We start from the raw sequence: 55665 nt of genomic DNA on the forward strand, positions 1-55665 counted from the left end.
GTCGGAGGCGGCGATCGAAGACATGACCCCATCAAAACAGAGGGGTCCGACAAGTCCTGGGCCGCAACAAATTAACGACAACGTCGCTTAGTGGACCTAGCGGCGTAGGCCAGCGAGCACACGCTCCCGCATCGACCGCGCGGGTGCGTCGGCCGCCGCGGCGAGCATGTCGGCAACCGTCGTGAACTTGTCGCGGGGCCGATGCTCGCCGCCGCGCGCGATCTCCGCGTCGTCGATGGCCTTCCATCCCGCAGCGCCGATCACGTCGGGCCGCCTGCTACGCACGAGCTTGTCCAGTGCGGCCGGCTTGCCCGCCGGATCCGCGAGTAAGCCCGCGTTGTAGTCGGCGACCAGGTTGTGCACCGTCTCGCCGGCACACGATTTGTTGGTGCCGATGAAGCCGGTGGGGCCACGCTTGATCCAGCCCGCCACGTAGCTGCCGCGCACGGTCTCACCCGACGCCGGATCGATGACCCGGCCGCCGTCATTGGGCACCACCGCAGCGTCGTCATCGAACGGAAGGCCGCGAATCGCCTTGCCGCGGTAGCCGATCGAGGTCAGCACAAGACCGGCGTCGATGTGGCGAACCTCGTCGGTACCAGTCACCGCGAACTCGACTCCCGTCGCGCGTTGCTCACCGAGGATGCGTACCGGCGTCAACTCAAAAGCCAACCGGATGCGGGGTCTGTGCGCGGGCGGCCGCCCGCACGATCCAGAATCCCCGAGCTTCGACAGGATCTCGAGCTTGTTGCGCGTCAACGGATCTGTGACCGTCGCGAGGTCGCTGATGACCCGATCATGATCTGCGCTGTCCAGCACCACATCACACACCGAGGTCAGCCCGATCAGTTCCGGAAGTGTGAAAGCCGAGTACACCGGACCTCGCCGGGCGGCGACGACGACCTCGTTGACCTTCGAGCCGCGCAACGCGGCCAGCGCGTGGTCGGAGATGTCCGTGCGCGCCAGCACATCGGGGTCGGTGGTCAGGATGCGAGCGACGTCTAACGCCACGTTGCCGTTGCCGATGACAACCACCCGCTCGTGGTTCAAATCGACTGGCAGTTCAGTGAATTCAGGGTGGCCGTTGATCCACGCAACCATCTCGGTGGCGGTTCCCGTGCCGGGCAGGCCCATGCCGTCGATCTCGAGGCGGCGATCGTTGGGCGCGCCGACGGCGTAGAGCACGGCGTGATGGTGAGCCAGCAGATCGGCATGCGTGACATCCGATCCCACGTCGACGTTCAGATAGAACGTGAAGCCCGGCAGCTTCGTCACCTTGTCGAAGAGCGCTGTCACCCGTTTGGTGCTCTGATGGTCGGGGGCCACCCCGGCACGCACGAGCCCGTACGGGGTCGGCAGCCGCTCGAAGACGTTGACCCGCACACCGCGCTGCGTCAGCAGTTCGTCAGCGGCGTACATGGCCGCCGGCCCCGAGCCGACGATCGCGACCGTCAACGGTCCACCGGAGCGTGGCCGGACCAACGGCGCCTCGAGCACCGGCGCCAGCTTGGACGTCGGCGGCAGCTTCCCCTCGGGTTTGGGATAGAACGACGCGTTCAGCTCGATGAACGGCAGCTGCTCGGGTTCGAGCTTGGTGTCGGGTGCGATCGCGCCGACCGGGCACGCCGACACACACGCGCCGCAATCGACGCACGCGATCGGGTCGATGTAGAGCATCTCGGCGGTGGCGAAGCCCGGCTCGTCCGGTGACGGGTGGATGCAGTTCACCGGACAGGCGTAGACACAGGACCCGTCGCTGCAACACGACTGGGTTATCACGTGAGGCATGGGTGCCCTACGCGGCCGACACCAGATGCTGGCGGGCAGGCTCACTGCGATACCGGCTGGGCCGGCCGCTGATCCGACACATCCGCCAGATCAGTTTCGCGAGCGGGTTCATCAGCCCGGTGTCGTGGGCAAGCATCCGGACGTCGCCGAACATGTCGCGCAGCATCTGCCGCGATTCGGGTGACTTGAAGAAGATCTCCTTGCGGACCGACCGCGGGATATCGAATTCCTTCCAGAACGCCCGCGGCGGCACGATGATCGCCGAGCACAGCACGCGCATCACGACCGGAACGTAGAGCGACAACCAGAACCGCTTCCGCCGCGGCAGTTCAGGAACTCGCTTGCGCAGGTATTCGTGCGCGAACGAGATGTGCCGCGCCTCTTCGGCCACGTGGATGGCCATCACGCGCTCCATGATCGGATGCAGCGTCTTGCCCTCGCGCAGCACGTTTTTCTGGGTGTGGTCGATGGGCTCCTCGCCGGCCAGAATGCCGAACCAGAACGGGATCGGCAGCGGCCCCGCGACGAGCGGGATGGTTGGCTGAATCCATTTCAGCAAGCGCGGCATACCGGGCACATCGGCACCGATGCGGTTGACCATCTCCTGGAACATCATCGTGTGGTTGCACTCTTCGACCGCCTCGTGCAGGCAGTACCGGTACTCCGGCGAGCCGTTGGGCGTCCAGAAGGCGTACTCCATGAGCCCGCGGATCAGAATGGACTCGAAGTGCAGACCGACCTTCGCGACGTTGGCCTGCCGCCACATGCCGATCTCGATCTGCCGCTCTTTCGGCTGCGACTGATACCAGGGGTGCTTCCCGATCGGGTCGGTCGCCGGCAGGATCCAGCGTTCGTCGTTCTCGACCACCTTGAACTCCGGCGAGTCCCAGTCGATGTCGGTGTACGGATTGAAGTTGCGTCGCACCGACCCCTCGGACAATGTGGTGAGCATGTCGACGTATGCGGTGTCATCGGTGACATCCATATTGCGCCGCCAGCGCCGGACCATGCGTGTCCGGGCTTCCTTGACTGCCATTCGACACCTCCTCGGTGAGGTCTACGAGCCTTGATTGTCAAACACGGTACCGCAGGTATCGCATACCGTGAATACCCCTTTCCGGCATGTGGCACACCGGGCCCGGAACCTACTTTTGTGACGGAGGCCACACATGGTTGAGCTGAAGACGCGAGACGAAATCGACTTGATGGCCGACGCAGGCGCCGTCGTGGCCGAGGCGCTAAGCGCGGTCATCGAGCAGGCGAAGCCGGGGATGACCGCCTTGGACCTGGACCGCATCGCCGCTGAGGTCTTGTCGCGGCACGGCGCGTCGTCACCGTTCCTGAACTACCACCCGCGGTGGGCGCCGACCCCGTTTCCCGGCGTGCTGTGCGTCAGCGTCAACGACGCCGTTGTGCACGGCATCCCCAATGAGTACGTACTCGCCGACGGCGATCTGGTGTCGGTCGACTTCGGCGCCACCCTGCGCGGCTGGACCGGTGATGCGGCGCGCAGCTTCATCGTCGGCACCCCGCGCGACGGGGACGCCGCGCTGATCGAGGCCGCCGACGCCGCGCTCGCGGCGGGCATCGCGGCGGTGCGGCCGGGCAACAGGCTCGGAGACGTCGGCTATGCGATCTCGACAACGGTGCACGAGAGGGGCTTCGGTCTGCTCGCCGACCATGGCGGGCACGGAATCGGCCGCACCATGCACGAGGACCCGGACGTACCCAACGAAGGCCGTCCCGGCAAGGGAATGAAGTTACGTCCCGGTTTGGTCATCGCGATCGAGCCCATGTTGATCGGCGACGGCACCGACGAATACCGCCACGACCCCGACGGGTGGACGCTCCGAAGCTTGTCCGGCGCGCGTGCCGCGCACAGCGAGCACACCGTTGCCGTCACCCCCGACGGGGCTCGCATCCTGACCAACTAGCGACAGCTACCTCTTCGCGAAGTCGCCAGCCACGGTCAACATGCTGCCGCTTCTGACGGCCGAGAATCCCGCATCGGTCATGCCACAGTCGGTGATGACCGCGCGGTGCCCCGGACTGTTCATCCACCAATTCACCGCGGCAGCAGGCGAACCGCCGGGGCCATTGGCCCAGAACACGATTTCGCCGAGATCCTCGAACGACGTATAGCCGGCGTCCGTGACGCGCTGGACGACAGAGGAGCCGTCCGAACCCGTGTGCGCCTGCACCCCGGTCCTGAGCATGTCGTTGGCGTGCCGTGCCGCCGACGCCGTCAACTGCGGATTGGGCGCCACCGGACCGCACCCGTTCGCCGCGCGCGTGGCGTTGATCTGGTTCAGCACCGCGCCGCCCTCGTCTCCGGAAGCCTGCGCCGGCGCCGCAGCGGCTATCGAACCGAAAGCCGCCATCGCCGCAGCACACATCGGCATGAGGGTCGAAAATTTCCCATGACTGATCACGTGCCCCCCAATGGGCTCAGTCCCCGACAGATCACATTATGGATACAAATTGGTTCCACTGTGTGTTCTTTACCCACTTTTTCAGCATTTTCTGCATCCCCTCCCCGCTGAAAGCGCACAGCGTGGGTCACTACTCTTGTCCCCATGGCCGACCTCACGATTCCCGCCGACCTCAAACCTCGCGACGGCCGCTTCGGCTGCGGACCGTCCAAGGTGCGCCCCGAACAGCTGCAGGCCCTCGCCGCAGCGGGCGACGTATTCGGGACGTCACACCGGCAGGCGCCGGTCAAGAACCTCGTCGGTCGAGTGCGTGACGGGCTGCGTCAACTCTTTTCGGTGCCCGACGGCTACGAGGTCATCCTCGGCAACGGCGGCACCACCGCGTTCTGGGACGCGGCCGCGTTCGGATTGATCGACAAGCGCTCGCTGCACCTGACCTACGGCGAATTCAGCAGCAAGTTCGCCTCGGCGGTGGCCAAGAATCCGTTCGTCGGGGACCCGGTCGTCGTCAAGGCCGAAGCAGGCAGCGCACCCAAACCACAGTCGGATCCGTCGGTGGACCTCATCGGGTGGGCGCACAACGAAACATCAACGGGCGTAGCGGTTCCCGTGCAGCGACCCAAAGGCTCAGACGGCGCGTTGATTGCCATCGACGCCACCTCGGCAGCCGGCGGCCTGCCCGTCGACATCGCCGACGCCGACGCCTACTACTTCGCACCGCAGAAGAACTTCGCCAGCGACGGCGGCCTGTGGATCGCGATCCTCTCCCCCGCTGCGCTCGCCCGCGTGGAGGCCGTCGCGGCGTCGGGCCGCTGGGTGCCCGAGTTCCTGTCGCTCCCGATCGCGATCGAGAACAGCCTCAAGAACCAGACCTACAACACCCCGGCGATCGGCACGCTGATCATGTTTGCCGATCAGCTCGAATGGATGCTGGGCAACGGCGGCCTGGACTGGGCGGTCAAGCGCACCGCCGACTCGTCGCAGCGGCTGTACAGCTGGGCCGAGGCGTCGAAGGTGGCCACGCCCTTCGTCGCCGACCCCGAGCTACGGTCGCAGGTCGTCGGCACCGTCGATTTCACAGACGAGATCGATGCCGCAGCGATCGCGAAGGCACTTCGAGCCAACGGCATCGTCGACACCGAGCCCTACCGCAAACTCGGTCGCAACCAGCTGCGCGTCGGCATGTTCCCGGCCGTCGAGCCGGACGACGTGAGCGCGTTGACCGCGTGCATCGATTGGGTCGTCGAACGCCTCTGACCTGCCCGCGTGTCTACCTGGTAACAGGCGGATAACGCAGTAGGGTCGCTTGATCGGGCATCGTATCCGCCCGGAGGAGGTCGACATGCGCAAACTCAAAGTCGTTGGACTCGACGTCGACGGCAGACAAATCATCTGCGAGGCCGACGACTCCGGCGAGAAGTTCCTCCTGGTCCCCGATGACCGGTTGCGGGCCGCCGCGCGCGGCGACAAGACCGGATCCACGCCATCCCGGGAAACTTCTCAAACCAACGATGAGGGTCCAAGCGTGCTGCGTCCCAAAGAGATTCAAGCCAAGATCCGCGCAGGTGCTTCCGTCGAGCAGGTCGCCGCGGCCTCCGGCGTCGACTTGAGCCGCGTCGAGCGCTTTGCTCATCCGGTCCTGCTGGAGCGGTCGAGAGCGGCCGAGCTGGCGACGGCCGCGCACCCGGTGCTGGCCGACGGCCCCTCGGTGCTGACGCTGTTGGAGACGGTGACGACGTCCCTGATCGCCCGCGGTCTGGGCGCCGAGGCCACCAACTGGGACGCCTGGCGCAACGAAGACGGACGCTGGACCGTCCAGATGGCGTGGAAAGCGGGCCTGTCCGACAACGTTGCGCATTTCCGGTTCACCCCGGGCGCACACGGCGGCACGGTGACTGCGGCCGACGACTCGGCATCCGAACTCATCGACCCGAACTTCGCGCGTCCGCTGCGACCGGTCGCCGCGGTGCCACACTTCGAGCAGGAGGACGAGCCGGAGCCGGTCGCCGAACCTGAGCTCGACCTCAGGCCGGAGTCCGAGCCAGAGCCCGAGCCGACACCGCCTGCCGCGCCGAAGCCACGCGCACGCAAGGGCAAGCCGGCAGTGCCCGCGTGGGAGGACGTGCTGCTCGGCGTGCGGTCCAGCGGCCAGCGCTGACGCTTGACCTGAACTTACGTGGTGAATCCCGTTATCCCGCAAGGCCGATAGCGATGGCGGCGATCCATGCGCAGGCCACCCCGACGGCGGCACCAAGAACGAACCAGCGCCAGACGGGTCGCTTGCGCCATTCCCACACGGTCGGCGTCAGCCCGCCGACGGCGACCAGATTGAGGCCGACGGCCAACATCGGGTGCACCCTCATCAGTCCCACGCTCAGCACGACGATGGCGGCACCGACAACCGCGGCGACGAACGCGGACACCGTCAGGCCCATCGCCCACGGAGTCGAATCGTCGGTCACCGGTTCAATCTAACCCGCTCATAGAAGGCCAGCGCCGCGGCGGTGGCCACGTTGAGCGAGTCGGTGCCGCGCGACATCGCGATGCGCACGCGCACGTCACTGGCCCGCATCGCACGTTCTGACAACCCCGGTCCCTCCGCGCCGACGAGCACCGCTACGCGATGATCGGCCATATCGGTCATCGCGTTGGACAGTGTGCGAGCCGACGGATCGGGTGTCATCGCCAGCAGCCGAAAGCCGCTGTCCCGCAGCATCTCCAGATCCCCGGGCCAATCAGCCGCCCACGCGTAGGGCACCAGCAGGGCGTGTCCCATCGACACGCGGACGGCACGTCGGTACAGAGGATCCGCGCACCCCATGCCGAACACGATCGCGTCGACGTCGAGGCCGGCGGCATTGCGGAAAATCGATCCGAGGTTCTCGTGATCGTTGACGCCCTCGAGCACTGCGATCGTCCTGGCGGTCTCGATCACCTGCGACACCGTCAGCTCGGGTGGGCGCGACGCCGATGCCAACACTCCGCGGTTGAGATGGAAACCCACCACGTCGGCCATCACGTCGGCGCTCACGCGGTAGTACGGTGCCGCGACGCCGTCCAGGTCGGCGGCCAGTTCTGCCAGGCGCCGGTCCGTGCCCAGCAGGGCCCGCGGCGTGAACCGCGAAACGAGCATGCGCTGCGCGACCAGCACACCCTCGGCGATCACCAAGCCCTTCCCGGTCGGCAGGTCGGGTCTGCGGTCCACGCTGTTGAGATCGCGAAAGTCGTCCAGCCGCGGATCGGCGGGGTCGGAGACGTCGATTACTTCTGACAATCCCCGCTCGCTACGCTCGTGCCCGCCGGATACCGCTCACGCGCTTTCGTCGACTATCGCCGACATCAGGTCGGCGGCGGTCAGCAGTGCCTCCCGTTGTTCCGGAGCGAGTTTAGCCAGCCGTTTCGACAGCCACTCCTGGCTCGCGCGGCGCTCGGCCTCGATCAACTCGACCCCCGCCGGCGACACCGACACCAGGACCTGGCGCCGGTCGTCGGGATGCGCCATCCGCGCGACGAGGCCTAGTTCGCAAAGCGTTCCGATCACCCGAGTCATCGAAGGTGGACGCACGCGTTCCTTCTCGGCTAACACGCCCGGCGTCATCGGACCCTCCTTGGCAAGGGTCGACAGCGCCGACAGCTGAGAGAGCGATACATGCGAATCCGGTCGTCGGAAGCGCAATTGGCGGGCCAGGCGGATGACCGCGAGCGACAGATCGCTCGCCAAGCGACCGTCGGGTTCTTTCACGAGGCAAAGAGTACATAGCAGTGCTGAAGAAAAGGAAGGTTATGGGTTAGGTTTCAATCGATGACCCCGCAACCACCCGCCCTGCCGCCTGCCCTGCTGAAGCCGTGGCCGGTGATCGCTGTGATCACGACGGGCTGGCTGATCGCGACATTGTTGGCCTTCACGGTGCCCGCACTGCACGGCTGTCGGCCATTCGCGATCGCCGGGCTCGGCGTCGGCGTGCTTGGCACATCGATCTTTCTGTGGCAGCGTCGGGCGGTGCGCCGCGGGTCGCGCGGCGCGCAGAGCGGACTCGACTGAATTCGTCTGACACCCAAGGAGGTAGCGATGGCAGAGCCGCTATTGCAAGCTCAAGTTGAAATCAACGCTCCGGTCACGAAGGTCTGGTCGCTGGTTTCCGATCTGAGCAAGATGCCGCAGTGGAGCCCGCAGTGCCGGCTGATGAAGACTCTGGGCGGTCCACTGCGCCAGGGCAGCCGGACGATCAACCTCAACCGGCGCAAGTACCTCATGTGGCCGACCACCAGCCGCATCACCGAATTCATTCCCGACAAGAAGCTGGCCTTCCGGGTGAACGAGAACGGGACCATCTGGAGCTACGAGCTCGAACCCACCGAAACCGGAACCCGGCTGATCGAAACGCGGCATGCGGAGAACGGCGTGAAGCCGTTGTCCAACGCAACGGTGAACGCGTTGATGGGTGGCGTGCCCAACTTCGAGCGCGAACTCGTCGAAGGAATGAACGAGTCGCTGTCGCGGATCAAGGCCGCGGCCGAACGCTAGTCGGCCGGTTCGGCGAGGTCCAGGACGCCGTCGTCGTAGGGATCGAAGAGCGGCGAACCGCTGCCCGGCGGCTGGGGCGTATCCGAATGAGCACCGCAGCCGTACTCGGCGTCGACCACGTGGCCGTCGGCGGACATCTCGTTGGCGCACACTCCGAACATCAACCCGAGCGATCCTGACACCGGGAGATAGAACCCGCAGTCGCGGCACACGCGGCGCGTCGACCGTGCCATCGCGGAACCGGGCCCGTACTCGCCGTCGTGCCAGCGCTGCGCGGCGTCGGCGCGACCCCACGGACCGAGCACCTGCCTGCGGCCGAAGCCCACTTCCGCGGCTACCTCGTCGACCTCGGGGTCCCCACTGGACATGAAGCCGGGTACGAGCCGGGGGTCGTCGGCGGGGGGAGCGAGCAGATCGCCGGGGCTGAGGTCGCCAGGCTTGACGCGCTCGTTCCAGGGCACCCACTTCGGTGCGAGCAGCGCCGTCGGACCGGGCACCAACACGACCTCACTGATGGTGGCGTGATCGGCGCCCGGGCACGCGGCCACGACGACGGCCCACTGCCAGCCGCGGTAACCGGGCATGTCGGCGAGGAACCTGTGGGTGGCCGCGGTCGGATCGTCGAAGCCGGCGCCGAGATACTCCCCGACGGTGTCCTCACCACTGAACTCGACGATCGCGGCACGCGCGTCGTCGACGGAGCCCAGGAGCACCGTCTCCAGGTCAGGCCGGGGCACGGCATCCCCGTCAGGGGAGGCCACGCCGTTCTCGGCGGATTCCGTCACGCTGTCCATTGGCATTGATTTTGCCGTAGCCGCCGACAAGTAGCCACACCGGTCGGCTGCACGTGCGCTGTGGCCTCGATGGGGGAGAATCTTTTCTGTGACCGGACCGCGTCGTGACGACAGGGATCGAGCGGGTTCGCGTGAGTTCGGCGGTCGCCCGCCCAGCTATTACCCGCCGCGCCCGCCCGCCGGCGGCCAGGAACACCCGGGGACGGCCAACTACCCCAGTGATCCCGGCGACGGCGGCCACCGCCGGGCGCGGCCGAATCCCACTCCGAGTGCCAACCGGTGGCTGCCACCGCTCGACGATTCGGCACGGTCACGCGCATCCGTACCCCCGCGCGGCTCCGTCGGCGCCGGGGCGGGCGAACGGATCACGGTGACCAGAGCGGCCGCACAACGCAGCCGCGAGATGGGCTCCAAGATGTACGGCCTGGTGCACCGCGCCGCTACGGCCGACGGCGCCGACAAGTCCGGGCTGACCGCGCTCACGTGGCCGGTGGTCGCCAACTTCGCGGTCGACGCGGCGATGGCCGTCGCACTGGCCGACACGCTGTTCTTCGCAGCGGCCTCCGGCGAGAGCAAGGGCAAGGTCGCGCTGTACCTGCTCATCACCATCGCGCCGTTCGCCGTCATCGCTCCCCTGATCGGACCCGCACTGGATCGGCTGCAGCACGGGCGCAGGGTCGCACTCGCCACGTCGTTCATCCTGCGCACCGCGCTTGTGGTGGTGTTGATCGCCAACTTCGACGGTGCCACCGGCAGCTTCCCGCCGTGGGTGCTCTACCCGTGTGCATTGGGAATGATGGTGCTGTCCAAGTCATTCAGCGTGTTGCGCAGCGCGGTGACCCCGCGGGTGCTGCCGCCGAGCATTGACCTGGTCCGGGTGAATTCTCGGCTGACGATGTTCGGTCTGCTTGGCGGAACGATGGTCGGCGGCGCGGTTGCCGCTGCGGCCCAGTATCTCTTCCGCGTACTGGAACTGCCCGGCGCGCTGTACGTCGTCGTCGCCGTCTCGGTGGCGGGCGCAGCGCTGGCGATGCGGATCCCCAAGTGGGTCGAGGTGACCGAGGGTGAGGTGCCCGCGACGCTGAGCTACCACGGTCGCACCGGTGAGCTGCGCCGCGAGCCAGCACCCCAGAAGTGGACCCCGGCACGACAACCGTTGGGCCGCAACACGATCACCGCGCTGTGGGGTAACTGCACCATCAAGGTGATGGTGGGCTTCCTCTTCCTCTACCCGGCCTTTTACGCGAAATCGCACGACGCCAGCGGTTGGGAACAGCTGCGTATTCTCGGCATGATCGGCGCGGCCGCCGCCATCGGAAACTTCATCGGCAACTTGGCCAGCGCGCGGATGCAGCTCGGCCACCCGGCCCAGATGGTCGTGCGCTGCACCATCGCGGTCACCGCGAGCGCGCTGGCGACCGCCATCGCAGGCAATCTCTTGGTGGCTGCGATCGGCACGCTGATCACGTCGGGCGCGAGCGCGATCGCGAAGGCGTCGCTCGACGCGTCGTTGCAGGACGACCTCCCCGAACGGTCCCGAGCGTCCGCCTTCGGTCGTTCAGAGTCGTTGTTGCAGTTGGCCTGGGTCGCTGGCGGCGCGATCGGCGTGCTGATCTACACCCAATTGTGGGTCGGCTTCACCGGTGTCAGTGCGGTACTGATCCTGGGCCTCGCGCAGACGGTGGTGAGCTATCGCGGCGACTCGCTGATCCCCGGCCTCGGCGGTAACCGTCCGGTCCTGGCCGAGCAGGAGGGCGGACGCCGCCCGGACAATGCGGCGGTGGCGCCGGAGTGAAACGCGTTCTCGCCGTCCTGGCGGTCGTGGTCGTCATCGCGTCCGCGGCCACGGGTGTGTTGATCTGGCGGCTGGCCCAGCACCCTCCGCCCAAGCACCCGGAGATCAGTGCTTACACCGACGGACAGCTCGTACGGATCGGGCCGTACAGCTATTGCGACGTGGTGAACCTCAACGACTGCGAAACCCCGCAAACGATAGGCGAACTCGCCGTCGACGGGCGGCACCCGGTGCAACTGTCGGTGCCGTCGGCGATCTCCGACGCACCCTGGTTACTCGGCCGCACGTACGAGGGCTCCGACGTGCTCGAGGAGTTCACCCCGGGCAGCACGCTCGCGGTCACCATTCCCACCGTCGACCCGCATCGCGGAAAGCTCACCGGCTTCGTCGTGCAACTGCCCACGATCGTCGTCGACCAGGACGGCAACGAGTTGCCGGCATGGCATGCGGAGTGGTCGGTGCGAACGGTCTGGCCTCAGCCCGCTGAATGACCGGCGGGCACCCGTTCGCCGTCGCGCGTCGAACCCGGCGGCGTGCCATCGCCAAACGGCCTGCCGCCCAACGCTTCCCGCCCATGCGGGGCTAACCAGTTGGACAGATCCGGGCCTTTCGGCACGATCTGCGTCGGGTTGATGTCTTTGTGCACGATGTAATAGTGCTGCTTGATCTGCACGAAATCGGTGGTGTCGCCGAAGCCGGGGGTCTGGAAAAGGTCGCGGGCGTAGGCCCACAACACCGGCAACTCGGAGAGCTTGTTGCGGTTGCACTTGAAGTGGCCGTGGTAGACGGGGTCGAAACGGGCCAGCGTCGTGAAGAGACGCACATCGGCCTCAGTGATGGTGTCGCCGACCAGATATCGCTGATTCTCGAGCCGTTCGGAGAGCCAGTCCAGCGCGGTGAACAACCGGTCGTAGGCCTTGTCGTAGGCGTCCTGGGAGCCGGCGAATCCGCACCGGTACACGCCGTTGTTCACCTCGGTGTAGATGCGCTTGGCGACCTCGTCGATCTCGTCGCGCAGATGGTCCGGGTACAACTGCGGCGCGCCCTCGCGGTGGAACTTCGTCCACTCGGTGGAGAAGTCCAGCGTCATCTGCGCGAAGTCATTGGTCACCACCTCGCCCGTCGGCACGTCGACGATCGAGGGCACGGTGATGCCCTTCTCGTAGTCGGGGAACCGCTTGAGGAAGGCGTCCTTGAGGCGCGGAATCTTCAACACCGGGTCGACGCCGCCGGGGTCCAGGTCGAACGTCCAGCTGTCCTGGTCGTGGGTGGGACCGCAAAAGCCAATGGAGAGAATGTCTTCGAGCCCCAACAGCCGTCGCACGATGATGGTGCGGTTGGCCCACGGGCAGGCCCGCGCGACGACCAATCGATACCGGCCGGCCTCGACGGGATACCCGTCGCGACCGTCGGCGGTGATTCGCGTGGTGATGTAGTTCGTGTCGCGGTTAAAATCGCCACCGCTGGCGACATAGCTCATGTCTCCAGCATGCCCGAAGGAAAATTCAGGCGTCGAGCTCGCTTGCGACGGCACGCACCACTTCGGACACTCGTCGTGCGACCTTGCGATCGGGGTACCGGCCCTTACGTAGCTCGGGCTGAACCGCGCCTTCCAGCAGCGTGATCATGTCCTCGACCATGCCGTGCAGCTCGTCCGGTGTGTGCTTGTGCTCGGCGGCAGCCGCCTCACGACGGGTGCGCGTCAGGCTCGGCGGCGAGTCGATGATCTTCACGCTCAGCGCCTGCGGGCCGCGACGACCGGCGGCCATGCCGAACTCGACTTTCTGTCCGGCCTTGAGCCCCTCGACGCCCGACGGCAGCGCGGACGAGCGGACGTAGACGTCCTCACCGTCCTCCTGCGACAGAAAGCCGAATCCCTTTTCGGCGTCGTACCACTTAACCCGGCCGGTCGGCACTGGTCTCACCTGCTTGTCTTCTGAAGCGCCCAACAAAAGGAAAGCGTCCCGTGCGCAGGGACGCGTCTCGGGTGATCCTACTCGGACCTCGAACCGCCCTCACCCCCTTTACTCGGTAGGCTGGAACGACCGCTGGAGGGAAAGATGCGCCTGATCCTGAACGTCATATGGTTGGTCTTCGGCGGTCTCTGGCTGGCGTTGGGCTATCTGCTGGCAGCGTTGATCTGCTTCATCCTCATCATCACGATCCCGTTCGGCTTCGCATCGTTGCGCATTGCGTCCTACGCGCTGTGGCCGTTCGGCCGAACCGTCGTCGACATGCCGGGTACGCGTCCGGGTGCGCTGATCGGGAACATCATCTGGGTCATCCTGTGCGGCATCTGGCTGGCCATCGGCCATCTCGTCAGTGCAGCCGCCATGGCGATCACCATCATCGGCATTCCGCTGGCGCTGGCCAACCTCAAGATGATTCCGATCTCGTTGCTGCCGCTGGGCAAGGAGATCGTTCCGGTTGACAGCCTCAACGGCGGGGCGAACCGGTCGATCGGAGCCGCCGCATGACGGTCGTCGACCTGGGTGTGCCGTCGCTGGGCCCGGCCGATCCCGCGCCCACAGACGGTCCACTCGTCGACACCTTCGGGCGGATCGCCACCGACCTGCGCGTGTCGTTGACCGACCGGTGCAACCTACGCTGCACCTACTGCATGCCCGCCGACGGGCTGGACTGGCTGCCGGGCGATCAGCTGTTGGCACCGGCGGAGCTGATCCGGCTGCTACACATCGCCGTGACGCGGCTGGGCATCACCAGCGTGCGCTTCACCGGCGGCGAGCCGTTGGTAGCCAAGAATCTCGATGAGATCGTCGCCGCCACCGCCGCACTGCGGCCGCGGCCCGAGATCACGTTGACCACCAACGGCATTGGGCTTGCCCGGCGCGCGGCGAAGCTGAAGGACGCCGGGCTGGACCGGATCAATGTGTCATTAGACACCGTGGATGCCGCACGGTTCAGCCGGATCACCCGCCGCGACCGGCTCAGCGACGTGCTCGACGGCCTCGCGGCCGCAAAGGCCGCAGGGCTCAACCCGGTCAAGGTGAACGCGGTGCTCGACCCGGACACCGGTCTGGACGATGCAGTGCAACTGCTGCGGTTCTGTATCGACCACGGATACCAGCTGCGCATCATCGAGCAGATGCCGCTCGACGCGGACCATCAGTGGCAGCGCGGCAGGGCCGTGAGTGCGGATGACATCCTCGCCGTGTTGCGCCGCCACTTCGATCTCACGCCGAACACGGAGCCGCGGGGTTCGGCGCCCGCAGAACTGTGGCGGGTCGACGGTGACTGCGGCTTGGTGGGCGTCATCGCCTCGGTCTCGCACGCGTTCTGCTCGGCGTGCGACCGTACCCGCCTGACCGCGGACGGCCAGGTTCGCAACTGCCTGTTCGCACGACAGGAGACGGATCTGCGTCACCTGATGCGGACGGGCGCCGACGACGACGGCCTGGCAGCCGCCTGGCGCGCCGCGATGTGGGCCAAAGCCGCCGGGCACGGCATCAATGACCCTGGCTTCGTCCAGCCGGATCGTCCGATGAGCGCAATCGGCGGGTAGGCGTGACCTCTACCTCCAGGACCACCAGGCCCACCGATATCGAGGTGACCGTTCGGTTCTTCGCCGCCGCGAGGGCCGCCGCAGGTAACGAAGTGGAGACGATCCGGCTTCGTCCGCACACGACGCTCGCCGCGTTGGTCGCGCAACTCAGCGCGCGCGACCAGAATCTCGCGAAAGTATTGATGCGCTGCTCGTTTCTGCGCGACGGCGTGGCCGTGCGCGACGCCGACGTGGCGTTGACAAACGCCGCGACCATCGACGTTCTTCCGCCCTTCGCCGGCGGGTGATGGTGATTTGCATCACATAACGAAATGATCACAGACTGGCTACGGACAGGTGGAGCGTCCAAAGCACCTGCAAGAACGTCAGAATCTCCTGCGGGTTTAGAGCTCCTTTAGGATTTGCCCAAGGGGAAAACGCCGTTATCTGCAAAAGATGACGCTCACGGGCATACCCATTACCGTCGACTCCCAAGTCCCTCGACCTCAATCGGGTGACCCGCTGTGCCCCGATCGCGCCGAGCTCCGTCCAGTCGGGACCCAGTCAACAACGAACAACTTTGGACGGAGGCGGGGGACCCACCGGTCCACCGAAACGGAAGGACCTGGAGCAGATTTCGGCTCCTTGGGGTGAAGCCGGCGTCGTCTCGACGCCGCCGGCCGGGCAACCTCTCCAGCCCGAACCCGACAGCTGACCTCGCGGGCGCTTGAAGAGAGGACACCAACGCACCTATGAGTGGACGGCATCGTAAGCCCACTGCATCGGCCGTAAACGTCGCGAAGATCGCCTTCACAGGCGCTGTCATCGGCACTGGGGGCATTGCCCTCGCCGGACAGGCCAACGCCGCCACCGACGGCGAATGGGATCAGGTCGCCAGGTGCGAATCTGGTGGCAACTGGGCGATCAATACCGGCAACGGATACCACGGTGGACTCCAGTTCTCCCCGAGCACCTGGTCGGGCCACGGCGGCGGCGAGTTCGCGCCTGCCGCGTACCTGGCCAGCAAGGAAGAGCAGATTGCCGTCGCCGAGCGTGTGCTCGCCGGTCAGGGCAAGGGCGCATGGCCGTCGTGCGGTGGCCCGCTGTCCGGCCCCACGCCGCGCAATGTGGTCGACGACGCGATCGCCGACCTGAACAACCTGCTGCCGCCTCCGCCGCCGAACCCGTTCGCTCCCCCGCCGCCTCCTCCGCCACCCGCGCCGTTCGACGCGCTGGCCGCACCGGCTCCGCCGCCGCCACCTCCGGGTGCACCACTGCCTCCGCCGCCACCCCCGGCCGACGCGCTCGCCGCCCCGATTCCGCCGCCGCCACCCCCGGCCGCACCACTGCCTCCGCCGCCACCCCCGGCCGACGCGCTCGCCGCCCCGATTCCGCCGCCGCCACCCCCGGCCGCACCACTGCCTCCGCCGCCACCCCCGGCCGACGCGCTAGCCGCCCCGGTTCCGCCGCCGCCGGCCGACCCGATGGCCCCGCCGCCGCCACCACCACCGATCGACGCGCTGGCCGCACCGGTGCCTCCGCCGCCGGTCGACTCGATGGCCCCGCCGCCCCCGGCACCGATCGACGCGCTGGCCGCACCGGTTCCTCCGCCGCCGCCGGTCGACCCGATGGCCCCGTCTGCAGACGTCGCGCAGCAGCTGGCGGACTGGGATGTCGCCGAGGGCACCGTGCCTGCCGATCAGCCTCAGATGTGGGCGTTGCACGCCGACGCACCGCTTCAGCCCGCACCGGCAGTTCCTCCGCCGCCGGCCCCCGCGCCTGATCCGCTGGCCCAGGTCAACCTTCCGCAGCCCGCCATGGACGCGGCCAACCAGGCCGTGTCCGGTGAGCTCCCCGTGCCCGCCGAGGTTCCGCATCTGCCGAGCCCGGAGAACCTGAATCCGGGGACGACGATCGACCGCGGCGCCGTCACGACCGACAGCCCCAACGTCTCGTACCTCAAGGAGATCTGGCACGCGATCCAGACCCAGGACGTCACCGGCAAGGATGCGCTGCTGGCGCTGACTCAGCGTCCGTTGACAACCCCGGACCGCACCACCGGTCAGGTGCCCAACCTGCCGGGCCAGCTCCCGCCGGATCCGGCGCTTGCGCCTCCGCCGCCCCCTGCTCCGGCACCGGGACTGCCCGCGCCGGCGGCACCTCCGGCGCCCGGTGCGCCGCCGCCGCTACCGCCTGCCTGAGTCCACGCTCAGGCCGATCCGACCCACTCTTCGGAGCCGTCCGAGAAGAACTGGTGTTTCCACACCGGGAGCCGTTCTTTGACGGCGTCGACCAAACGCTGGCAGGTTTCGAACGCCGCACCGCGATGGTCTGCGGCCACGGCCGCGACGAGTGCGGCGTCGCCGATGTCGAGTACGCCGATGCGGTGGCTGACCGCGATGGCCCGCACCCCGTGACTGGTTGCGGCGATCTCGGCGGCCACGTCGGCCAAGGTCTGCTGCGCCGTGGGGTGCGCCGAATACTCCAGCCGGATCACCCCGCGGCCGCCGTCGTGGTCGCGAACAACGCCGGCGAAACCCACCACCGCGCCCGCGGCTTCATGAGCGACAAGCGCTTCGTACTCGGCCAGCTCGATCGGGTGGTCGCTGACTTCGGCGCGCAGGACGACGGTCATCGTGAATGGTCCCCTCCCGCAAGCTGATCCAGTGCGTGCTCGAGCACTCTGTCCAGCACCGCCAGACCGTCTTTGACGCCACCGGTCGAACCCGGAAGGTTGACGATCAGGGTGCGTCCCTTTACGCCGCAGACGCCGCGGGAGAGCACAGACGTAGGCACTTTGTCTTCGCCTGCTCGACGTATCGCGTCGGCGAGACCGGGGATCTGGTAGTCGACAATGGCGGCGGTCGCCTCCGCGGTGCCGTCGGTCGGCGATATCCCGGTTCCGCCGGACGTGATGACGACGTCGACCTTTTCGCCGACCGCGGCGGACAGGGCCTGGTTCACTCCACCACCGTCGGCGACGACGGTCGGTGCGGGGGCGCCGATGCCCCGTTGTTTGAGCCAGCCGACGATGACCGGTCCGGTCTTGTCCTCGTACACCCCCGCCGCGGCGCGGGTGGAGGCGATGATGACCCGCCCCGACCGGGTATCCGCAGCCGTCACCGCACCCACGTGCCGGTCTTGCCGCCTTCTTTGCGCAGCACTCTGATGTCGTCGATGCGGGCTGCGGGGTCGACCGCCTTGATCATGTCGTAGAGCGTCAGCGCGGCGACGCTCACCGCCGTCAGCGCCTCCATCTCGACGCCGGTGCGGTCGGTGCTGCGCACGGTCGCGGCAATCGCCACCTGAGCGCCGTCGATCACGAAGTCGATGTCGACCCCCGTCAGGGCCAGCTGGTGGCACAGCGGAATCAAGTCGCTGGTGCGCTTGGCCGCGAGAATGCCGGCGACCCGCGCGGTAGCCAACGCGTCGCCTTTGGGCAGCCCGCCCGACGCGATCAGCGCGACGACCTCGGGGGTGGTGTGCAGAGCACCGGCCGCGACGGCGGTGCGCTTGGTGGCGTCCTTGGCGGTGACGTCGACCATGTGCGCCGCGCCTGCTTCGTCGATGTGCGAGAGCGCGGGGCGGGCGGAGGGCGCCGAAGCGGCCCCTGCCGGTTCGGTCACTACTTGTTGACGACCGTGACTGGGTGCACGTATGGAACGTCGTCGGTCGGCAGCGGGAACGTCAGGTCTCCGAACGGCGACAACGCCCCGGTGCGGTCGGCAGCCAGCTCGCTGACTGCGTGATCGTCGTCGCCGTCGGTTGCGGGCCAGCCCGGGTCGACATACTGCTTCTTCTGCCGTTTGTTGTCAGCCACGCCTGACATTGTGGCAGGCAACGCGCGCAGTGGCGACACCGGCGGGCTGCTTTACGCTGGTCAGCAATGACCGAAAACGCGCCGGGCATTCCTCTGGGCTCCTGGCTGGCCGAACTCGGCGATGAGCGGCTGATCCGGCTGCTGGAGTTGCGGCCCGATCTGACACAGCCCCCGCCGGGGACCATCGCGGCGCTGGCGGCGCGGGCGCAGGCACGCCAGTCGGTCAAGGCCGCGACGGATGACCTGGACTTTCTTCATCTCGCGGTGATCGACGCGCTGCTGGTCCTGCGTGCCGATACGACGGCGGTGCCGCTGTCGAAGCTGCTGGAGCTGATCGGTGACGGGGGTGCCGAGTCGGTCGTGATGGGGGCCGTCGAGGACCTTCGCGAGCGCGCGCTGGTGTGGGGCCACGATTCGGTGCGGGTCGCCTCCGAGGCAGCGACGGGCCTGCCCTGGTATCCCGGTCAGGCCACGGTCGAAGACACCGAGCCGAGAGGGCTCGCCGAGCGCCTCGCCGGCCTCGACGAGGCGCAGTCCGACCTGTTGCAGCGGCTGTTGGAGGGCTCGCCGGTGGGACGCACCCGCGACGCGGCCGCCGGCACCCCGCCGGATCGCCCGGTGCAGCGACTGCTGGCGAATGGACTGCTACGTCAGGTGGACGACGAGACGGTGATCCTGCCCAGGCTCGTCGGCCAGGCGCTGCGCGGTGAACTTCCCGGGCCTGTCGGGCTGACCGCACCCGATCCCGTGGTGTCGACTACGACGATCGCCGACGTCGACGCGGTGGCCGCGGGTGCCGTGATCGACTTGCTTCGCGAGGTCGAGGTTGTGCTCGAAACCCTCAGCGCTGCACCTATTCCCGAGCTGCGCAGTGGCGGGCTCGGTGTGCGCGACGTCAAACGGATGACGAAGGTCACCGGCATCGACGAAAGCCGGCTCGGCGTGATTCTCGAGGTGACCGCCGCGGCCGGGCTGATCGCGACGGGCATGCCGGAACCAGAACCGCAGGACGGCACCGGCCCCTACTGGGCGCCGACTGTGGCCACTGACCGCTTCCTCGAATCTCCGACCGCGCAGAAATGGCATCTGCTGGCGTCGACATGGCTGGAACTGCAGGGCAGGCCAAGCCTGGTCGGGAGCCGGGGCCCTGACGGTAAACCCTATGCGGCGCTTTCGGATTCGCTGTTCTCGACAGCCGCGCCGCTGGACCGGCGGCTACTCCTGGAGACGCTCGCCGGTCTCGCGCCCGGCGCCGGCGTCGACGCCACCGAGGCGGCACGCGCGATGATCTGGCGCCGGCCCCGCTGGGGCAATCGACTGCAACCGGGCCCGGTGGGTGCGTTGTTGGTGGAGGCGCACATGGTCGGCGTCGTCGGCCGCGGTGCGATCAGCACCCCGGCGCGCGCCCTCCTATCGGACGCCGCACCGGAGAATGTCGTCAAGGCGATGGACAAGGTGCTGCCCCAGCCCATCGACCACTTCCTGCTGCAGGCCGACCTGACGGTCGTGGTGCCGGGCCCACTGGAACGGGACCTCGCCGAGCAGTTGGGTGCTGTCGCGAGGGTTGAGTCGGCGGGTGCAGCGATGGTGTACCGAGTCAGCGAGTCGTCGATCCGACGCGCGCTCGACACCGGACGCACCGCGGCAGACCTGCACGCCTTCTTCGACCGATACTCTAAAACCCCTGTCCCACAAGGACTCACGTACCTGATCGATGATGTCGCCCGCCGGCACGGACAGCTGCGGGTCGGCATGGCCGCTTCGTTCGTGCGATGCGAGGACCCAGCGTTGCTGGCCCAGGCGATCACCGCACCGGCGGCCGAACAGTTGGAGATGCGGCTGCTGGCGCCCACCGTAGCGGTGTCCCAAGCGCAGATCTCCGAGGTGCTGGCCGCCCTTCGAGAGGCCGGCTTCGCCCCTGCGGCCGAGGACTCGACGGGCACGATCGTCGACCTCCGCGAGCGGGGAGCCAGGGTGCCCGCACCATCGCGCCGTCGGTCCCATCGGACGCCGGCCCCGACCAGTCAGACGCTGGCCGCGATCGTCGCGGTCCTGCGCAGGGTGGCGGCCGGACCGTCGACCGGCATGCGGCTGGACCCGACTGTGGCGATCACCCAGCTCCAGGAGGCCGCCCACCTCCAGATGTCGGTGGTGATCGGCTACGTCGACCCGGCCGGGGTCGCCACGCAACGGGTGGTGGCACCCATCAATGTTCGCGGCGGGCAGCTGACCGCCTACGACCCGGCGTCCGGCCGCGTACGGGAGTTCGCCATCCACCGCGTCACCTCTGTCGTGTCCGCCGAGCAGTAGCGAAACGGGGGCATGTCCGCGCCTTCTGGATAATGGATGGGATGACCAGCGAGCGAGAAGTGCTGGGGGCACCCCCGCCCTCGGCAGGGGGACGGGATCGCGCATGACTGACGGCCCCCTGATCGTGCAGTCCGATAAAACGGTGCTGCTCGAAGTCGACCACGAACAGGCCGGTGCGGCCCGAGCCGCCATCGCCCCGTTCGCCGAGCTCGAGCGTGCGCCCGAGCACATCCACACCTACCGCATCACTCCGCTGGCGCTATGGAACGCCCGTGCCGCGGGCCACGACGCCGAACAGGTCGTCGACGCGCTCGTGACGTTCTCCCGCTACGCGGTGCCGCAGCCGCTGCTGGTCGACATCGTCGACACGATGGCGCGCTACGGGCGCCTGCAGCTGGTCAAGTCTCCGGTGCACGGTCTGACGTTGGTGAGCCTCGACCGCGCGGTGCTCGAAGAAGTGCTGCGCAATAAGAAAATCGCACCGATGCTCGGCGCGCGCATCGACGACGACACCGTCCAGGTCCACAACAGCGAGCGCGGCCGCGTCAAGCAGATGCTGCTCAAGATCGGTTGGCCCGCAGAGGATCTCGCCGGATATGTGGACGGCGAGAAGCATCCGATCAGCCTCGCGCAGGACGGCTGGCACCTGCGTGACTATCAGGAGATGGCGACCGACTCGTTCTGGGAGGGTGGGTCCGGCGTCGTGGTGCTGCCGTGCGGCGCGGGTAAGACCCTCGTCGGCGCCGCGGCGATGGCGAAGGCTGGCGCGACGACGCTGATCCTGGTGACCAACACGGTGGCCGGCAGGCAATGGAAGCGCGAGCTGATCAACCGGACGTCGTTGACGGAGGACGAGATCGGGGAGTACTCGGGCGAGAAGAAAGAGATCCGCCCGGTCACGATCGCCACCTATCAGGTGATCACGCGCCGCACCAAGGGTGAGTACAAGCACCTCGAACTGTTCGACAGCCGCGACTGGGGCCTGATCATCTACGACGAGGTGCACCTGCTGCCCGCGCCCGTGTTCCGGATGACCGCGGACTTGCAGTCGCGGCGACGGCTGGGCCTGACGGCCACGCTCATCCGCGAGGACGGACGCGAGGGCGACGTGTTCTCGCTGATCGGGCCGAAGCGGTATGACGCACCGTGGAAGGACATCGAGGCGCAGGGTTGGATCGCGCCCGCCGAGTGCATCGAGGTGCGGGTGACGATGACGGACAACGAGCGAATGCTCTACGCCGTCGCCGAACCCGACGAGCGCTACAAGCTGTGCTCGACGGTGCATTCCAAGATCGCGGTGGTGAAGTCGATCCTGGAGAAGCACAAGGGCGACCAGACCCTGGTGATCGGCGCATACCTCGACCAGCTCGACGAGCTCGGACAGGAGCTGAACGCCCCCGTGATCCAGGGGTCGACCAAGACCGCAGAGCGCGAAGCGCTGTTCGATGAGTTCCGTCGCGGCGAGATCCCGACGCTGGTCGTGTCCAAGGTCGCCAACTTCTCCATCGACCTGCCGGAAGCCAATGTCGCCGTACAGGTTTCGGGCACCTTCGGGTCGAGACAGGAAGAGGCGCAGCGACTGGGCCGGCTGCTGCGGCCCAAGGCCGACGGCGGCGGCGCGATCTTCTACTCGGTGGTGTCCCGCGACAGCCTGGACGCCGAGTACGCCGCACACCGTCAGCGGTTCCTCGCCGAACAGGGTTACGGCTACATCATCAAGGACGCCGACGATCTACTCGGTCCCGCAATCTAAGTATGCGGCCCGATGGGTTTCGAGACGGTCAGTAGGACGACCGAATCCTCGATCGCGTTCAGGCCGTGTCGTTCCCTTGGCAGGATGATGTGGTCACCGGCTGAACCGTCCCATCCCGACGACGAGTTGGTCACCCGCACACGGCCGTGCAGCACCTGAAGCGTGGCCTCGCCGGGGCTCTCGTGATCGTCCAGCTTGCTGCCCGCCTTCAGTGCCATCAGGGTCTGGCGCAGCGAGTGTTCATGGCCGCCGTAGACCGTGTGTGCACTGCGGCCACTGGTCGCCGCGCGGGCGGTTTCCAGATGCTCACGTGCGAGTGCGGTGAGCGAGATCTTCTCCATCGTCAATGCGCCCTTTCAGACGATCGGATATGTCATGGACCGCATTGGCCATGAATCGTCTCGACTCGGGCTGGTGATTCGAGACATGACCGCCGCAGTAACACCATTCTCGTCATTGGCGGCACCGGCAACACCGAAAGCGCAATTGCAGGCGCTTCGCGCCGTAACACCTCGGCTGAGCGGAGCGACTCCACAGACATCGGGCTGGACTACGCACGGGCCGCGCAAACGCGTTAGCCTCGTCACGAGTCGGCAGCAGCCCACGGGCTCTAGCAGGAAGCACACACGCCACATATGAGCGGACATACCTCCTCACTTCGGCAGATCGCGAAGATCGCGTTCGCCGGCGTCGTGATCGGCTTGGGCGCGCTGGCCGCTTCGACCCAGGCCAACGCGCAGCCGGCACCACCGCCGCCCCCGGGTCAACCGCTACCGCCGGGCCAGCCCGTCATGGAGGTTCCGGGAGCCGAACCGGTCGCCGCGCCCGCACCGCCACCGGTCGGTGCGCCGCCCGTGCCCCAGGTCGCCAACCAGCAATACGGGCAGGGCAACACGTCGGGGCCGTTGGGCTTCCTGCGCGACGCCTGGCACATGGCTCAGGATCCGCAGAACTACAACGGCACCATGCAGCCCGGTGATGTGAAACCGCAGGCGCCGCCACCCGGAGCCGGTCCGGCGCCGCAGCTGCCACCCGGATATCAGTCGCTGACCGACCCGGCGTCCAACGGTGCTCCCGTTCCGGAGAAGAACTACGCGGGCGGACCGCCGCTGCCCGAGGGCTACCACCCGCTCACCGGTCCGCCACCGCCGGGCTACTTCGATGCGCCGCCGCCTCCGGGAACGATCGCTCCGGTCGACCCGAACACACTCCCACCGGGCGGCCCCATTCCCGTCACGCCGTAGCGGTTACGCCAGCGCGGGGATGACCTCACGCTCGAACAGTTCGATGCCGGTGCGGTCGTACGCGGCCTCGGGAAAGTACATGATCGCGTATTCGCAGCCCAGTTCCCGCATGCGCGTGAGCTTCTCGATCGCTTGTTCCGTTGTGCCGGTGGCGGATTCAGGAGCGCTGACAGTGCCGAGCATGGCGTCGACGGCGGATTCGTCCGCCTTGGTGGCCTGCTGGGCGCGCAACCGCGCCAAGCGCTCCTTGACGTCGCTTTCCGAGGTGCCGATGACGGCGTTGAAATTGGACGACCGCACGATCGCCTCATAATCGGTGCCCACGGCCCGGCAGTGTTCGGCCAGGATCTGCGACTTGCGCACGAAGCCGTCGGGGTCCGACGTGAAGTTGGTGTACTGGGCGTACTTCGCGGCGATGCGCAGCGTCACTTTCTCGCCGCCACCGGCGATCCACATCGGAGGCCCGCCGTCCTGCAACGGCTTGGGCGCGACGATCGCGCCGTCGACCTGATAGTGCTTGCCGGCGAGGCTGACCCGCCCGTCGCGCCAGGCGTCGCGCATGATCTGGACGCCCTCGTCGAGCATGGCGAGCCGGGTACCGGCGGACGGAAACCCGTAGCCGTAGGCCTCCCACTCGTGCTGATACCAGCCGCCGCCGATCCCCATCTGCACCCGGCCGCCGGAGATGATGTCGGCGGTGGCGGCGACCTTCGCCAGATACACCGGATTGCGGTAGCCCATCGCCGTACACATCTGGCCGAGCTTGATGCGGGATGTGCTCGCGGCGTAGGCCGACATCAGCGACCACGCCTCATGGGTCGCCTCGTCCGTCGGCACGGGAACGGTGTGGAAATGGTCGTACACCCACAGCGAGTCCCACGGGGCGCCGCCGGCCGAGCCGGCAATCGAACTCTGGTCGGCGTACGCAGCCAGGTCGCGCATGATCGGCCACTGCTGCTCGGTCGGGATGTCAACGAGATCGAGTCGCCAGCCCTGCGGGATGAAGAGTCCAAAGCGCATGGCTTGCAACTCTATGCAAACAACGGCGGGGGCCGCCATCCTCCGAATACCGCTTCCAGCCGACCCGCGACCGCGAGCGCCGTCGCGTCCTGCCACGGTCTCGCCGCGATCTGCACACCGACGGGCAGACCCTCCTTCGAGGTGCCGCAGCGAACCACCGCCGCAGGCCAGCCAGTCAGGTTGTGCGCCATCAGATGGGAGAAGTCAGAAATCTCGACGAGCCCGTGATGGTGGGGCTTGGCCGCGGTCGGCATCACGGGTCCGACGATCACGTCGTAGTCGGCCATGAACTCCAGCATCTCGATGCGGTAGGTGTCGATGTCGGCCAGCCTGCTTCGCGCGTCGGACAGCGAGAACTCGACCAGCCGCGCCTGCTTGAGGAACTCAGCGAGTTCCTCGGAGGGATCGGTGGCCCCGATGGCGGCCAGATCCGCTTCGAACCCCCGGCCCCGATCGCCGCCGAGGAACACCGACTCCCACAGCAACTCCATGGTGCGTACCAGGCAGGGCGGGCTGTTGTGCTCGACGACACCGACCATTCCCGTCAGTGCCTGCACCACATCGCTGACGACGGCGGCGACGTCGTCGCCGGGCGGCGAGATGCCGTCGTCGAGATACGTGGCGACGCGAAGGGCGGAGACGTCGACGTCGTCCGGATCGCCGAGCGGCGCGGGCACCGTGTACGGATCGCGCAGATCCGGACCGTTCATGATCGACAGGCCCAACTGAAGGTCGGCCACCGTCCGGGCGAGCGGGCCGCAGCAGTTGAACGGGCCGAAGATGCCGAGCGCGTCGCCGAACACACTGCCGGTGCGCGGGATTCGGCCGTGGGTCGGCTTGAGGCCGGCGATTCCGGTGTTGTGACACGGCTGTCGGATGCTGCCGCCGCCGTCGGACCCCACGCTCAATGCGGCGCCGCCGGCGGACACCAGGGCCGCCGACCCGCCGCTGCTACCGCCAGGTGTGCGCGACAGGTCGAACGGATTGTTGGTGCGGCCGTAGACGTTGTTGTTGGATTCGCCGCCGCGGCCCATCTCGGGGACGTTCGTCGGCCGAGCACGATGGCGCCTTCGCCGCGCAGCCTGGAGACCGCGGTCGCATCCCTGTCTGCGGTCGCGCGCAGCACCGCACTGCCGCCCGAACACTGAAGCCCCGCGACGTGCATGACGTCTTTGACCACAACAGGCAGTCCGTGCGCCCGGCCGAGCGGGGCGCCGCGCGCGACCCGATCGTCGGCTTCGGCCGCGGCCGTCAGACACTGCTGGGGATCGGTGGCCTGCACGAGCGCGTTGAGCGCGGGGTTGACCGCCTCGATTCGCGCAAGATGCGCGTGTACGACGTCACGGCACGAAACCGTGCCAGCCGCCATGAGCGCGACCAGCTGGTGGGCCGGCAACTGACAGAGATCCGTCATGCTCGCTCGTCTCGTACTTCCCCGTTTTGCGCCGGGGTCATGTGGCAGTGTTCACCAGATACGCAGTGGTCGGGCCGTTATCAGGCTGCAACTGCGACATCTGATCATCGGCATCGCGGAAGCCGGATCGGTGTTATATGGTGTGGCTCACAAAGCTAAGATCGATGTGATGCATGTCACAAAGGAGGCGGTTGTGGTCCGTGACCCGCTGACGGGGTTGGAGTCGCACCCGGTTCGTGCAGACAGCCACCACCACGTTCGATGGTTCTATGTCCTGCTGCTCGTCGTGATCGCCATTGCCGCGATCGCGGGCATCGTCAGCACCATGGCCATGGGACAGCCGCAGGTGGCGTTCATCATCGGCCTCGTCGCCGTGGCGTTCTTCTCGCGGATCGGCTGCTGACGCAGGCCAGACGTACTTGACGGGGGGCGGCGCTAGCCTGGCGCCATGGCCCTCTCCAAGGAAGAACGCGAACAGTTTCTGGCTGAGCCCCACGTCGGGGCGCTCTCGGTGAGCGCCGGCGACAAGCGCGGACCGCTGACGGTGCCGATCTGGTACCAGTACAGTCCCGGCGGCGAACCCTGGATTCACACGGGTGCCGGCTCGCGCAAGCATCGCCTGATCGAAACGCAGGGCGAGTTCACTCTGATGGCCCAGCGCCTCGAGCCGACGGTGCGCTACGTCGCGGTCGACGGCCCCGTCAGCCGCATCGAACCGGCCACTGACGAACAACTCGTCGAGATGGTCAAGCGCTATCTGCCGCCGGAAAAGGTCGACGGTTACCTCGAATTCGCCCGCCGCGAGCACGGCGAGGGCGTCGCCATCTTCATGAAGCCGCAGCACTGGCTGTCATCCGACCTGGGAGCGGTCTAGCCCTTCGGGTAGAGCGCGGCCACCGCGGGGAGGCTGACCTTCAGCGCGGGGTTGCGCGGCAGCTCGTCGACGACGGTGAAGGCCACCGGCACGTTGTACGCCGGCAGCTCCTGGCGGACAAGGTCTTTCAGTTCATCGTCGGATGGCGCCGTCATCCCCTGGACCACCTCGATCGCCGCGAACGGCACCTGGCCCAGCCGTGGGTCAGGAACGCCGACCACACACGCATCGCGCACGGCGGGATGCGAGATCAACACGCGCCGAACCGTTTCCGGCATGATTTTGAACCCGCCGCGGTTGATCGCGCCGTCGGCACGACCGTGCAGGTAGACGAAGCCGTCGATATCGATTGACGCGATGTCGGTGGTACGGATCCAATCCGGACTGATCGGCGCCACCTTCGCTTCGAGCAGACCCTGCTCACCGGCGGGCAGTTCCGCGCCGGTATCGGCGTCGACGACGCGCACCTCGGTGTCAGGCAGCGCCCTGCCGACGCTGTCGCGTTTGGATTCGGCGAACTCGTCGACGAGGTCCGGCGTCCAGGCGCACAGCGATCCGGCGAATTCCGTTGCACCGTAAGCCAACCGGATGGGGATGCCGAAGCGCTCCTCGAATTCGGCGCGGGTCTGTTGGTCGAGTGGCCCCGAGGCGCTGATCAGGCACTCCAGCGACGCCAGATCCTCCTTGGCGACCTCGGAGTCCAGCAGCATGCGCACCACCGCGGGCTGCACACCAGAACGCGTGATGCGGTGCGTCTTGACCACGTCGACGAATCCCTCGACCGAGAAGCGTTCCAGCATCACGATCCGCCTGGCGTTGTACACACCCGCGACGAGCTGGCAGACGCCGATTCCGCCGAACTGCCAGTACGCCAGTTCCGGTGGTGCATCCGACGGTGCGGTCTCACCGCTGGTCACACTGAACACGGTGCGCTCGAGCACCGGCGTCATGATCGCCTGCCGCTTGGGCGGGCCGGTCGTACCGCTGGTCAGGATCTGCAATGCCACACCGGGTTCGACGTCGGCGTGCTTTCGCGACTGGTCTCGTCGCTCGAGGCCCTCGACCAGTGCCACCGTCGGGTCGGTCAGCGAGATGGCCACGCCCGCACAACCTGCCCGCATGCACGCCGCGATGACCTCGTGCGTCCAGTCCTCGCGATCCGCGATGATCGCCGACAGTTCCAGCTTCTCGATGTCGCGGCCGATCGCCTCGGGCGACTGGAACGAGTAGATCATCGAGACCGGGCGGCCGATGGCGAGGAAGCCGATGATCGCGGCGGCGTGCTGCAGCCGGTTGCGGACCACGAGACCGACGGGTGCGCCGTCGCCGACACCAGCGCTGCGCAAGACGTCGGCGATCACGGCACCGTATGCGGCGACCTCGTCACCGGTGTACCACCGACCCTCGAACTGGATGCACTGGCGGTCGCCGTAGCTCGCCAAGCCATTGGCGAACGATTCGGTGAAGCTCCCGGGCACCCCGTCAATCTAGCGAGTCAAGTCCTCGGCGCGACCGCCGAGATGTTTTGCCAGGAATCGGTCAGCCCGGTGATAGAAGTCGAGGCGGTTCTCGGGTTTGACGAGGCCGTGGCCTTCGTTCTCGTACAGGGCGTACTCGTGGTCGATGCCGTGCTCTTTCATGGCGGCGACGATCTGTTCGGACTCCGCCTGCTTCACCCGCGGATCGTTCTCACCCTGCGCGATCAGGATGGGGATTCGGATGTTGTCGACTTTGGACAGCGGCGAGCGCGACCACAGGAAGTCCTCGTCGTCGCCGACCCGTTTGTGGAACATCGACAGCAGCGGTTTCCAGTACTCGGGAATCGACGCGATGAGGGTGTTCAGATTCGACGGACCGACCATCGAGATCGCGCATCTGAAGACGTCGGGGGTGAACGTCGCGCCGATCAGAGCGGCATAGCCGCCGTAGGAACCACCGTAGATCGCGACGCGGTCGCGGTCGACGATGCCTTGTGCGACAAGGTGTTCGACAGCGTCCAGCAGGTCGTCGTGCATCTTGGCGCCCCATTCGCGGTCTCCGGCGTTGAGGAAGTTCTTGCCGTAGCCGCTGGAGCCGCGGAAGTTCACGTGCACGCACACGTAGCCCCGGTTCGCCAGCCACTGCGCCTCGGGGTCCAGCCCCCACGCGTCGCGGACCCACGGCCCGCCGTGCACGGTGAGTACCGCAGGTAGACCGGAGCGCTCGACCTCTGCCGGGACGGTCAGATAGCCGTGGATCGTCAGCCCGTCGCGCGCGGTGAAACTGAACGGTTCCATCGGCACCAGCGGGTAGTCGTTGAGCTGCGGTCGATGGTCGAACAGGAACGTCGCCGTCTTCGTGTCACGGTCCCACGTGTAGAACTTCACCGGGCCGCTGTCGTCGTCGAAGGTCACCAGCCACGTCATGTCATCGGCGCTTCGATCGGTGATCGACAGGTCGCCGGTGCTCAGCCGTTGCAGCGCTTCGATGTCACCACGGACCGCGTCGTCGAACACCTGATACTCCAGGCGATCCCGGTACACCAGCACGGCCTCGACCTCGCGGGTGTCCGGGTTCAACATCGCGCCCGCGATGTCGTGATTTGCATCCTCGGCGATCACGTCGAAAGCACCCGTCGCTGCGTCCATCTTCACCAGACGACCGGTGTTGGCGTCGACGGAGGTCTGGACGTACATGGCCTGGCCGTCCCTGGTGAAGCCCAGCGGCCCCGACGTCTCCGCATCTTCCGGCGGCACCTGCAACAGCGGGCGCCAGTCCGACGCCTCGTCGTCACGCACCAGGAACACCGCGCCACCGTCAGGCAGTGGCTGCACGGCGCCGCGGACCTTCAGGTCGGGGTCGACCACCCAACCGACAAACCCGGGGTTCTCGACGATCTTCTCGAGCTCTCCCGTCGTCAGATCCAGGCGGTAAATGTCGTGCAGCTGAGGGTTGTCCTTGTTCAGGCCGAGGAGCACGACGTCGGGAAATTCCTTGCGGTGGGCAATGATCTGGCATTGCACCTCGTCGAACGGAGTAAGGTCGCGCTCGACGCCCGTCTCCAGGTCGACGTCGAAGAGGCGGAAGTTCTCGCTGCCGTCCTTGTCCCGCACGTACATGATGCGGCGGTTGTCGTACGACCAGAAATACCCCTGGATCCCGCGTTCGGTGTCGTGGGTGACCGGTCGTTCGTTGTCCGCTCCGGCGTCGCCGACGAACACGTTCATCACGCCGTCCAACGGCGCCATGTACGACAACCGCGCGCCGTCCGGCGAGATCTGCGCTCCCGCCCGCTCTGGGTTGCCAAGCAGCACTTCGAGCGGAATGAGCTTCACGTCGGCCATCGGACTATCGTCACCGATCCGGTGAACAGACGCAAAAACCCCCGAAAGTTGCGACTTTCGGGGGTTTTCGCGTCTGCTGACGCTAGAGCAGCGACTTCGGCGGGTTGAAACGGTCGCCGTACTTGGCGGCCAGCTCCTTGGCGCGCGCGACGAACGCGTCCTTGCCTACGCCGCCCGGACCCTCATAGCCGACGATGAACTGCGCCGACCCACCGGTGTAAGGCGGGAAGCCGATGCCCATGATCGAGCCGATGTTGGCATCGGCGGTCGACGTGAGAACGCCTTCGTCGAGACACTTCTGGGTTTCCAGCGCCTCGGCGAACAGCATCCGGTCGATCATGTCCTGCAGCGGGATCTCGGTGCTGCCGGACTTGAACGTCTCACGCAATCCCGGCCACAGTCCGGTGCGCTTACCGTCGACGTACTCATAGAAGCCGGCACCCTTCAGCCGTGACGGCCGATCGAGTTCGATCATCTTCTCGACGACGGCCTCGGCCGGGTGCGGCGTGTAGGTACCGCCCTCGTCCTCGACACCCTTGCGGGAAGCGACGGCGATCTTGTGCATCAGCTCGAGATTCAGCTCGTCGGAGAGCTGCAGCGGCGGCGCCGGGTAGCCGGCCTGCGAACCCGCCTGCTCGATGCTTGCCGGCGCGACGCCCTCACCGAGCATCGCCAGCGCTTCGTTCACGAAGGTGCCGATGACGCGGCTGGTGAAGAAGCCACGGCTGTCGTTGACCACGATCGGTGTCTTGCCGATGGCCAGCGTGTAGTCGAACACGCGGGCCAGCGCCTCGTCAGAGGTCTTCTCGCCCTTGATGATCTCGACCAACGGCATCTTGTCGACCGGCGAGAAGAAGTGGATCCCGATGAAGTCCTCCTGGCGCTTCACGCCGGTCGCCAGACCGGTGATCGGCAGCGTGGAGGTGTTCGAGCCGAGCAACGCATTGGGCTCGACGATGTCCTCGATCTCCTGGAACACCTTGTGCTTGAGCTCCTGGCTTTCGAAGACCGCTTCGATGACGAAGTCGACGCCCTTGAAGTCGGCGGCGTCGGCCGTCGGGGTGATGCGGGCCAGCAACGCGTCGGACTTCTCCTGCGTGGTCTTGCCCCGTTCCAGCGCCTTGGCTTCGAGCTTCTCGGAGTAGCCCTTACCCTTCTGCGCGGCCTCGGTCGAGACGTCCTTGAGCACGACGTCGAATCCCGCCTTCGCCGAGACGTAGGCGATGCCGGCGCCCATCATGCCCGCGCCGAGCACACCGATCTTGTTGATCTTGACGGGGGCGATGCCGTCCGGCCGTGAGCCACCGCCGTTGATGTGCTGCAGGTCGAAGAAGAACGCCTGGATCATGTTCTTGGCAACCTGTCCGGTGGCCAGAGACGTGAAGTAACGGCTCTCGATGCGGCACGCGGTTTCGAAGTCGACCTGCGCGCCCTCGACGGCCGCGTCCAGGATGGCCCGCGGCGCAGGCATCGGCGCACCCTTGAGTTGCTTCTTCAGCAGCGCCGGGAACGACGGCAGGATGCCCGCCAGCGCTGGGCTGGACGGGGTGCCGCCGGGCATCTTGTAGCCCTTGGCATCCCACGGCTGGGTGTGGCTGTCGGGATTGGCTTTGATCCAGGCCTTCGCGGCAGGAACCAAGTCGTCGACGGTCGGCAGCACCTCGTCGACCAGACCCACCTCCTTGGCCTTACCCGGCTTGAAACGCGTCCCCTGGCTCAGCACCTCCATGAACGCCTTCTGGATGCCGAACATCCGCACGCTGCGGGTAACGCCTCCGGCACCGGGCAGCAGACCCAGCGTCACCTCGGGGAACCCGACGACCGCGCCGGACACGTCGGCGATGATCCGGCGGTGGCACGCGAGCGTGATCTCCAGGCCGCCACCGAGCGCCGCGCCGTTGATGGCGGCGACCACGGGCTTGCCCAGTGTTTCCAGCGCACGGAGGTCGCGCTTGATGCCCTCGACCTCGTCGAAGAACTCACCGGCATTCTCGGGTTGTGCCTGGATGATCGAGTTCAGGTCGCCGCCGGCGAAAAAGGTCTTCTTCGCGCTGGTGATGACGACGCCGGTGATCGAATCCTGCTCCGCCACCAGCTTTTCCACCGCATTGCGCATGGACTCGCGGTAGTGCTCGTTCATCACGTTGGCCGAACCGGTCGGGTCGTCCAATGTCAGGGTGACGATGCCGTCGGCATCCTTGTCCCACTGAATGGTGTTCACAGTGCTCATTTTGGTGGTCCTACACCCTCTCGATGATGGTCGCGACACCCATGCCGCCGCCGATGCACAGCGTCACGAGCGCACGGCGCGCGTTGCGGCGCTCGAGCTCGTCGACCATGGTTCCGGTGATCATGGCGCCTGTGGCGCCCAGCGGGTGACCCATCGCGATGGCGCCACCGTTGACGTTCAGCTTCTCGTCGGGGATGTTCAGGTCCTTCTGGAACTTCAGCACCACCGAGGCGAAGGCCTCGTTCAGCTCGAACAGGTCGATGTCGTCGACCGTCAGGCCCGCGCGGTCCAGCACCTTCTTGGTGGCGGGCGTCGGGCCGGTCAGCATGATGACGGGATCGGCACCGCTGGTGGCGGTGGCGACGATGCGGGCGCGCGGGGTCAGGCCCTGCGACTTGCCTGCAGCTTCTGAGCCGACGAGCACCAGGGCGGCGCCGTCGACGATGCCGGAACTGTTGCCGCCGGTGTGGACGTGGTTGATCCGCTCGACATTGTGGTACTTCTGCAGCGCCACATCGTCGAAGCCGCCCATCTGGCCGACGCCGTCGAACGCGGTCTTCAGCTTGCCGAGGCCCTCAAGCGTGGTGTCAGCACGCATGTGCTCGTCGTGATCGAGGATGACAAGACCGTTCTGGTCCTTCACCGGAACGACGGACTTCGCGAAGTAGCCACCCGACCACGCGGCGGCGGCCTTCTCCTGGCTGCGCAGCGCGTAGCGGTCGACGTCTTCGCGGGAGAAGCCCTCGATGGTCGCGATCAGGTCGGCGCCGATGCCCTGCGGGACGAAGCCGATGCGGTAGTTGGTCTCCGGATCGGTGGCCCAGGCGCCGCCGTCGGAGCCCATCGGAACGCGGCTCATCGACTCGACGCCGCCGGCCAGCACCAGGTCGTCCCAGCCGGAGCGGACCTTCTGCGCGGCGGTGTTCACGGCCTCCAGGCCGGACGCGCAGAAGCGGTTGAGCTGGAATCCGCCGGTGGTCTCGGGCAGCTTGGCCACCAGCGCTGCGGTGCGGGCGATGTCGCCGCCTTGATCGCCGACGGGTGATACGACGCCGAGGATGAGGTCGCTGATGAGGTTCTCGTCCAGGTCGGGAAAGCGGGTGCGTAGCTCGTCGATGAGGCCGACGACCAGGTTGACGGGCTTGACCTCATTGAGGGCGCCGTTCTTGTTCTTGCCGCGAGGCGTGCGAATGGCCTCGTAGATGAAGGCTTCTTCAGACATGAAGATATTTCCTGTTCAGATGGGTTGTTGGGACACCTGCCCACCTGGGCGGTCGTCCTCTGCGCGCCAGCCTAACAGCCCCACCCAACCGGCTGGTTGGGTGGCCTGAGTACCTCCGCGGGTCTACCGCTGACTACCGCGCGAACGTGGGTTACCCGCACAGCAATCGCAGGATCTGCGTGTGGGTAACCCACGTTCGGCAGAGACGGGTCAGGCCGACTGCGGCTCTTCCAACTCTGTCAACGTCGGGTAGTCGGTGTAGCCCACGGGGCCCGGCGCGTAGAACGTCGCGACGTCGGGTTCGTTCAGTTCGGCACCGAGCAGCAGGCGGTCGATCAGGTCGGGGTTGGCGAGGAATGCGCGCCCGACCGTCGCCGCGCTGATCGCACCCCACTCCGCGAAACTCTCCAGCTGGCAGAAGTCGGTTTCGGTGTCCCTGCCGGTGTTCAACACAAGCGGGTCCGACCACAGCGCGCGCAACACACCGAAGGTGCGCGACGTCGGGTCGATCAGCACGTGCAGGTAGGCAATGCCCAGGGGCGCGATCCGTTGCAGCAGCGCCTCGTAGGCCGACACCTCGTCCACCTCACGCATGTCACCCGCGGAGCCTCCTGGCGAAATGCGTAGGCCGACACGTCCGGCGCCGATTTCGTCGGCGACGGCTTCGACCACTTCGGCCGTCAACCGCGCGCGGTTGCGCGGCTCTCCGCCGTAGACGTCGTCACGACGGTTGGTCACATCGGACAGGAACTCGTGCAGCAGATATCCGTTGGCCGAATGAATCTCGACGCCATCCATCCCTGCGTCGACGGCGCGACGCGCAGCGGCCCGAAAATCGGCCACGATGCCGGCGATCTCGTCGGTGCGCAGGGCGCGCGGCACGGGAAGCGGGCTCTTGCCCGTCGGCGTGTGCGCTGCCATGTCGGCGGCGATCGCGGATGGTGCGACGGTTTCGACACCGCTGATGTCGGGGTGTCCCATTCGGCCGACATGCCAGAGCTGAACGAACATCCGGCCGCCCGCCTCGTGCACGGCGGCGGCGATCTCCGCCCACTGCTCCTGATGGCGATCGGTGTACATGCCGGGCGTATTCACGTACGCGCCGTTGGCCGCTTCCGACACCGCGGTCGCCTCGCTGATGATGAGACCCGCGGCCGCGCGCTGGGAGTAGTACGCGGTGGCCAGGTCGGACGGCGTGCCATCGGCGTGGGCGCGCGATCTGGTCAGTGGCGCCATGAAGATCCGGTTGGGGGCGACGGTGTCGCCGATTCGGACCGGTTTCAGCAGGGAAGCGTCGGGATCGAGTGTGAAGGCCACGCCGCAGTAAGCGCTGTCGAGCCCGCTTTCATTCCTGGCCTACGCTCGAAAGCCATGACCGAGCCTCATGTCGCCGGCCGGGCGGCTCCGGTGAAGCGGCTGCAGCCCTATGCGGTGACCATCTTCGCCGAGATGTCGGCGCTGGCCGCACGCATCGGCGCCGTCAACCTGGGCCAGGGCTTCCCCGACGAGGACGGCCCGCCGGAGATGCTCAGGGCCGCCGAGGACGCGATCGCCGAGGGCGTCAACCAATACCCGCCGGGCCTGGGCATCGCGCCGCTGCGCGAGGCGATCGCCGCGCAGCGCAAGCGCAACTTCGGCACCGACTATGACCCCGACTCCGAGGTGCTCGTGACGGTCGGCGCCACCGAAGCCATCGCCGCCTCGGTGATCGGCCTCGTGGAACCCGGCTCAGAGGTGTTGTTGATCGAGCCGTTCTACGACTCGTACTCCCCCGTGCTCGCGATGGCGGGGTGCGAGCGGCGGGCGGTACCGATGCTTCAGAACGGTCGTGGTTTCGCCATCGACGTCGACGGTCTCCGCCGCGCCGTCACGCCGAAGACCAGAGCGCTGATCGTCAACTCCCCACACAACCCGACCGGCATGGTCGCCAGCGACGCCGAGCTCGCGGGCATCGCCGAACTCGCCGTCGACAAAGACCTCCTGGTCATCACCGACGAGGTCTACGAGCATCTCGTCTACTCCGATTTTCCTGGTCACAAGCACGTTCCGCTCGCCAACTATCCCGGCATGGCCGAGCGCACCATCACCATCTCGAGCGCGGCGAAGATGTTCAACGTCACCGGCTGGAAGATCGGATGGGCCTGCGGCCCAGCCGAACTCATCGCCGGTGTCCGCGCCGCCAAGCAATACCTGACGTATGTCGGTGGCGCGCCGTTTCAGCCCGCGGTCGCCCACGCGCTCAACACCGAAGATGCGTGGGTGACAGCGTTGCGGGATTCATTGCAGGCCAAGCGCGACAAACTGGGCTCGGCGCTTGCCGACCTCGGCTTCGAGGTGCACGACAGCTTCGGCACGTACTTCCTGTGCGCCGACCCGCGCCCGTTGGGCTTTCACGACAGCACGGAGTTCTGCGCACAGCTGCCCGAGAAGACGGGTGTGGCGGCCATCCCGATGGCGGCGTTCTGCGATCCGCAGAGTGCGCACTTCGCGCAGTGGAACCATCTGGTGCGCTTCGCCTTCTGCAAGCGTGACGACACACTCGACGAGGCGATCCGCCGACTGTCGTCGATAAGACGTGACGGGCTCCATCTGTGACGATGGATTGGTGGCAGAACCCGGCAGGCCGATAGCTTCGACCCTCCGCGCCCGCATCGACGAATTGCTGGCGGGGGTGGACGCGGATCTGCAGACCGGCTACCCCGGCGACGGCGACACCGCCCAACCCGTGCACAGCGTGTACGTCAGCGCCGCCGACGCCACACCCGAGACACCGCAGGAGTGGGGTGCGGCCGCCACCGAACTGCTCGACGGCCACCGCGACCTCGTCACCGAACTCGGCGGAGCGGACGCGGTCGACATCGTGCGGCGCCGGTTGGAGTCCGCACCCATCCAGGATCTGCGCCTGGACTTCGAAGACGGCTATGGACGTCGTGCCGACGACACCGAGGACCGCGACGCCCGACGCGCCGGTAACACCCTCGCGGCACTGGAGACCGATGTCTGCGGTATCCGCATCAAGGGATTGACGTCCGCGGAACGCACACGTGCCGTCCGAACCCTCGAGTTGGTTCTCGACGCGGCAGGCGACGTCCCGTCGGGCTTCGTATTCACGGTGCCGAAGCTGCGAGCGGCCGAACAGGCCACCGCGGCCGTGTGGCTGTGCGAGGCCCTCGAGCAGGCGCACGGACTGCCGGACGGCACGTTGCGATTCGAGTGCAGATCGAGAGTCCGCAGGCGATTCTCGGCGCCGACGGCACCGCCACCGTCGCGAAGGCGTTGCACCTCAGCGAGGGGCGCTGCCTTGGATTGCATTACGGCACCTACGATTACAGCGCGGCATGCGGTATCGCGCCGCAGCAGCAGGCGCTGGACCATCCGGTCGCCGATCATGCGAAGGCCGTCATGATGGCCGCCGCGGCACAGACGGGTGTGCGCGTCGTCGACGGGTCCACTCAGGTAACGCCCACCGGCACCGGCGAAGAGGTCCGATCGGCGATCCGGCGCCATCACCACCTGGTCACCCGTTCCCTCGTACGTGGTTACTACCAGGGCTGGGACATGCACCCGGGGCACCTGGTGACGCGCTGGCTGGCCACTGTCACGTTCTTCCGCGCGGCCCTGGCAGCGGCCGCGCCGCGCCTGCAGGCCTACCTCGACCGCCGCGGCGGCGCGATCGTCGACGAGCCGGCGACAGCCGAGGCGCTGGCTACCGTCGTGTTGCGCGGGCTCGGGGCCGACGCGTTCGCCATCGAGGACGTACTGGCCGCCGCACCTGGTGCCGACCTCGCCGTCCTGCGAAACCTGAAGGAACGCAAGCACTCATGACCGATTCCGCACCGGATTTCACGTGGCTCCCCGACCTTGCGCTGCGCACGGCAGGCGGCGCCGTCGTGTGGGCCAACGACGACTCGTTCGCCGAGAAGGAGAACCTGATCAAGCCGGGGCCGGCGAAGTATCAGCCGGCCACGTTCGGCCACCGCGGCCAGATCTACGACGGCTGGGAGACGCGACGCCGCCGCGAACCCGGTTTCGACGAGGCGATCGTGCGGCTCGGCGTACCCGGGGTGATCCGCGGCGTGGTCATCGATACCGCCTGGTTCAAGGGCAATTTCCCGCCGGAGGCGGCGCTGGACGCCCTGGAGGTCGAGGGGTATCCGACCGCGGAAGAGCTTGTCGCCGAGCCGGGTTGGGAATGCCTCGTCGACCGCGTCAAGGTCTACGGCGACAGCCGCAACCCTTTCGAGGTGACCTCCGAACGTCGTTGGACGCACGTACGGTTACGCATCTATCCCGACGGCGGTGTGGCACGGTTGCGCGTCCACGGCGAGGGCAGGCCCGACCGCCGGTTCCTCGGCAGCGGGCCGGTCGATCTGGCCGCACTGGAGAACGGTGGGTTGGTGCTGGACTGCTCGAACCGGTTCTACAGCTCGCCGCAGAACCTGATCTTCCCCGGGCTGGCCAAGGTCATGGGTGATGGCTGGGAGACGGCGCGCCGACGTGACGACGCCAACGACTGGGTGCACATCCGGTTGGCGGGGCCGGGCCGGGTGCGACTGGTGGAGATCGACACGTCCTACTTCATCGACAACAGCCCCGCCGCAGCATCGCTGAAGGGTCTTGACCCACAGGGTGAATGGGTGGAGCTGCTCCCCCGGACCAACTTGCTGCCCGACACCAGGCACCGCCTTCTGATCGATACCGAAACGACCGTGTCCGAGGCCCGACTGGACATCTTCCCCGACGGTGGCCTGGCCCGGCTGCGGATGTTCGGGGATCTGCTGTGAGTGACTACCCGCGCGACATGATCGGTTACGGAGCCCACCCGCCCGACCCGCAGTGGCCGGGCGACGCCGCCATCGCCGTACAGTTCGTCCTCAATTACGAGGAGGGAGCCGAGAACTGCGTCCTCGACGGTGATCCGGCCTCAGAAACATTTCTGTCCGAGATCACGCCGGCCGAGCCCTTCGGCAATCGGCACATGAGCATGGAGTCGCTCTACGAGTACGGCTCGCGGGCCGGATTGTGGAGGATCCTAAGGATTTTCGAGGACCGGGGACTGCCACTGACGATCTTCGCGGTCGCCCGCGCCATGCAACGCAACCCCGAAGCCGTCGCGGCGTTCACCGAACTCGGCCACGAGGTCGCCTGTCACGGACTGCGCTGGAAGTCCTACCAGCTGATCGACGAGGACACCGAGCGAGCACACATGGCCGAAGCTGTCACCATCCTGACCGACCTCGTCGGCGCCCGTCCGCTCGGCTGGTACACCGGCCGGGATTCGCCACACACCCGCGACCTGGTCGTGGAGCACGGCGGCTTCGTCTACGACTCCGACTCGTACGCCGACGACCTGCCCTACTGGGTCCGTGTCCGCGAGACCGATCACCTCGTCATACCGTATTCGTTGGACACCAACGACATGCGCTTCGCATCGCCCGCGGGCTTCGCCAACGGTGACGAGTTCTTCGCACATCTGCGGGACGCCTTCGACGTCCTCTACGCCGAAGGCCTTGCGGGCCAACCGAAGATGCTGTCGATAGGTCTGCACTGCCGCATCGTCGGACGTCCCGCGCGCGCCGCGTCGCTGCAACGATTCCTCGATCACGTGCAAACCCACGATCGAGTGTGGATTGCGCGACGGATCGAAGTCGCCGACCATTGGCGCGCCACTCATCCCCCGAGCGTGTAGTCCTTCGCCGGCGGTGCGGCGAACTCGCCGCGCTCCGACGTACGCAGGCCCATGGCTACCAGCGACTGCACGGTCAGTGTCGCGGCACTGACACCATCGACCACGGGCACGCCGAGCTCGGCGGAGATCTGCGCACACATGTCCGCCATTCCCGCGCATCCGAGCACCACGACATCGGAGCCGTCGGCCTCGATCGCATCATGGCAGGCCTCGGTGACGACCTTGCGGGCGACGGGATCGGTCTCGAGATCGAGCACCGGGATTTCACAGGCATGGATGCCGCGGCAGAACCGTTGCATACCATAGTGTTCCGCGAGGTCAGCGGCGCGTCCCATGGTCCGAGCAAGCGTGGTCACGACGCTGAAGCCGCGGCCCAGGTGACTTGCGGTATGCATGGCCGCCTCGGCGATACCGATCACCGGACCGTGTGCCAACTCGCGGGCAGCGTCCAAACCCGGATCACCGAAGCAGGCGATCACGTAGCCGTCAACGCCCTCTCGCTCACCCCGCGCGACGAGTTGAAGCAGCCCCGGCACACTCATCGCCTCGTCGTAGTGGCTCTCGATCGACGACGGCCCGCACTCTGAGGTGACGCCGGTGACCGAGGTGTCCGGTGCGACGACGGCACGGGAACATCTTTCGATCGTGGCTGTCATCGAAGCGGTGGTGTTCGGGTTGATCACCCAGATCCGTGTCACGACACCGATTCTGCGACCAGTGCGTCGCGGGTCGCCATCAGGTAGTAGACGACGAACGCCACACCGCAACCGATGAACCAGCTGTACTGCGCTGCGGTGTGCATACCCACCACCGAACCGCCCAGCAGAACGGGAATCACGGCTAGTGCAGCGCCGATGGCGGTGGCGATCACCGCAACCTTGTTGTACCCCTTGGTGTACCAGTACTTGCCGCCCTCATCCATGGTGAAGAGGTCGTCGACAACGACCTTCTGCTTGCGGACCAGGTAGTAGTCGGCGATAAGCACGCCGAACAGTGGGCCGATGAACGCGCCGAGAGTTTCCAGTGTGTAGTGAATGACCTCGGGATTGGCGTAGAGGTTCCACGGGGTGATGAGCACCGATCCGACGGCAGCGATCATGCCACCCGCGCGCCAACTGATTCGCTGCGGGCTGACATTGGAGAAGTCGAAAGCCGGGCTGATGAAGTTGGCGACGATGTTGATGCCGATCGTGGCGATCGTGAACGTCAGCGCGCCGAGCACGATGGCGAAAGTCGAGTCGATTCGCGCCACTGTCTCGACCGGGTCGGTGATCAATTCACCGAACACCGGCAGCGTCAGCGAGGCGGTGACGACCACCAGCACCGAGAACACCAGGAAGTTGACGGGCAGACCCAGCAGGTTGCCCTTCTTCACCGCCGCGAACGACTTGCCGTACCGCGAGAAGTCACCGAAGTTGAGCATCGGTCCGGAGAAGTAGGACACCACCAGTGCGATGGCACCGAGCATCACCGGAAGCGAGGACCATCCGGTATAGGTGACATCGCCCAGATTGAGATCGATGGCGCCCCAACCGGCTTTGGCGATCAGGTAGCCACACAGGATGAACATCACGACGTACACGGCCGGCCCGCAGAAGTCGATGAACTTGCGAATCGACTCCATGCCACGCCAGAACACGCAGGCCTGCAGCACCCACAACAGCAGGAAGCTGCCCCAGCCAAGCAAGGAAAGTCCGGCGAAGCCGTAGTTCTCGACCTCCGCGTACGGCATGAGGCCGGGGAACAGCTTGAGCAGCACGATATCCAGCGCTGCCGACGCCAGGTAGGTCTGAATCCCGTACCACGCCACGGCGATCAGCCCGCGGATGATCGCCGGGATGTTCGCGCCCAGGACGCCGAACACGGTGCGGCAGATCACCGGATAGGGCACGCCGGCCGCTTGGCTGGGCTTGGCGACCAGGTTGCAGAAGTAATAGACGATCGTGATGCCGACGAGCAGCGCCACCAGCACTTGCCAACTGGCGAGGCCGAGCGCGAAAAGGCTGCCCGCTGTCACGTATCCGCCGACGCTGTGCACGTCGGACATCCAGAAGGCGAAAATGTTGTATGACGTCCACGTCTGCTTGCCGAGCGGGGCGAGGTCCTCGTTGGTCAGGCGTGGGTCGTAGCCCGGCTTGATGACGCCGCCGCCGACCGGGTGGCCGGACGCTTCGACGAGGTCACCCGCGCCGACAACCGCGCCTGGGGGCAGGTCCTTCGTGGTCTGAGGTGTGTCGAGGTCGGTCATGCGCGGACGCTATCCACGACGTATTGCACAGGGATTTCCTACGAACTACCTGGCTATTGCGCGGAAGATATATTCGGCGCCACGAGCAGGCCGGTGTCGGTCGGCAGCGTCGCGATCACCGCGTTGAGTCGCTGTGCGTGCGCCTCGGCGGTCACGAGCAATTGCTCGATGTCGCCGGCGAGGAACGATTCGACCATCTGAAGATGATCTGCGTGCAGTGCCGTGCGCTGATCCGGGGAGACATGCACCATCGATTGCACGGGTTCGGTGACGTTCCAGGCTGATTCGAGCATGTGTAGCAGCCTGTGCATGCGCGACGGGCGGGTCAACGCGAGATGAAATTGGCGGCTCTGGCGGTGGTAGGTGACGGGATCGTCGTCACGGATGGCCTGTTGTAGAACGTCGTGGGCAGCGACGACGGCGGCGCGGTCCATGTCAGTTGCGTTGGCCACCGACGCCGCGAGTGCTGCTGCCTCCAAAGGCTCACGCACGATGTACATCTCGCGCAGCTCCTGTGGAGTCAGCTGCGCAACCGAGTAGCCGAAGTTGCTGCGGTGGGCGACGAGTCCCTCGCCGATCAGTGTTTTCAGCGCCTCACGGACCGGGATCTGGCTCACGCCGAACAGATCGGCAACCTCGGCCAGTGGTATGTGGGTGCCGGGCAGAACCGCGCCGTCGAGGATGACGCGACGCAGCTCGTCGAGAATGCTCTGTTGTGATGCACCGGGGCTCTTGACGGTCAACCGATCGACCAATATCGAGTGGCGACGCATCAGGCAACGGTAGGCACGGAGTGTTGCGTCGATGTTGCAATCGAGCGGTCAGGCCTACGCCTGCATCACGCGCTTGCGCAGGCTTTCGGTCGCAATATCGAGCACCATTTGCTTGCCTCGCCGGACGAGGAAGCGGGGAACCGGCGTAGCCAAATCAAGAATGATGTCGAACCGCACCCGCGTCTTGCCGTCGAGCTCCGGGGTGAGGTTGTACTCCGCATGCTGACCGCGCTGCTGACCGGTTTCACTCGCGTCCCAGACCACCCAGTCGTCGCCCCAGTGGTATTCGAGGAGCTCCTTGTCGGTGATCCCCATGATCCGGAACGTCGCCTTGACGTGGTGGGGTCTGCCGTCCGGATGGCGGTCCAGGACCTCGATGTGCTTGTGTAACGGCGACCACGACGGCACACCCTCGATGTCGGCAAGCGCATCCAGAATTGCCTCAGGCGGGGCGTCGAAGACCACCTCTCGTGACGCACGGACAGTCATAGTGGCAAATCATAGGCACCTCGCGTGCCTCATGTAATGGAATTGTCAGCTAACCTGCCTACCAGCCGATCTCGGTGACTGGCGTGGCTGCCTGCGGCGGGGTCCCGACCGGACCTGCCGGAGTGCGGGAGAATCGCGGCGCCGGAGCCGCCTGTTCGACGCCGTGCGCCGTCATCACCGTCGACCGCGCCAGCAGGTGCTCGTTACGCGCCGCTTCTGTCCAGGTGAGCACCGGTGTGACGCATGCATCCGTGCCCGCGAAAGCGGCCGTCCACTCGTCGCGGGTCTTACTCGCGAACCGGTCGGTGAAGGTCTTGAACATCTCCGGGTACGCAGCGACGTCGAACTGGTTGGGCACCTCTTCGGGAGACAGCCCGAGGCCGACGAGGAGCTGCGCGAAGAACTGCGGTTCGATCGAACCGACCGCCATGTATCCGCCGTCGGAGGTTTCGTAGGTGCGGTAGAACGGTGCACCGCCGTCGAGCATGAAGGACTCACGGGTGTCTTTCAGCGTGCCTCCGGCTTTGATCGTCCACATCATCTGCGCCAGGATGCTGACGCCGTCGACCATGGCCGCATCGATGACCTGGCCAAGGCCCGAGCGCTCGCGTTCGTAGAGAGCGGTGACGATGCCCAGCAGCACCAGCATCGACCCGCCACCGAAGTCCGCCACCAGATTCAGCGGCGCGACGGGCGGCCGGTCGCGATACCCGATGGCCGACAGCGCACCGGTTTGCGACAGGTAGTTGATGTCGTGGCCGGCAGTCATGGCCAGGGGACCGTCCTGGCCCCAGCCGGTGATCCGCGCGAAGATCAGTCGCGGGTTCACGCCAGCACAGTCGTCAGGACCGATACCGAGACGTTCGCAGGTGCCGGGGCGGAAGCAATCCAGCAGCACGTCGGCCTTGGCCGCGAGGTCGAGCAGAACCTGCGGTTCCTTCTTGACGTCGAGATCGACCGTTCGCTTGCCACGGTGCATCAGGTCGATGTTCTCCGCAGGCATCTGCAGCCCGCCGGGCCGACGCACCCGAACGACGTCGGCGCCCAGATCGGCCAGCACCATGCCCGCGTGCGGTCCCGGCCCGATACCGCCGAGTTCGATTACTCTCACTCCCGCCAGGGGGCCTGTGTTCGTCACCGAAGCAAGGTAACTCGCGGCATCTGACGTAGATGTCAATGTTGGCACTTCCGCGCGCGGAAGGTCATACGCTGTGGCGCGACCGGCGGCAGCACCGCCAGGAAATGGACCTGCGGACCTAACCCGTGCGGTTCTTCACCTTCAGCACCTGCTCACGAAGGCCCTTGGTGGCTGTCTCCATCAGTCCCTTGGCTCCCCGTTTGATCAGGAAGCCGGGCAGGGGGACCGTAGGGTCGACCATCAATTCGAAACGCACCTGCGTCGAATCACCGTCGGGCGTCAGCGTGTAACGGCCGGTCTGGGCGCGCTGCTGCTTGGAGCTGACGAGAGTCCAGCCGACACCGTCGTCATAAACGGTGTAGTCCAGCACCAGCTCGTCGGTTATGCCAAGGATCTTGACGACCTGCCTGGACTTGCTCGGGCGTCCCGCCGCGTCGCGCTCGAGCACCTCGACCTTCTGATGGGTCGGAGACCATTCGGTCAACGTCTCCAGATCAGTCAAAACGTTCATGATCTCGGCGGGAGTCGCCTCGATGACGACGTCGCGTGTTTCGGTGACACTCATGCCGGCTTAGTTCCACCGGTGCGCTCTGGCGAAACCTGTCAGCCGCCCTTTTTGACCTTCAGCACCTGCTTACGCAGGCCGTCGGTGGCCGACTCCATCGCTCCTCTCATCATCCGCTTGAGGACGAATCCGGGTACGGGAACTGTTGGGTCGACCATCAATTCGAAGCGCACCCGCGTCGAGTCACCGTCGGGCGTCAGCGTGTAGCGACCCGTCTGGGCACGCTGCTGCTTGGAGCTGACGAGAGCCGAGCCGACACCGTCGTCATAAACGGTGTAGTCCAGCACCAGCTCGTCGGTTATGCCAAGGATCTTGACGACCTGCCTGGACTTGCTCGGGCGTCCCGCCGCGTCGCGCTCGAGCACCTCGACCTTCTGATGGGTCGGAGACCATTCGGTCAACGTCTCCAGATCAGTCAAAACGTTCATGATCTCGGCGGGAGTCGCCTCGATGACGACGTCGCGTGTTTCGGTGACACTCATGCCGGCTTAGTTCCACCGGTGCGCTCTGGCGAAACCTGTCAGCCGCCCTTTTTGACCTTCAGCACCTGCTTGCGCAGGCCGTCGGTGGCGGTTTCCATCGCACCTTTCATCACCCGCTTGAGCACGAATCCGGGCATCGGCACCGACAGGTCGATGGTGATGTCGAACGTGACCTTGGTCTTGGCCCCGTCCGGCGTCAGCGTGTACGACGCGTCCTGCGCCTTCAGCTGGCCGGCGGAGATCAGCGTCCAGCTGGCCTTGTTGTCTGTCCAGGTGTACTCGACGACCTGTTCGTCGGAGATACCCGCCGACTTCACCTTCATCTTGACCCGGCGCGGCCTGCCGTCGTCATATGACTCCAGGATCTCCGCACTCTGATACTGCGACGACCAATCTGGTGTCGATTCGACGTCGGCGATGACGTCGAGGATCTCCTCGGGACTTGCCTCGATCACGACCTCGCGGGAATCGCTGGTAGCCATGGCGCGACCCTAGCCCGATACGGTTGACCGCATGGAACTTTGGGAGCTTTCGGCGCGTGAACGCATCCGCGACAGCCTCGCCCGCTACAACTGGTCCGGCGACGCGATGCGGCTGTCCGAGCTCGCCGAATCCTTCTGCGAGGACGGGGAGCTCGAGCTGCGTGGCGCCGCGCCGGTTCAGGGTCGCGCGGCCATCGTCGAATTCCTCGGTGGCGCAGTCGCATCACCGGATGCCGCGGCGCAGGAATCGGGAGTGCGCCGCATCGTTCGTCACAACGTGACGAACATCCGGTTTACCGAGATCACACAGCAGCACGCGAGGGTGGCTTGTTACTTCACAGTGTTCACCGAGATAGGCCTCGATCATTACGGCCGCTACCGGGACCTCTTCGTGCCGGTCGATGATGAGTGGCTGATCCGCCACCGTTTCGTCTCGACTGACTGGCATGCCCCGAACTCGACCATGGCCGGCTAGCCGAAATCGGTAGGCTCGTCGACTATGAGCGATGCCGTCGATCCCACAGTCCCGCCCAGCGGCACCGGATGTATTGAGTGCGATGAGCACGGTGGGTGGTGGGTGCACCTTCGGCGCTGCGCGGCATGCGGGCACATCGGTTGCTGCGACGACTCGTTGGCGCGGCACGCGACGGCACACTGGCGATCCACCGGCCACCACATCATTCGATCGTTCGAACCCGGTGAGGACTGGTTCTGGAACTACGACGCCAATTCGTATTACGACGGACCCGAACTCGCCCCACCGGAGTGCCGTCCCGAGGAGGAAACGGCGCCCGGACCCCGCGGCAGGGTGCCCAAGGACTGGATGGCCCAGCTTCGGAGTCGACCCGACTGAGTTTGGGTACCCCAGCGGGCATGACCAACCCCGACAAACCCGACACCACCGAGACCGACGCCGGCCCCAGCGGTGCGGACGACGACGTCGAGAGCGACCCGGCCAAGGGTGACGAGGACGCTGCCGACTGGTCCGATGAAGGCGGCGCCACTCCTAGCGGTCCGGCCGACACCGGAGATCACACGCAGTGAGCTACAGCGACCGCCCGAGCTCCGACAGTGTCTCGGCGCCAGTGTATTTCGGCTCCCAGCCCAACTGAGTCTTCGCCTTGGTCGTATCCATGACGACCGCGGTGCGCCCGGCGTGCAGCCATTCCAAGGATGCCGGGACGAACGGAAGCCTGGCAATCACTTCCGATGCCGCCGTGGCGGCGAACCTCGGCACCCGGATCGGACGGGCGCCGAGTTCGTCGGCCACTGCCGAGATGGAAACCAAGCCGTCACCCGCCAAGTTGTAGGCACCGGGAGGGGCGGTGGTCGTCACGGCCAGCGCGATTGCGGCTGCGACGTCGTCGTGATGTACCAGCTGCATCGGCGTGCCGGGGTCGGGCATCGGTGGCTTCGGTAGCGGCAGCATCTGCGCCATCCGCTTGACGGCTCCGGGCAGCTGGTTCCACGGCATGAACTCGGCCAGCGCGGGTGCCTTCGGCCCTGCGACTATGCAAGGTCGCAGCACGTACACCTCGAGGTCGGACCCACCGGCGATTTCCTCGAGCGCCTTCTCGCACGCCGCTTTCTGTTGCGAGTAGTAGTGCTCTGGTGAACCGCGCGGCGGTACATCCTCGGTGATCGGATCGGGGTTGTCGGAGTGGTATCCGTAGGCGGCCACCGAGGAGGTATAGACCAAACGGCGCGGTCGCTGCGCGGCCACCGTCGCCTCGAACACATTGCGAGTGCCTGCGAGGTTCACCCGCGCGCTCTCTTCACGCGTGCCCATGATGATGAACGCCAGATGCACGACGACGTCGGCATCGGCCACCAGGCCGTCGACCGCTTCGCGGTCGGTGATATCACCCTGCCGGTACTCGGTCTTGGTCCAGCCCTGCCCCGCGGGGTCGAACGGACGACGCGCCATTCCGATGATTCGCTCGACGACTGGGTCGCGGTCCAGCGCGGTGACAGCCGAGATGCCAATTTCACCCGTCGGGCCGGTGACGGCGACCGTGAGACCCATGCCGACATGGATGCCCGTCCACGCAGGATCGAAACAGAGGCCGCCCGGGCTTGATCGGCGCCCCCGTTAGTTGGCCTGCGCCTCTTTAGATTTGGTCTGTCCCCTAAGCCACTTCCGAGCGTCGGTTTGTCGGTGGTCGAATGTATGTTCGAGTCATGTTGGCGACTCCGGTTCAGGTGGCGATGGCCGCGCTGCGGTCCGCCCACGAGTCGCTGGCCGGCTGCGACCTGGACATGCTCACCCACCGCGAACTGCTCGACGTCCTCGACGAGCTGGAGATGTTGTCGTGCCAACTGCCCGCGCAGTGGCATCGTGCGCTGGCCCGGCTACAGACCGAAACGACGCCCAAGGAGTTGGGCGCCAAGAACTGGAAAGACGTGCTGCGGATCCGGTGGCGGATCTCAGCGACCGAGGCCAACCGCCGCCTGGCCGAAGCCGAAGTACTCGGGCCGCGACGGGCGTTGACCGGTCAACCGTTGGCGCCGGTGCTCGCGGCGACCGCCGCCGCCCAAGCCGCCGGGCAGATCACCGGTGAACATGTGGACAAGATCCGCGACGCCATGGGACGCCTTCCCGGGTTCGTGGATGCCGCCACGCGTGAGGAGATCGAACAGGACTTGGTGCGTATCGCGGTCGGTGTCGGACCCTACGAGCTGGGCAGGGCCGCCACCACGATGCTGTTCCTCTTGGATCAGGACGGCCCGGAACCCGAGGACACCGAACGACAGCGCAAACGCGGTCTCATTTGTGGCCCGCAGGGCCGTGACGGCATGGTCTCCATCAAAGGCGACCTGACGCCGGAAGCGTGGGCAGTGCTCGAACCCATCTTCGCCAAATGGGGCGCACCGGGCATGTGCAACCCCGACGACGACACCCCGTGCATCAGCGGCACCCCCTCACAGGAGCAGATCGATACCGATCACCGCACCCTGGCCCAACGCCAACACGACGCCCTGCTCGCCCTGGGCCGCAACGCGTTGGAATCCGGCGAGTTGGGTCAGCACAACGGGCTACCGACCTCGATCATCATCCGCACCACCCTCCAAGACCTCGAGTCCCGCGCCGGGGTGGGCACCACCGGCGGCGGCAGCCTCATGCCGATCACAGATGTGATCCGCCTGGCCGCCCACGCCCACCACTGGCTGGCGGTGTTCGACAAATCCACCGGACAAGCCCTGGACCTGTTCCGCGCGCGACGCACCGCGTCGGCGGCGCAGCGGATCATGTTGATCGCCCGTGACGGGGGCTGCACCAAACCGTGCTGCGCGGTGCCGGCCTACGGCGCCCAGGTGCATCACGCACTGCAGGATTGGGCCGACGGCGGCCACACCAACGTCAACGAGATGACCCTGGCCTGTGGGCCGGATAACCGCCTCGTCGACAAGGACAACGGCTGGACCACCACCATCAACGACCACGGCGACGCCGAATGGCACCCACCACCAGGCCTCGACACCGGCCAAACCCGTATCAACTACTACCACCGCCCCGAACTACTCCTGAAACCACCAGACAAAGACAACGCAAACCCGGAGCGGGGACCGTAGGCCGGCGTCCGAGGTCTACTTCACGTCGACGAGCGCCTGCTTGGCCGCGTTGTAACCGGGCACGAACGTGATGCCGGGGCCACCGTGGCATCCGGCACTGGCCAGGTAGAGGCCGTTGATCGGAATGGGTTGGTCGACATAGCCTTTCGGGCCTGGCCGGTTGGGCCCGATCTGGTCGGGGTGGATCAGCCCGTGGCAGTAGTCGCCACCCGGCGCGCCGAACATCGTGCCCATGTGCTTGGGAGTGAAGGTGGTGTGTTTGAGAATCAGGCTCTCGAAATTCGGCGCCAGCCTGGTGATCTTGTCGATCACCCGCTGCCCCATCTCGGCCTTCATCTCCCCGTAGCTCGAATCCGACTCCTCGATGGGGAACCACAGCGAGAACGCCGATGCCGCGTGCTTGCCTTCCGGCGCCAAGCCCGGGTCGTTCACCGACGGTATCTGCAGTGCGATGGACGGGTCGGCGGGCACGATGCCGTGTCTGCACTCCTCCCACTGCCGCTGCAATTCCTCGGGGGTGGAGAAGATTCCGATATTCGACTGCATCGACGGATCGTTGAGCAGTTCGTAGGGTGCCGCGAACTCCGGTATGCCGTCGAGCGCGAAGTGCATCTGCAGATAGCTGCCACGATGATCCTGGCCGGAGAAACGTTCCCGAACATCGGCGGGTAGCGCGGCGGGGTCGATCATGCCGTTGATGGTGAGATCCGGTGCGATACCGGAGATCACGATGGGCGCGGTGATGACGGTCCCGTCCTCCAACCGGACACCGCTCACCCGGCTGTCGGCGACCTGGATCTCCTCGACCTTGCTGCGCAACCGCAATTCGCCGCCGGCCGAGGTGAACACGTCGCACAGGTGCGACGTCAAGGCGCCGATGCCACCCTGGAGTTTCTTCACCAGGAGCGCGTTCTCGTCCGGAACGGCGAAACCGTAGGCCAGCGCCGCCGCGGTACCCGGCGTCGCGGGGCCGCGATAGGTGGTGTTGCACGCGAGCAACGAGAGCATGCCGCGCAGCGCGCCGTGCTTCTCCCGGTCGGGCAGGTAGCGGTCGATCACATCGGTAACCGAGCCGAAGAGCAGATCGGTGATGGTCTGCCGCTCGAATTCGTTTGTCGCGCAGGCATACATCTCATCGAGTGTCTTGGGTGGCTGGCCGGCTTCGAAACGGCCCAGCGCGCGCGTCGGCGCCTGACACCACGCCATCAGACCGGCCATCCCGTTGACGGCTTCCGCGCCGTGCACCTCGTTGATGTGCGTCATCAGCTTCATCGGGTCGGTGTAGTAGACCAGCGGTTCGTCGCCGACGCCACGCAGTGACACCGACATCACATCGAGGTCGACGGTCGGCAACTCGTCGAGTCCGAGTTCGCGGCTGACCACGGCCGAGGTCGGAATCTGCACCGACCCTGCGATCTCGAATCGGTAGCCATCGAACAGCTCGACGGTGGAGGCCATACCGCCGGCATACAGCTTGAAGTCGAGGCAGAGCGTGCGTAGCCCCGCTTTCTGGAGAAGTGCGGCAGCGGTCAACCCGTTGTGGCCCGCGCCGACGACGATCGCATCAAAGTCAGCCATGCGCTGAGGCTGACACGCGCCATACGTTTTGTCAATAGTGACAAAACTTTTAGCTGATCCCCTCGGCGAGCGTGTCCAGCGCCTCCCGGGTCAGCCGCGACAACTCGGGCAGTGAGCGCTCCTGGCCGAGCATCCAGACCTCCATCGCACCGAAGACCGCCGCCGCGATGCACCGCGCGGTGATCGCCACGCGCATTCCCTCGTCCGTACCCGGTGCGGGCGGGTTCTCCTCGGTCAGGCGATGCACGATCGCCTCGGCGAAATCTGCCTCGACCTGCCGGATATGCCGCACGATCCGGTCGGGTTCGATCTCCTGTGCGCGCAGGGCGGCCGTCTGCGCGACGGCCCAGTCGTCGTATGGACGCGCCATCATCGCGGCATGCACCGAATCGATGATCGACTCGTCGGGATTGCGCTGCGCCAGCGCCGTCCTGAACCACTGCAGGCCGGCGTAGTCGGCGAACAGCAGATCGTGTTTGGACGCGAAGTGCCGATAGAACGTCCGCAGCGAAACTCCGGCATCGGCCGCGATCTGCTCGGCCGAGGTGTCTTCGACCCCCTGGGCGAGAAACCGCACCACCGCGGCCTGCCGCAACGCCTCGCGCGTGCGCTCACTTCGTGCCGTCTGGGCGGGTCGGACCATGGGGAGAAACTACCGCACCAAGTTCTGTCACTATTGACAAAACTTCACAGCTTGGTGAGACTCCGCCTTTATGGTTTCGCTGATCGTCCACCTCGTGCTCGGGTTCGCGACGATGGCTTTCATCGTCAAGACGAATCCGGCGATCTTCGCGCGCTACTCGTCCGGCCCTCAGGTGACCGGGCTGGAGCTCTTCTATTACGTCGCGGGTATCGCATCGGTCGTGCTCGGCTACTACTTCAACAACCAGTACGTCGCCGAGTACGCGCCGCCGGGAGGTATGCACAACTTCATCTGGGGGCCCGGCAGTTGGTGGGAGTTCATCACGCTGGGGTACGCCAACCCCGCCGCGAGCTCGGCCAGTCAGGACTACACGATCATGAGCCTGCTGCTCTTCCCGCTGTGGTCCATCGTCGACGGCCGTCGGCGCGGCATCAAACACGCGTGGCTCTTCTGCGGATTCATCCTGTTCGCCAGCTCCGCGTTTGCGTGGGCGGCCTACCTCGCCGTCGTCGAACGCCAGCACCGGCACCAGCAGCTCGGAGCGCCCCTGCAATCCGCGGTCTGACAGCCGAGCGGCGGCCTACAGTCAAGGCATGATCACAGACGATCTGCGCGAGCGCCGCCTCGAGGTGATCCGGGAGCACATGGACACCGAGGTGACCAAGGAGTTCGACCGCACCCTGGCCACGTTTAACGGCCACCCCCACTACGAGATCATGGCCACCGGCCAGGTCTTCGACGGCGACGACGAAGTCATGGGGTACTACCTGACCACCAGAACAGCGTTCCCCGACCAGCGGCACGACAACGTCGTATGCCACGTCGCCGATGATGCCGTGATCGTCGAATTCGACTTGCTGGGAACCAATCTCGGCGAGTTCTACGGCCTGCCGCCGACCGGCAAGGCGTTCCGGGTGCCGATCATCGCGGTGTTCTACTTCGAGGGCGACCGCGTCGTCAACGAACGCATCTACTTCGACTCGGCCAGCCTCGTCACGCAGATCGGGCGCGGCGAACTGCTCGCGATGGCGGGAGAACTGTGAAGGTCCACCATCTCAACTGCGGGACGATGAACCCGTATCTCGTATCAAGGATCGTCTGCCACGTCCTGCTCATCGAGACCGACAACGGCCTGGTGCTCGTCGACACCGGATACGGGACGCGCGACTGCGACGACCACGCGCGGGTCGGGCCCACCCGCCGCCTGTTCAAGCCGGTGTTCGACCACGGCGAAACCGCGCTGCGCCAGGTGGAGCGCCTTGGGTTCACCCGCGCCGACGTCCGCCACATCGTCGTCACGCACTTCGACATGGATCACATCGGCGGCATCTCCGACTTCCCCGATGCCCAAGTCCACGCCACCAGCGCCGAAATCAAAGGAGCGGTAAAGGATCCGACGTTTCAGGAGAAGATGCGCTTTCGCGCCGTTCAATGGGCACACGGCCCCAAGATCGTCGAGCACGACCCCTCCGGGGAGAGATGGCGGGGATTCGCCGCCGTCAAGGAACTCAACGAGATCGCACCGGGAATCGTGCTGATCTCGTTGCCCGGCCACACCCGGGGACATGCATGTATCGCCGTTGACGCCGGGAACCGCTGGGTGCTGCACGGCGGCGACGCCTTCTACCACCAGGGCACCCTGGACGGTATCTCCGAGGTCCCCCGCCCGATCCGGATCATCGAACCTCTTCTCGCATTCGACCGAAAGAAGGTGCTGGACAACCACGCTCGACTCACCGAGCTCTACCAGCGTCAGGAGCCCGACCTGCTGATCGTCTGTGCCCACGACGCCGATCTGTACGAACACGCGAAGGCGACGGCGTGACCATGCGCGCCGTCGTCATCACCAAGCACGGTGATCCCTCAGTGCTCAAGGTCGAGCAGCGGCCCGATCCTCCCCCGCCCGGCCCCGGCCAGGTGCGCATCGCGGTGCGGGCGGCGGGCGTCAACTTCGCCGACCATCTCGCGCGCGTCGGCCTCTACCCCGAAGCACCCAAACCGCCATCCGTGGTCGGCTACGAAGTCTCGGGGACGATCGACGCGGTCGGTGCGGGTGTCGACGAGTCACGTGTGGGCGAAAGAGTTTTGGCCGGGACGCGTTTCGGTGGATACGCCGAAATCGTGAACGTCAAGGCCGCCGATACGGTTCCGCTTCCAGACCGCCTGACCTTCGAGCAGGGTGCCGCCGTCCCGGTCAACTACGCGACTGCGTGGGCCGCGCTGCACGGATACGGCTCGCCGAAGGCCGGTGAACGCGTCCTCATCCATGCGGCGGCCGGCGGCGTCGGTACCGCGGCCATCCAGCTCGCCAAACCCACGGGTGTCGAAATCCATGGCACCGCGTCACCCGGGAAGCATCAGGTGCTCCGCGACATGGGCGTCGATCGCACAATCGACTACCGACGCGACGGGTGGTGGAAGGATCTGCCGCCCTACGACATGGTGCTCGACGCGATCGGCGGTGCATCGCTGCGCCGCTCCTACAACCTGCTCCGGCCCGGTGGCAAATTGATCGCGTACGGCATCTCGGCGTTGCAGCAGGGCGAGAAGCGTTCTCTGCGTACAGTATTGCCGCAACTGTTGCCAATGCTGCGCGGGTTCAACCTGACCAAACAGCTTTCCGACTCCAAGGCCGTCATCGGCCTCAACATGCTGGCGCTCTGGGATGACCGCGGCACACTCGAACCGTGGATCGGGCCCCTGGCAAAGGCATTGGCCGACGGCGTCGTCACGCCGATCCTGCACGCCGCCGTGCCGTTCGACAACGCGCGCGAGGCGCACCGCATCCTCGCCGCGCGTGAGAACATCGGCAAGGTCGTGCTGGTCCCCTAGCTCGACGCGCGCCTTCGAAGGACACTCTGCAGCCGGCCGAGCACGTCGTAATAGTGCGTCGGCGCCATTCGCGCCAAGGCGTCGAACATGTAGGCGTCGGGTCCGACGAGTATCCGCGCCTTGCCGGACTCCACACCGCGGTGGATGATCTCGGCGGCCTTGTCGGGCTGCGTCATGGTGATGTTCGCGAACTCCTTGGCCATCTGCTCCTGGGTGCGGCCTCGGCCCTCGGGATCCTTGCGCATCCGACCGTTGCGCACGATGTTGGTGTTGATCCCGCCCGGGTGCACGTTGATGGCAGTGACGCCGGTGCCGCGCAGCTCTTGGCGAAGGGCGTCGGTGAAGCCGCGGACGGCGAACTTGGCTGCGCAGTAAGCACTCTGGGTCGGCATGCCGACCAGACCGAAGACGCTCGACGTGTTGACGACCACGCCCTCGTCCTGTTCGACGAGGATGGGCAGAAACGCCCTCGTGCCGTTGACGACGCCTCCGAAGTTGATGCTCCACAACCATTCGTCGTCCTCTGGGACGGCGTCGAGCACGCTCGATCCGACGGCAACGCCGGCATTGTTGAACACCGCGCCGAGTGGCTGGGGCGCCCAGTCACGTACCTCTGCGGCGAAGTCGCGCTGCGCCTGCGCATCGCTGACATCGAGAACCCGCAGTAGGGCTGGGCCAGGCAACGACGCCTCGGTTTCCTTCAGCCCGGCCTCATCGACGTCGGCGATGGCGACCGGGCAGCTGTGCGCCGACAACCGTTGCGCCAGAGCACGACCGATACCCGATGCCGCACCGGTGATGACCGCGGTGCGGCCACTTATCGTCCTACGCCTCTTGCTCATGCGCTCTCCTCACGGTCGGTGCGGGTCAGAGCTGCGCCGCGGCGCGCCGCGAATTCTGCCCCGGTGAAGTGGTCGGTGATCAGGTCGATGATTCGGTCCCATGCCCCGACGGGCAGGTCGTGGCCGAGGCCGACGATCGTCTCGAGGCGTGCGCCCGGTATCGCTCGGGCCGTCGCAGCCCCGCCGGTCGGATGAACCATCCGGTCTCGGTCGCCGTGGATGACCAGGGTCGGTACGTCGATGTGGGCGAGCTCGGCGGTGCGGTCGCCAGAGGCGAAGATGCCC

Annotated in this window: 60 protein-coding genes, 2 pseudogenes and 1 riboswitch (1 of these 63 only partly in view); of the genes and pseudogenes, 28 read left to right on the forward strand and 34 right to left on the reverse strand. The window is 66.4% G+C overall.

What is annotated here, in order from left to right; translation table 11 throughout:
- Positions 1–96: 96 nt before the first annotated feature.
- Both M1248_RS10540 and M1248_RS10545 read right to left on the reverse strand, forming a co-directional pair.
- Complete coding sequence (locus M1248_RS10540) at positions 97–1788, reverse strand: FAD-dependent oxidoreductase (protein ID WP_317148295.1); 1692 nt, start codon at positions 1786–1788, stop codon at positions 97–99.
- 7 nt (positions 1789–1795) lie between these two features.
- Positions 1796–2824 (reverse strand): diiron oxygenase, encoded by a 1029-nt coding sequence (locus tag M1248_RS10545; RefSeq protein WP_317148296.1) that lies wholly within the window; start codon positions 2822–2824, stop codon positions 1796–1798.
- Between the two features lie 133 nt (positions 2825–2957).
- On the opposite strand from M1248_RS10545, the gene map reads away from it, so the two are divergent.
- Positions 2958–3722, forward strand: coding sequence for a type I methionyl aminopeptidase (map, locus tag M1248_RS10550; RefSeq protein ID WP_317148297.1), 765 nt, complete (start codon positions 2958–2960; stop codon positions 3720–3722).
- 6 nt (positions 3723–3728) lie between these two features.
- On the opposite strand, the gene M1248_RS10555 is transcribed toward map, so the two are convergent.
- A complete protein-coding gene (locus tag M1248_RS10555; protein WP_317148298.1) occupies positions 3729–4169 on the reverse strand; it encodes a CAP domain-containing protein in 441 nt (146 codons plus the stop codon).
- Between the two features lie 195 nt (positions 4170–4364).
- Between M1248_RS10555 and serC the strand changes: the two genes are divergently transcribed.
- The gene (gene serC / locus M1248_RS10560; protein ID WP_317148299.1) at positions 4365–5477 is read left to right on the forward strand and encodes a phosphoserine transaminase; all 1113 of its coding nucleotides are present in this window, start codon (positions 4365–4367) and stop codon (positions 5475–5477) included.
- Between the two features lie 85 nt (positions 5478–5562).
- Positions 5563–6378, forward strand: a complete 816-nt coding sequence (sepH, locus tag M1248_RS10565; RefSeq protein WP_317148300.1) for a septation protein SepH — start codon at positions 5563–5565, stop codon at positions 6376–6378.
- Between the two features lie 31 nt (positions 6379–6409).
- Here the strand turns inward: sepH and M1248_RS10570 are convergent, their stop codons facing one another.
- The 3 genes from M1248_RS10570 to M1248_RS10580 are packed head-to-tail and all read right to left on the reverse strand — an operon-like array spanning position 6410 to position 7962.
- Positions 6410–6682, reverse strand: coding sequence for a DUF2537 domain-containing protein (locus M1248_RS10570; RefSeq protein ID WP_317148301.1), 273 nt, complete (start codon positions 6680–6682; stop codon positions 6410–6412).
- On the reverse strand, positions 6679–7494 hold the full coding sequence (locus M1248_RS10575; protein WP_163730793.1) for a TrmH family RNA methyltransferase: 816 nt from the start codon (positions 7492–7494) through the stop codon (positions 6679–6681). Before M1248_RS10575 ends, M1248_RS10570 begins: the two co-directional genes overlap by 4 nt.
- 36 nt (positions 7495–7530) lie before the next feature.
- The gene (locus M1248_RS10580) at positions 7531–7962 is read right to left on the reverse strand and encodes a MarR family winged helix-turn-helix transcriptional regulator (protein WP_163730795.1); all 432 of its coding nucleotides are present in this window, start codon (positions 7960–7962) and stop codon (positions 7531–7533) included.
- 60 nt (positions 7963–8022) lie between these two features.
- Here M1248_RS10580 and M1248_RS10585 point away from each other — a divergent pair, with 60 nt between their 5' ends.
- Complete coding sequence (locus M1248_RS10585) at positions 8023–8262, forward strand: DUF2530 domain-containing protein (RefSeq protein ID WP_163730796.1); 240 nt, start codon at positions 8023–8025, stop codon at positions 8260–8262.
- 27 nt (positions 8263–8289) lie between these two features.
- Positions 8290–8745: an SRPBCC family protein gene (locus tag M1248_RS10590; protein WP_163730798.1), complete on the forward strand. Its 456-nt coding sequence runs from the start codon at positions 8290–8292 to the stop codon at positions 8743–8745.
- Here the strand turns inward: M1248_RS10590 and M1248_RS10595 are convergent.
- The gene (locus M1248_RS10595; protein ID WP_163730801.1) at positions 8742–9539 is read right to left on the reverse strand and encodes a DUF3027 domain-containing protein; all 798 of its coding nucleotides are present in this window, start codon (positions 9537–9539) and stop codon (positions 8742–8744) included. The two genes, M1248_RS10590 and M1248_RS10595, sit on opposite strands and share 4 nt — an antisense overlap.
- A gap of 88 nt (positions 9540–9627) precedes the next feature.
- Between M1248_RS10595 and M1248_RS10600 the strand changes: the two genes are divergently transcribed.
- Both M1248_RS10600 and M1248_RS10605 read left to right on the forward strand, forming a co-directional pair.
- Positions 9628–11334, forward strand: coding sequence for an MFS transporter (locus tag M1248_RS10600; RefSeq protein ID WP_317148302.1), 1707 nt, complete (start codon positions 9628–9630; stop codon positions 11332–11334).
- Complete coding sequence (locus M1248_RS10605; RefSeq protein WP_163730803.1) at positions 11331–11825, forward strand: DUF2771 domain-containing protein; 495 nt, start codon at positions 11331–11333, stop codon at positions 11823–11825. The genes M1248_RS10600 and M1248_RS10605 overlap by 4 nt, the downstream gene beginning before the upstream one ends.
- Here M1248_RS10605 and M1248_RS10610 read toward each other — a convergent pair.
- Complete coding sequence (locus tag M1248_RS10610; protein WP_317148303.1) at positions 11810–12814, reverse strand: glutathione S-transferase family protein; 1005 nt, start codon at positions 12812–12814, stop codon at positions 11810–11812. The genes M1248_RS10605 and M1248_RS10610 overlap by 16 nt on opposite strands.
- Before the next feature lie 25 nt (positions 12815–12839).
- Positions 12840–13250 carry a cold-shock protein gene (locus tag M1248_RS10615; RefSeq protein WP_163730807.1) on the reverse strand — a complete coding sequence of 137 codons (411 nt, stop codon included), beginning with the start codon at positions 13248–13250 and terminating at the stop codon, positions 12840–12842.
- A gap of 144 nt (positions 13251–13394) precedes the next feature.
- Between M1248_RS10615 and M1248_RS10620 the strand changes: the two genes are divergently transcribed.
- The 4 genes from M1248_RS10620 (at position 13395) to M1248_RS10635 (ending at position 17037) form a co-directional block, all read left to right on the forward strand.
- Complete coding sequence (locus M1248_RS10620) at positions 13395–13811, forward strand: YccF domain-containing protein (protein ID WP_163730808.1); 417 nt, start codon at positions 13395–13397, stop codon at positions 13809–13811.
- Positions 13808–14857, forward strand: a complete 1050-nt coding sequence (moaA, locus tag M1248_RS10625; protein ID WP_317148304.1) for a GTP 3',8-cyclase MoaA — start codon at positions 13808–13810, stop codon at positions 14855–14857. The genes M1248_RS10620 and moaA overlap by 4 nt, the downstream gene beginning before the upstream one ends.
- A gap of 2 nt (positions 14858–14859) precedes the next feature.
- Positions 14860–15144, forward strand: coding sequence for a MoaD/ThiS family protein (locus tag M1248_RS10630; RefSeq protein ID WP_317148305.1), 285 nt, complete (start codon positions 14860–14862; stop codon positions 15142–15144).
- 253 nt (positions 15145–15397) lie between these two features.
- A riboswitch (cyclic di-AMP (ydaO/yuaA leader) is annotated at positions 15398–15578 on the forward strand.
- A 10-nt stretch (positions 15579–15588) separates the two neighbouring features.
- The gene (locus tag M1248_RS10635; protein WP_317148306.1) at positions 15589–17037 is read left to right on the forward strand and encodes a transglycosylase family protein; all 1449 of its coding nucleotides are present in this window, start codon (positions 15589–15591) and stop codon (positions 17035–17037) included.
- 8 nt (positions 17038–17045) lie between these two features.
- On the opposite strand, the gene M1248_RS10640 is transcribed toward M1248_RS10635, so the two are convergent.
- Genes M1248_RS10640 through M1248_RS10655 form a run of 4 tightly spaced genes read right to left on the reverse strand, consistent with a single transcriptional unit; the run spans position 17046 to position 18665 of the window.
- Entirely contained in the window at positions 17046–17471 is a 426-nt protein-coding gene (locus M1248_RS10640) for a molybdenum cofactor biosynthesis protein MoaE (protein WP_317148307.1), read from the reverse strand.
- Positions 17468–17959, reverse strand: a complete 492-nt coding sequence (locus M1248_RS10645; protein ID WP_317148308.1) for a MogA/MoaB family molybdenum cofactor biosynthesis protein — start codon at positions 17957–17959, stop codon at positions 17468–17470. Before M1248_RS10645 ends, M1248_RS10640 begins: the two co-directional genes overlap by 4 nt.
- A complete protein-coding gene (gene moaC, locus M1248_RS10650; protein ID WP_317148309.1) occupies positions 17956–18462 on the reverse strand; it encodes a cyclic pyranopterin monophosphate synthase MoaC in 507 nt (168 codons plus the stop codon). The genes M1248_RS10645 and moaC overlap by 4 nt, the downstream gene beginning before the upstream one ends.
- On the reverse strand, positions 18462–18665 hold the full coding sequence (locus M1248_RS10655; protein WP_174262100.1) for a hypothetical protein: 204 nt from the start codon (positions 18663–18665) through the stop codon (positions 18462–18464). Before M1248_RS10655 ends, moaC begins: the two co-directional genes overlap by 1 nt.
- Positions 18666–18722: 57 nt before the next feature.
- On the opposite strand from M1248_RS10655, the gene M1248_RS10660 reads away from it, so the two are divergent.
- Positions 18723–20966 (forward strand): helicase-associated domain-containing protein, encoded by a 2244-nt coding sequence (locus tag M1248_RS10660; RefSeq protein WP_163730823.1) that lies wholly within the window; start codon positions 18723–18725, stop codon positions 20964–20966.
- Between the two features lie 103 nt (positions 20967–21069).
- Positions 21070–22719, forward strand: a complete 1650-nt coding sequence (locus tag M1248_RS10665) for a DNA repair helicase XPB (RefSeq protein ID WP_163730825.1) — start codon at positions 21070–21072, stop codon at positions 22717–22719.
- Here the strand turns inward: M1248_RS10665 and M1248_RS10670 are convergent.
- Positions 22716–23060: a cupin domain-containing protein gene (locus M1248_RS10670; RefSeq protein ID WP_163730828.1), complete on the reverse strand. Its 345-nt coding sequence runs from the start codon at positions 23058–23060 to the stop codon at positions 22716–22718. The two genes, M1248_RS10665 and M1248_RS10670, sit on opposite strands and share 4 nt — an antisense overlap.
- Before the next feature lie 294 nt (positions 23061–23354).
- On the opposite strand from M1248_RS10670, the gene M1248_RS10675 reads away from it, so the two are divergent.
- Positions 23355–23963 (forward strand): hypothetical protein, encoded by a 609-nt coding sequence (locus tag M1248_RS10675; RefSeq protein WP_163730830.1) that lies wholly within the window; start codon positions 23355–23357, stop codon positions 23961–23963.
- A 3-nt stretch (positions 23964–23966) separates the two neighbouring features.
- Here M1248_RS10675 and M1248_RS10680 read toward each other — a convergent pair whose 3' ends face one another.
- Both M1248_RS10680 and M1248_RS10685 read right to left on the reverse strand, forming a co-directional pair.
- Entirely contained in the window at positions 23967–24983 is a 1017-nt protein-coding gene (locus M1248_RS10680) for an LLM class F420-dependent oxidoreductase (RefSeq protein ID WP_163730832.1), read from the reverse strand.
- Between the two features lie 11 nt (positions 24984–24994).
- Positions 24995–26397, reverse strand: a pseudogene (locus M1248_RS10685) (amidase).
- Between the two features lie 169 nt (positions 26398–26566).
- On the opposite strand from M1248_RS10685, the gene M1248_RS10695 reads away from it, so the two are divergent.
- Positions 26567–26800: a hypothetical protein gene (locus M1248_RS10695; protein ID WP_163724412.1), complete on the forward strand. Its 234-nt coding sequence runs from the start codon at positions 26567–26569 to the stop codon at positions 26798–26800.
- A gap of 45 nt (positions 26801–26845) precedes the next feature.
- Positions 26846–27271 (forward strand): pyridoxamine 5'-phosphate oxidase family protein, encoded by a 426-nt coding sequence (locus tag M1248_RS10700; protein ID WP_163730836.1) that lies wholly within the window; start codon positions 26846–26848, stop codon positions 27269–27271.
- Here the strand turns inward: M1248_RS10700 and M1248_RS10705 are convergent.
- The 5 genes from M1248_RS10705 to M1248_RS10725 form a co-directional block, all read right to left on the reverse strand.
- Positions 27268–28749 carry a class I adenylate-forming enzyme family protein gene (locus M1248_RS10705; RefSeq protein ID WP_163730838.1) on the reverse strand — a complete coding sequence of 494 codons (1482 nt, stop codon included), beginning with the start codon at positions 28747–28749 and terminating at the stop codon, positions 27268–27270. The two genes, M1248_RS10700 and M1248_RS10705, sit on opposite strands and share 4 nt — an antisense overlap.
- 9 nt (positions 28750–28758) lie before the next feature.
- On the reverse strand, positions 28759–30594 hold the full coding sequence (locus tag M1248_RS10710) for a S9 family peptidase (RefSeq protein WP_317148311.1): 1836 nt from the start codon (positions 30592–30594) through the stop codon (positions 28759–28761).
- 82 nt (positions 30595–30676) lie between these two features.
- On the reverse strand, positions 30677–32824 hold the full coding sequence (locus M1248_RS10715; RefSeq protein ID WP_317148312.1) for a 3-hydroxyacyl-CoA dehydrogenase NAD-binding domain-containing protein: 2148 nt from the start codon (positions 32822–32824) through the stop codon (positions 30677–30679).
- Positions 32825–32834: 10 nt separating this feature from the next.
- Positions 32835–34046, reverse strand: a complete 1212-nt coding sequence (locus tag M1248_RS10720; protein ID WP_317148313.1) for an acetyl-CoA C-acetyltransferase — start codon at positions 34044–34046, stop codon at positions 32835–32837.
- A 210-nt stretch (positions 34047–34256) separates the two neighbouring features.
- The gene (locus tag M1248_RS10725) at positions 34257–35363 is read right to left on the reverse strand and encodes an alkene reductase (protein WP_163730846.1); all 1107 of its coding nucleotides are present in this window, start codon (positions 35361–35363) and stop codon (positions 34257–34259) included.
- A gap of 54 nt (positions 35364–35417) precedes the next feature.
- Here M1248_RS10725 and M1248_RS10730 point away from each other — a divergent pair, with 54 nt between their 5' ends.
- The 4 genes and pseudogenes from M1248_RS10730 (at position 35418) to puuE (ending at position 39735) form a co-directional block, all read left to right on the forward strand.
- Positions 35418–36641, forward strand: a complete 1224-nt coding sequence (locus M1248_RS10730) for a pyridoxal phosphate-dependent aminotransferase (protein WP_163730848.1) — start codon at positions 35418–35420, stop codon at positions 36639–36641.
- A gap of 130 nt (positions 36642–36771) precedes the next feature.
- Positions 36772–37871 (forward strand): annotated as a pseudogene (locus M1248_RS10735) (DUF6986 family protein).
- Positions 37868–38830 (forward strand): allantoicase, encoded by a 963-nt coding sequence (gene alc / locus M1248_RS10740; RefSeq protein ID WP_317148314.1) that lies wholly within the window; start codon positions 37868–37870, stop codon positions 38828–38830. The pseudogene M1248_RS10735 and the gene alc overlap by 4 nt, the downstream one beginning before the upstream one ends.
- 17 nt (positions 38831–38847) lie before the next feature.
- On the forward strand, positions 38848–39735 hold the full coding sequence (gene puuE, locus M1248_RS10745) for an allantoinase PuuE (RefSeq protein ID WP_317148456.1): 888 nt from the start codon (positions 38848–38850) through the stop codon (positions 39733–39735).
- Here the strand turns inward: puuE and M1248_RS10750 are convergent.
- From M1248_RS10750 to M1248_RS10785, 8 genes are all read right to left on the reverse strand, one after another.
- Positions 39717–40433 carry an aspartate/glutamate racemase family protein gene (locus M1248_RS10750; RefSeq protein ID WP_317148315.1) on the reverse strand — a complete coding sequence of 239 codons (717 nt, stop codon included), beginning with the start codon at positions 40431–40433 and terminating at the stop codon, positions 39717–39719. The genes puuE and M1248_RS10750 overlap by 19 nt on opposite strands.
- Positions 40430–41983: an NCS1 family nucleobase:cation symporter-1 gene (locus tag M1248_RS10755; protein WP_163730853.1), complete on the reverse strand. Its 1554-nt coding sequence runs from the start codon at positions 41981–41983 to the stop codon at positions 40430–40432. Before M1248_RS10755 ends, M1248_RS10750 begins: the two co-directional genes overlap by 4 nt.
- Positions 41984–42036: 53 nt before the next feature.
- A complete protein-coding gene (locus M1248_RS10760; protein ID WP_317148316.1) occupies positions 42037–42756 on the reverse strand; it encodes a GntR family transcriptional regulator in 720 nt (239 codons plus the stop codon).
- 54 nt (positions 42757–42810) lie between these two features.
- On the reverse strand, positions 42811–43245 hold the full coding sequence (locus M1248_RS10765) for an SRPBCC family protein (RefSeq protein WP_317148317.1): 435 nt from the start codon (positions 43243–43245) through the stop codon (positions 42811–42813).
- A 58-nt stretch (positions 43246–43303) separates the two neighbouring features.
- Positions 43304–44383 carry a CaiB/BaiF CoA-transferase family protein gene (locus M1248_RS10770; RefSeq protein ID WP_317148318.1) on the reverse strand — a complete coding sequence of 360 codons (1080 nt, stop codon included), beginning with the start codon at positions 44381–44383 and terminating at the stop codon, positions 43304–43306.
- A gap of 118 nt (positions 44384–44501) precedes the next feature.
- On the reverse strand, positions 44502–44948 hold the full coding sequence (locus M1248_RS10775) for an SRPBCC family protein (protein ID WP_317148319.1): 447 nt from the start codon (positions 44946–44948) through the stop codon (positions 44502–44504).
- Between the two features lie 38 nt (positions 44949–44986).
- Positions 44987–45430, reverse strand: coding sequence for an SRPBCC family protein (locus M1248_RS10780; protein ID WP_317148320.1), 444 nt, complete (start codon positions 45428–45430; stop codon positions 44987–44989).
- 38 nt (positions 45431–45468) lie between these two features.
- Positions 45469–45912, reverse strand: coding sequence for an SRPBCC family protein (locus tag M1248_RS10785; RefSeq protein WP_317148321.1), 444 nt, complete (start codon positions 45910–45912; stop codon positions 45469–45471).
- A gap of 31 nt (positions 45913–45943) precedes the next feature.
- Here M1248_RS10785 and M1248_RS10790 point away from each other — a divergent pair, with 31 nt between their 5' ends.
- Genes M1248_RS10790 through M1248_RS10800 form a run of 3 tightly spaced genes read left to right on the forward strand, consistent with a single transcriptional unit; the run spans position 45944 to position 46956 of the window.
- Positions 45944–46387 (forward strand): nuclear transport factor 2 family protein, encoded by a 444-nt coding sequence (locus tag M1248_RS10790; RefSeq protein WP_163730867.1) that lies wholly within the window; start codon positions 45944–45946, stop codon positions 46385–46387.
- 24 nt (positions 46388–46411) lie between these two features.
- Positions 46412–46765 (forward strand): UBP-type zinc finger domain-containing protein, encoded by a 354-nt coding sequence (locus tag M1248_RS10795; protein WP_317148322.1) that lies wholly within the window; start codon positions 46412–46414, stop codon positions 46763–46765.
- 20 nt (positions 46766–46785) lie between these two features.
- The gene (locus M1248_RS10800) at positions 46786–46956 is read left to right on the forward strand and encodes a hypothetical protein (RefSeq protein WP_317148323.1); all 171 of its coding nucleotides are present in this window, start codon (positions 46786–46788) and stop codon (positions 46954–46956) included.
- Position 46957: 1 nt separating this feature from the next.
- On the opposite strand, the gene M1248_RS10805 is transcribed toward M1248_RS10800, so the two are convergent.
- Positions 46958–47938 carry an NAD-dependent epimerase/dehydratase family protein gene (locus M1248_RS10805; RefSeq protein ID WP_317148324.1) on the reverse strand — a complete coding sequence of 327 codons (981 nt, stop codon included), beginning with the start codon at positions 47936–47938 and terminating at the stop codon, positions 46958–46960.
- 140 nt (positions 47939–48078) lie between these two features.
- On the opposite strand from M1248_RS10805, the gene M1248_RS10810 reads away from it, so the two are divergent.
- The gene (locus M1248_RS10810; protein WP_317148325.1) at positions 48079–49485 is read left to right on the forward strand and encodes an HNH endonuclease signature motif containing protein; all 1407 of its coding nucleotides are present in this window, start codon (positions 48079–48081) and stop codon (positions 49483–49485) included.
- Positions 49486–49500: 15 nt separating this feature from the next.
- Here M1248_RS10810 and M1248_RS10815 read toward each other — a convergent pair whose 3' ends face one another.
- Both M1248_RS10815 and M1248_RS10820 read right to left on the reverse strand, forming a co-directional pair.
- Positions 49501–51063: an NAD(P)/FAD-dependent oxidoreductase gene (locus tag M1248_RS10815; RefSeq protein WP_317148326.1), complete on the reverse strand. Its 1563-nt coding sequence runs from the start codon at positions 51061–51063 to the stop codon at positions 49501–49503.
- A gap of 49 nt (positions 51064–51112) precedes the next feature.
- The gene (locus M1248_RS10820; protein WP_317148327.1) at positions 51113–51706 is read right to left on the reverse strand and encodes a TetR/AcrR family transcriptional regulator; all 594 of its coding nucleotides are present in this window, start codon (positions 51704–51706) and stop codon (positions 51113–51115) included.
- Positions 51707–51776: 70 nt separating this feature from the next.
- Between M1248_RS10820 and M1248_RS10825 the strand changes: the two genes are divergently transcribed.
- From M1248_RS10825 to M1248_RS10840, 4 genes are read left to right on the forward strand one after another with little or no spacing between them, the layout of a single operon-like run.
- Positions 51777–52271: a DUF2834 domain-containing protein gene (locus M1248_RS10825; protein WP_163730878.1), complete on the forward strand. Its 495-nt coding sequence runs from the start codon at positions 51777–51779 to the stop codon at positions 52269–52271.
- A 28-nt stretch (positions 52272–52299) separates the two neighbouring features.
- Positions 52300–52749 carry an ester cyclase gene (locus tag M1248_RS10830; protein WP_163730880.1) on the forward strand — a complete coding sequence of 150 codons (450 nt, stop codon included), beginning with the start codon at positions 52300–52302 and terminating at the stop codon, positions 52747–52749.
- Positions 52746–53531: an MBL fold metallo-hydrolase gene (locus M1248_RS10835; RefSeq protein ID WP_317148328.1), complete on the forward strand. Its 786-nt coding sequence runs from the start codon at positions 52746–52748 to the stop codon at positions 53529–53531. The genes M1248_RS10830 and M1248_RS10835 overlap by 4 nt, the downstream gene beginning before the upstream one ends.
- 2 nt (positions 53532–53533) lie before the next feature.
- On the forward strand, positions 53534–54538 hold the full coding sequence (locus tag M1248_RS10840; RefSeq protein WP_317148457.1) for a zinc-binding dehydrogenase: 1005 nt from the start codon (positions 53534–53536) through the stop codon (positions 54536–54538).
- On the opposite strand, the gene M1248_RS10845 is transcribed toward M1248_RS10840, so the two are convergent.
- Both M1248_RS10845 and M1248_RS10850 read right to left on the reverse strand, forming a co-directional pair.
- Complete coding sequence (locus tag M1248_RS10845; RefSeq protein WP_163730883.1) at positions 54535–55380, reverse strand: SDR family NAD(P)-dependent oxidoreductase; 846 nt, start codon at positions 55378–55380, stop codon at positions 54535–54537. The two genes, M1248_RS10840 and M1248_RS10845, sit on opposite strands and share 4 nt — an antisense overlap.
- Positions 55377–55665: the 3' portion of an alpha/beta fold hydrolase gene (locus M1248_RS10850; protein ID WP_163730885.1), read on the reverse strand. Its footprint extends 653 nt past the window's final position; 289 of the gene's 942 nt are visible here — the last part of the coding sequence; its start codon lies beyond the right edge, outside the window; its stop codon occupies positions 55377–55379. The genes M1248_RS10845 and M1248_RS10850 overlap by 4 nt, the downstream gene beginning before the upstream one ends.

The sequence above is a fragment of the Mycobacterium sp. 29Ha genome (assembly GCF_032883055.1).
Lineage (GTDB): Bacteria > Actinomycetota > Actinomycetes > Mycobacteriales > Mycobacteriaceae > Mycobacterium > Mycobacterium gallinarum.

Coding starts and splice junctions, on each gene's coding strand:
- M1248_RS10540 (WP_317148295.1), bottom strand. CDS start 1,788: ATGCCTCACGTGATAACCCAGTCGTGTTGCAGCGACGGGTCCTGTGTC.
- M1248_RS10545 (WP_317148296.1), bottom strand. CDS start 2,824: ATGGCAGTCAAGGAAGCCCGGACACGCATGGTCCGGCGCTGGCGGCGC.
- map (WP_317148297.1), top strand. CDS start 2,958: ATGGTTGAGCTGAAGACGCGAGACGAAATCGACTTGATGGCCGACGCA.
- M1248_RS10555 (WP_317148298.1), bottom strand. CDS start 4,169: ATGGCGGCTTTCGGTTCGATAGCCGCTGCGGCGCCGGCGCAGGCTTCC.
- serC (WP_317148299.1), top strand. CDS start 4,365: ATGGCCGACCTCACGATTCCCGCCGACCTCAAACCTCGCGACGGCCGC.
- sepH (WP_317148300.1), top strand. CDS start 5,563: ATGCGCAAACTCAAAGTCGTTGGACTCGACGTCGACGGCAGACAAATC.
- M1248_RS10585 (WP_163730796.1), top strand. CDS start 8,023: ATGACCCCGCAACCACCCGCCCTGCCGCCTGCCCTGCTGAAGCCGTGG.
- M1248_RS10590 (WP_163730798.1), top strand. CDS start 8,290: ATGGCAGAGCCGCTATTGCAAGCTCAAGTTGAAATCAACGCTCCGGTC.
- M1248_RS10595 (WP_163730801.1), bottom strand. CDS start 9,539: ATGGACAGCGTGACGGAATCCGCCGAGAACGGCGTGGCCTCCCCTGAC.
- M1248_RS10610 (WP_317148303.1), bottom strand. CDS start 12,814: ATGAGCTATGTCGCCAGCGGTGGCGATTTTAACCGCGACACGAACTAC.
- M1248_RS10620 (WP_163730808.1), top strand. CDS start 13,395: ATGCGCCTGATCCTGAACGTCATATGGTTGGTCTTCGGCGGTCTCTGG.
- moaA (WP_317148304.1), top strand. CDS start 13,808: ATGACGGTCGTCGACCTGGGTGTGCCGTCGCTGGGCCCGGCCGATCCC.
- M1248_RS10635 (WP_317148306.1), top strand. CDS start 15,589: ATGAGTGGACGGCATCGTAAGCCCACTGCATCGGCCGTAAACGTCGCG.
- M1248_RS10640 (WP_317148307.1), bottom strand. CDS start 17,471: ATGACCGTCGTCCTGCGCGCCGAAGTCAGCGACCACCCGATCGAGCTG.
- M1248_RS10655 (WP_174262100.1), bottom strand. CDS start 18,665: ATGTCAGGCGTGGCTGACAACAAACGGCAGAAGAAGCAGTATGTCGAC.
- M1248_RS10660 (WP_163730823.1), top strand. CDS start 18,723: ATGACCGAAAACGCGCCGGGCATTCCTCTGGGCTCCTGGCTGGCCGAA.
- M1248_RS10665 (WP_163730825.1), top strand. CDS start 21,070: ATGACTGACGGCCCCCTGATCGTGCAGTCCGATAAAACGGTGCTGCTC.
- M1248_RS10670 (WP_163730828.1), bottom strand. CDS start 23,060: ATGGAGAAGATCTCGCTCACCGCACTCGCACGTGAGCATCTGGAAACC.
- M1248_RS10675 (WP_163730830.1), top strand. CDS start 23,355: ATGAGCGGACATACCTCCTCACTTCGGCAGATCGCGAAGATCGCGTTC.
- M1248_RS10680 (WP_163730832.1), bottom strand. CDS start 24,983: ATGCGCTTTGGACTCTTCATCCCGCAGGGCTGGCGACTCGATCTCGTT.
- M1248_RS10695 (WP_163724412.1), top strand. CDS start 26,567: ATGCATGTCACAAAGGAGGCGGTTGTGGTCCGTGACCCGCTGACGGGG.
- M1248_RS10700 (WP_163730836.1), top strand. CDS start 26,846: ATGGCCCTCTCCAAGGAAGAACGCGAACAGTTTCTGGCTGAGCCCCAC.
- M1248_RS10710 (WP_317148311.1), bottom strand. CDS start 30,594: ATGGCCGACGTGAAGCTCATTCCGCTCGAAGTGCTGCTTGGCAACCCA.
- M1248_RS10715 (WP_317148312.1), bottom strand. CDS start 32,824: ATGAGCACTGTGAACACCATTCAGTGGGACAAGGATGCCGACGGCATC.
- M1248_RS10720 (WP_317148313.1), bottom strand. CDS start 34,046: ATGTCTGAAGAAGCCTTCATCTACGAGGCCATTCGCACGCCTCGCGGC.
- M1248_RS10730 (WP_163730848.1), top strand. CDS start 35,418: ATGACCGAGCCTCATGTCGCCGGCCGGGCGGCTCCGGTGAAGCGGCTG.
- alc (WP_317148314.1), top strand. CDS start 37,868: ATGACCGATTCCGCACCGGATTTCACGTGGCTCCCCGACCTTGCGCTG.
- puuE (WP_317148456.1), top strand. CDS start 38,848: ATGATCGGTTACGGAGCCCACCCGCCCGACCCGCAGTGGCCGGGCGAC.
- M1248_RS10755 (WP_163730853.1), bottom strand. CDS start 41,983: ATGACCGACCTCGACACACCTCAGACCACGAAGGACCTGCCCCCAGGC.
- M1248_RS10760 (WP_317148316.1), bottom strand. CDS start 42,756: ATGCGTCGCCACTCGATATTGGTCGATCGGTTGACCGTCAAGAGCCCC.
- M1248_RS10765 (WP_317148317.1), bottom strand. CDS start 43,245: ATGACTGTCCGTGCGTCACGAGAGGTGGTCTTCGACGCCCCGCCTGAG.
- M1248_RS10775 (WP_317148319.1), bottom strand. CDS start 44,948: ATGAGTGTCACCGAAACACGCGACGTCGTCATCGAGGCGACTCCCGCC.
- M1248_RS10780 (WP_317148320.1), bottom strand. CDS start 45,430: ATGAGTGTCACCGAAACACGCGACGTCGTCATCGAGGCGACTCCCGCC.
- M1248_RS10785 (WP_317148321.1), bottom strand. CDS start 45,912: ATGGCTACCAGCGATTCCCGCGAGGTCGTGATCGAGGCAAGTCCCGAG.
- M1248_RS10790 (WP_163730867.1), top strand. CDS start 45,944: ATGGAACTTTGGGAGCTTTCGGCGCGTGAACGCATCCGCGACAGCCTC.
- M1248_RS10795 (WP_317148322.1), top strand. CDS start 46,412: ATGAGCGATGCCGTCGATCCCACAGTCCCGCCCAGCGGCACCGGATGT.
- M1248_RS10800 (WP_317148323.1), top strand. CDS start 46,786: ATGACCAACCCCGACAAACCCGACACCACCGAGACCGACGCCGGCCCC.
- M1248_RS10805 (WP_317148324.1), bottom strand. CDS start 47,938: ATGGGTCTCACGGTCGCCGTCACCGGCCCGACGGGTGAAATTGGCATC.
- M1248_RS10810 (WP_317148325.1), top strand. CDS start 48,079: ATGTATGTTCGAGTCATGTTGGCGACTCCGGTTCAGGTGGCGATGGCC.
- M1248_RS10815 (WP_317148326.1), bottom strand. CDS start 51,063: ATGGCTGACTTTGATGCGATCGTCGTCGGCGCGGGCCACAACGGGTTG.
- M1248_RS10820 (WP_317148327.1), bottom strand. CDS start 51,706: ATGGTCCGACCCGCCCAGACGGCACGAAGTGAGCGCACGCGCGAGGCG.
- M1248_RS10825 (WP_163730878.1), top strand. CDS start 51,777: ATGGTTTCGCTGATCGTCCACCTCGTGCTCGGGTTCGCGACGATGGCT.
- M1248_RS10830 (WP_163730880.1), top strand. CDS start 52,300: ATGATCACAGACGATCTGCGCGAGCGCCGCCTCGAGGTGATCCGGGAG.
- M1248_RS10840 (WP_317148457.1), top strand. CDS start 53,534: ATGCGCGCCGTCGTCATCACCAAGCACGGTGATCCCTCAGTGCTCAAG.
- M1248_RS10845 (WP_163730883.1), bottom strand. CDS start 55,380: ATGAGCAAGAGGCGTAGGACGATAAGTGGCCGCACCGCGGTCATCACC.